The sequence below is a fragment of the Microbacterium sp. SORGH_AS_0454 genome (assembly GCF_031453395.1).
Taxonomy (GTDB): Bacteria; Actinomycetota; Actinomycetes; order Actinomycetales; family Microbacteriaceae; genus Microbacterium.
Map to the genome: position 1 here is coordinate 114,681 of NZ_JAVIYS010000001.1, position 57,671 is coordinate 172,351.

The following is a 57,671-nucleotide window of genomic DNA, read 5'->3' on the forward strand; positions in this document are numbered from 1 at the left end:
GTCATCGACGTCGTCGATCGCGCGCCGCAGCACCGCGGAGGGCATCGCGAACGTGCGGCCGGAGAGAAGAGGGACGTCGACCGTTTCGGGCAGTCCCGTCAGGTCGTCGCCCGGCAGACCGGACAACAGGGCGTACGGTCTCTGACCGCCGACGTCGGCAGCCCCCACCGCGTCGATCGTGCCGTCGGCCGCACGATGGGCCGCGCAGACGGCCGCTCCCGCGGACGCCTGCGTGATCAGAGCATCGAGCTGCGAGTCGGCGAACTCCGCGCGGGGATCGAGGACGACAACGGTGGATGCCGACAGGTTCTGAACCGCGGCCGCGACAACCGACCGCCAACTCGTTCCCCGACGATGACCGCTCACGCGAACCCCCGGCACGAGATCCGCGAGGAGAGCCGTCGACACCCACTGACTGGCATCCACATCGATCAGGGGAAGGAGGACATCGCACTCGTCGACGCGGCGCGCAACCTGGACGAGCTTGCGCACGTAGCGTCGATCGTGCGCCTGGACGATGCGAACAAGAGCGATGTCGCGGGGCGGGGCCGTCTGGTGTGTCCGTGTCCCTCGACGCCACTGGTGCGCGGCCGCGATGGCGCGGCGACGGATCTCGGCGACGGTCAGGGTCCACTCGTGACCGGCCGCACCGAGCTGCAACTGCTCGTCACGCCGCGCCCACGCCGTCTCGAGTCCCGGCCCGCCGTGCTCGGCCCCGTAGGCCACGGCATCCCACCAGGGGTGGATCGAGATGGTCTCGCGCTCGTTCACGAGATACGCATACAGCGCGGGAACGCGCGTGACCTCGGGCAGCTCCCACCCGGCGACGACGTCGTCGAACAGCGGGTTCAGACTCATGCCCCGGCGGAACCCCCGTGAGACGTAGTGGGCGATGGCGAGGGATGCCGGCACCCGCCTCAACCCGAGCTGCGCGGCGTAATACTCGGTGTCGACCAGCGACGAGGCCGAGATCACGCGGAACCACCACACGCGGTCGATGGCGCGCACGAGTGCACCGGTCCCGCGGGCTTCGCGTAGGCGCCGGATCAGACCTCGAAGGCGCGAACGCTGCATGGATCCATAGTAGAAGCCGCCGTCGGCCTCACAGCTCCGCGTGCAGCGCCCACACCCGCTCGGCCGACGCTCTCCACGCGAAGCCCTTGGCGCGGTCGCCGGCCAGGACCCGCAGTCGCTCGGCGTCCTCGCCCAGGGCACGCTCGAGGGCGGCACCGAGCTGGTCGGAGGTCGCGAACGCGGCGGCATCGGCGAGCACTTCGTGCAGCACCGGGGTGTCGACGGCGGCGATGGGGACACCCACCGCGAGGGCGTCGACCGCCCGCCACGGCCAGTCGACCCGGGGGCTCGCGGCGACGAAGGCCGCGGCGTGCGAGAGGACCGCCGCGCGATCCCAGCGGTCGAGGGAGCCGCGGGCGTGGACGCGCGCCTCGGCGAGGCCGGCGGCGGCGGCGAGGCCGGCGACGGCCGGCTCCTCCCCCTCGGGGACGTCGAGGACGACGACGTCGCCCTCCCAGCCGGACGCGACCACGGCCGCGAAAGCCGCGCCGAGGGCGTCGGAGGCCGCGCTCCCTCCGGCGGCGGCGACGAAGGTCTGAGGCAGATCGAGGGCGCGGAGCCGCCCCACCGCATCCGACGGCACGCGCAGCCCCGCTGCCGGGGCCCCGTTGATCACACGGACTTTCTTCACCAGCTTGGCCTTCGCGACCTCTGCGAGGCGCTCGGCCATGGCGTGCGTGGGGACGATCACCGCGTCGGCGTGCTTTCCCACGCGCGACAGCAACGCTCGAGCGGCGAGGACCTCGGCCCTTGGGCAGCTCCTCGGGGGTCTCCCATGCCCGCAGGTCCCACACCGTCACGACGATCTGGTGCGTCTCGTTGACGCGGTCGTGACGCACGAGCGGCGCCAGCGGGGTCGGCGAGTGGATGAGTCCCTTGCCGATGCCGGGAGCCACCCCCAGCTGCCAGGATGCCGCGAGCTCGCGCCGACGCATCGACAGACGCGTCTCGGAACTGAGACCGGCGATGGCCTCGTCGTCGGGGATGCCCGGCGACGGGACGATGGCCCCGACATCGCAGCCGCGCGGGGCGGTGGCGATGAGGGCCTCGGTCAGTGAGGCCGAGGCTTCTGCGAGGTCGCGGGAGGTCGGGGCGACGAGCTGATCCAGCACGACGCGCAGGGTCACGGTCACGAGGAGGGCGCCTCCGTCTCAGTCGGCGGGTGCAGCTTGTCGTGCACCATCTGCTGCACCTGGGCGTAGTCGGGGTCGAACTCGTCGACGCCGCCCGCCGGGGTGAGCTCGAGGGTGCCGACCGGCTGGTCTTTGGCCTTGAGCGCCAGGTTCACCAGGGTCGGGGCGATGAGCCCCTGCGGCAGGTCGGTCTCGACGATGTTGGTGCCCGCGGTGGCGACGTCTTGGAAGTGCGTGAGCACGTTCTGCGGCGTGGTCTGCGCGAGGATCGCCTCCTGCAGCTCACGCTGACGACGCATGCGGTCGAAGTCGCTCGTCGTGTAGCGCGAGCGGGCGTACCACTGCGCGGTGTCGCCGTCCATGTGCTGCTGGCCGGGTTCGACCCAGCCGAACGCCCAGTCGTCGACGGGCTGACCGTCGTAGGCGGGACCGCCCTTGGGCAGGCGCTCCTTGACGTCGATGTCGACGCCGCCGAGCGCGTCGACCAGGTTGGCGAAGCCCTTCATGTCGATGAGCACGTAGTACGGGATCTGGATGCCCATGATCCCCTCGGCGGCATCCTTCGTCGCTTCGATGCCGGGCTCGGACCCCTGAGAAACGGCGTTCGGGTAGAGCGTGTTGCCGTCCTGGCACACCTCGACCTCGGTGCGGAGCTGGTTGATGCCGCTCCCCCAGCCGCAGGTCGCGTTGGCGTAGCCGGTGTGGCCGTTCGGGTACTTGTCCTGCATGGGTCCCGGCGCGAAGGGGAAGTGCGGCATGTCGCGCGGGATGCCGGTGATGGTGGTCGCTCCGGTGTCGGCGTTGATCGAGACGACCGAGATGCTGTCGAAGCGCATCGAGTCCCGCCCCTCACCGGAGTCGGCGCCGAGAAGGAGGATGTTGTAGTACCCGTCCGATGGCGGCACGACGGGGGCGGACTGCGCGAACAACTCCGAGAAGGTGTCTCGGGTCGTGCCCGCGGTCTGCGCGGCCCACGCCGCGCCCGAGCCCGAGAGCACGAGGAGCGCGACGGAGACGAACGCCACGCCCACGCGCGAGAACGCGCGCAGACGGACCAGTCGGACCAGTCGGAGGGTGTCGATCGTGAGCACGACCCACAGCACGATGTAGGCGACGAGGACGATCTGCACGAGTGTCAGCGGGAGGGGGCGGAACCACGACAGGAAGTCGGGGATGAACGATCCGGTCGCCAGGGCGAACAGTCCGCTGGGCATGAGCAGCGCACCGAGTCCCGCGAGCACAAGGATGGTCCACATCAGCAGGGTCGCTGCGAGGCCGAACCGCCCCAGCCGCCTGTTGCCGGCGAGCACCTGGGCGGAGCCCGGGAGCAGGAAGTTCAACGCGACGAGCCACCAGCCGCGGCGCGTCATGACGGCCGTCGAGGTGGCGTCCGGGTTGCGCAGGGGACGCTGCTCGATGACGTGCGCCTGGGATCGTGGACGAGCGGCCGCGAGCGTCATAGGGAGTCCTTCAGACGTCGGTTCTTCTCTTCGACCTGCGCTTCGAGTTCGCGCGCGTAGGCCTCGACGCGCTCGGCGAGGGCGGTGTCGGCACTGCCGAGGATCCGCGCGGCCAGGAGGCCGGCGTTCTTCGCCCCGTTGATCGAGACGGTCGCGACGGGGATGCCCGCGGGCATCTGGACGATCGAGAGCAGCGAGTCGAGGCCGTCGAGCGTCGCCAGCTGCACGGGGACGCCGATGACGGGGAGGGCGGTGACGGATGCCAGCATGCCCGGCAGGTGCGCGGCTCCCCCGGCCCCCGCGATGATGGCGCGCAGCCCGCGTTCACGCGCGTCACGCCCGTAACGGACGAGCTTGTCGGGGGTGCGGTGGGCCGAGACCACCTCGACCTCGTGCGGGATGCCGAACTCGGTCAGCACTTCGCTGGCGGCGTTCATCACGCGCCAGTCGGAGTCGGAGCCCATGACGACGCCGACCACGGGCGTCTCGGAAGAATGCAGCGGCCGGGTCACCGGTCCAGGGTAGGTGGACTCGCTGGAAGATCTCGGAACGGCGCGCTCAGTCGAAGAACGCGGCGGCCGCGCGACCCTCATAGACGACGTCGTCGAGGTCCTCGCCGATGACGTTGACGTGACCGACCTTGCGGCCCGGACGCGGGGCCTTGCCGTAGGTGTGGATCTTCGCGGCGGGGTGCGCGGCCATGGCAGCGGCGAACCGCTCGTCGAGGGTGCCTTCGGCAGGCCCACCCAGGACGTTGATCATCACCGACCAGGGTGCCACGGCATCCGTCGATCCGAGGGGGAGGTCAAGGACCGCGCGCAGGTGCTGCTCGAACTGGCTCGTGACCGCTCCGTCCTGCGTCCAGTGGCCGCTGTTGTGGGGGCGCATGGCGAGTTCGTTGATGAGGATGCGTTCGTCGCTCGTCTCGAAGAGCTCGACGGCGAGCATGCCCGTGACACCGAGCCCCTCGGCGACGGCGACGCCGATCTCGGCGGCCACGCGCTGCACGCGGGCGTCGGCGCGAGGAGCCGGGGCGACGACCTCGGCGCACACGCCGTCGCGCTGCACGGTCTCGACCACGGGGTAGGCGCGCACCTCCCCCGAGGGACGACGTGCCACCTGCTGGGCGAGTTCGCGCGTGAAATCGACGAGCTCCTCGACCAGGAGCGAGCCGCCGTTGCCGTCCTCGGCGAGGGCGGCGAACCAGTCGTCGGCTTCGGTCGCGGCCGACACGACGCGCACGCCCTTTCCGTCGTATCCGCCCCGCGGCGTCTTCACGACGGCGCGGCCGCCGTGGGCGTCGAGGAAGTCCTGCAGCTCGGATGCCGCGGACACCGCCGCCCAGTCGGGCTGCGGGAGCCCCAGCTCGGCCATCTTGGCGCGCATGACCAGCTTGTCCTGCGCGACCCCGAGGGGTGCCGGCCCCGGGTGGACGCTGACACCGGCGTCGATGAGGGCGGCGAGTACATCTTGCGGCACGTGCTCGTGGTCGAAGGTGATCACGTCGACGTCGCGGGCGAAAGCCAGCACGGTGTCGGCGTCGCGGTAGTCGCCGACCGCTGTCGCGGCGAGCGCGGCCGACATGCCCTCGCTCTCAGCGAGGACGCGGATCTCGACCCCGAGCTCCACGGCGGGCGCGATCATCATCCGCGCCAGCTGTCCGCCACCGACCACTCCGACTCGCAGCGCCATGCCGCTCCTTCCGTCGGCATCCATTCTGTCTGGCCGCCCGCGGGGACGCGAGCCGGACGGATGCCGACACGGCTCCCGCGACGAAACTGCCTGCCGGCGACGGTTTGGGCTCTGAGGGGCGAGGATCGGCTCAGACGCCGCCGACGGCCCCCGAGCCGAAGGTCTGCGCGTCACGGTGCGCGAGGATCTGGTTGACCTCGACCTGGTCGACCAGCGTCTCGTGCACCAGAGCCGCGTGCGGGATGTTCTTCAGCCGCAGCACCGGCTCGACGCCGTTCGAGAGCGAGAGGGTCCCGGCTCCCCACATCCGCTGCAGGATGCCGCGGCGCATCTGGATCGCGTATCCGCGTACGTGCGAGATCTCGCGACGGTTCGCTCCGAACGGGCCCGAGCGCTCGATCACGCGGCGCGTCGTGATGGTCCACGTGTGCGACAGCCACACGAGGTACGGAATCACGGTGAGCAGCAGCACGAGCAGGCCCGCCGCCGTCAGCAGCATCCAGTTCTCGTAGGGCGCGGGGAGGTTGTCGTAGAAGTAGGCCGTGGCCCCGGCGACCCCGATCAGCACGAGGGCCGACCAGAACAGCCGCCGCGCGTGCGAGCGCAGGCGCGCGATGCGCAACTCGGGCGCAGCCGTGCCCGGCGCCGGCGTGCGCGGGCGCCCGATCGAGTTCGACGGCTGGGTCACGGTCTCATTCTGCGAGACGGAGGCGCCCGCGTGCCGCCGCCACGCGGAGCGCCGCGCCGTCAGCGCACGTGGACGACGTCGCCGGCCGAGACGACGGTCTCGATGGTGCCGGCTTCGACGACGAGGCGACCGTCGCGGTCGAGACGCGCCGCGGTGCCCTGGAGCGTCGACCCGTCGGGCAGGGCGACGGTGACCTCTCGGCCGACGGTGGCGCAGAGCTTCTCGATCTCGTGGTGGACGCGCTCGACGTCGTCGTGCACGAGACGGGCCAGGGTCTTGCCGAGATCCTCGAGGTAGTCGGCGAGCAGTCGGTCGTCGTCGCACTCCGCACCGATCGCGGCGAACGAGGTCGCGGTCGTCACCGGAAGATCGGTCCGGCCCATCCGGGTGTTGACGCCCGCCCCCACTACGACGGTGTCGGGTGCCCCGGGGACGACCTCGGCCAGGATGCCGCAGATCTTGCCCCCGTCGACGAGCACGTCGTTGGGCCACTTCAACTCGGCCGTCCCCCCGTGGCCGGTGAGCTGGGCGCGAACGGCGCGGGTCATGGCCGCACCGGCCGCGAGCGGGATCCACCCGCGCTGCTCCGCCGGGATCATCGTCGCATCGACGACGACCGAGACGGCGAGGGCGGTTCCGGCCGGGGCCGTCCAGGTACGGTCGAGGCGCCCGCGCCCGGCGCGCTGGTCGTCGGTGACGAGGAGCGACAGGTGCGGCCAGCCGCCGGGGTCGGCCGCGACCGCGGCGATCACGTCGGCGTTCGTGGAGTCGGTCGTCTCGACGACCTGCACGCGAGGGCTGTGGGCGGCGGCTTGCGGGTATCCAGCGGCGGGGATCGGCATGAGCACACCCTAGGGAACGGCCGGGTTCCCGGCATCCGCTTGCGTTCTCCTCCGCGGCGCGACAGGGCGGGGCATAGGCGGATGCCACAGCGCCCCGCGCATTCGCTTGTGCGCACCCTCCAACGCGGGCGGCGATGCGGTCGCTAGGGTGGAAAGCGTGACCGACCAGCCCGATCTCTTCACCACCGCCGGCAAGATCGCGGACCTCCGCAGCAGGTTCCAGGAGGCGGTCGTCGATGCCGAAGCCGCCGCCCGAGACAAGCAGCACGCGAAGGGCAAGCTCACCGCCCGCGAGCGCCTCGAGATGCTGGTCGACCCCGGCTCCTTCGTCGAGCTCGACGAGTACGTGCGCCACCGCACCACCGCTTTCGGCATGGACAAGTCCCGCCCCTACGGCGACTCCGTCGTCACCGGCACGGGCACGATCCACGGTCGGACGGTCGCGGTGTACGCGCAGGACTTCTCCACCTTCGGCGGCTCTCTCGGCGAGGTCGCCGGCGACAAGATCATCAAGGTGATGGAGCTGGCCCTGCGAAGCGGCATCCCCATCATCGGCATCCTGGACTCGGGCGGCGCCCGCATCCAAGAGGGCGTCGTGGCGCTCGGCAAGTACGGCGAGATCTTCCGACTGAACACCGCGGCCTCCGGCGTCATCCCGCAGATCTCGATCATCATGGGCCCCGCCGCCGGCGGCGCGGTCTACTCCCCCGCCCTCACCGACTTCGTCATCATGGTCGACAAGACCAGCCAGATGTTCGTCACCGGCCCCGACGTGATCAAGACCGTCACCGGCGAAGACGTCGGTATGGAAGAACTCGGCGGAGCCCACACCCACAACACCCGCTCGGGCGTCGCGCACTACCTCGCCGACGACGAGGACGACGCGATCGACTACGCGCGCGGCCTCATCAGCTACCTCCCCGACAACAACCTTGCCGAGATCCCCGTCTACGACACCCCCTTCGAGTTCGAGACGACGGATGCCGACCGCTCGCTCAACACGGTCATCCCCGACTCCCCGAACCAGCCGTACGACATCCACACCGTCATCGACGGGATCGTGGATGCGGCAGAGTTCCTCGAGGTGCAGCCGCTGTTCGCGCCGAACATCGTGATCGGCTTCGGCCGCATCGAGGGGCGCACGGTCGGCATCATCGCCAACCAGCCCTCGCAGATGGCCGGCACATTGAACATCGACGCGGGCGAGAAGGCCAGCCGCTTCGTGCGTTTCTGCGACGCGTTCTCGGTGCCCATCGTGACCCTCGTCGACGTGCCCGGCTATCTCCCGGGCACGGATCAGGAGTGGACCGGCGTCATCCGCCGCGGCGCCAAGCTGCTGTACGCCTACGCCGAGGCCACCGTGCCCCTGGTCACCGTGATCCTGCGCAAGGCCTACGGCGGCGCGTACATCGTCATGGGCTCGAAGCAGCTCGGTGCCGACATCAACCTCGCGTGGCCCACCGCCGAGATCGCCGTCATGGGCGGCCAGGGCGCGGTGAACATCCTCTACCGCGGCGAGATCAAGCGCGCAGAGGAGGCCGGCGAAGACGTCGCCGCCGTGCGCACGCGCCTCGCGAACGAGTACACCTACAACGTGGCATCCCCGTTCCTGGCTGCCGAGCGCGGCGAGCTCGACGGGATCATCGAGCCGGCGCAGACGCGCGTGTCGATCGCCAAGGCGCTTCGGGCCCTGCGCAACAAGCGCGCGAGCCTGCCCGCGAAGAAGCACGGGAACATCCCGCTGTGAGCGACGCCCCCCGCACCGACGACCCCCGCCCGTTCGTGGCGGAGGTCGTGCGCGGCACGCCCACCGAGGAGGAGCTGGCCGCGGCGATCGTCGTGGTCAGCGACGCGTACGTCCGCGAGGTGGCCGACGCCACCGTCCCCGACGACACTCCGCGCTCGCGCTGGGAGCTGTCGGCGCGGGGTCTGCGCGCCCCGCTGAACCGCACCGCGGGATGGCACGGCTTCACCGGCTGACGCGTATTCGAAATGTCCCCCGAAATACCTACAGACGGGCGGGAGACACTGCCGAATACTGGAGGAGCTGGAACGCATCACGCGTTCGGTCGGACCGCTCACTCGAGCCGGATTCGGCCGTGCGGACGGTTTTCGGGTAACCGTTCGCCCGGGTGAGGGGCTGGCGCATTCGCCGCCCCTCACCCTCATCCTCTTCCCCCGCGGAGGGCATGGCGGCGCCGACGGACCCCCCTCACGTCGCCGCCGCCGGCCGCGCGTGGTGCGAGATCGACGTGTGCGGCGCGGGGTCGCCCCGGATCAGCGAACAGGTGCCCTCGGGGCGCCGTCAGCGCGGGCGACGGATCTCTCGCCAGAGGTCGACCTGATCGTCGTCTCCCCCGGCGCTGTCGCCGGCGGAGCGCCCCACGATCGTCACGGCGATCTCGTGATGCGGCGACGTGCGGATGATCACCCGCTCCGACGACGCCTCGCGGAGGATCTCGGCCAGCTCGGCACGGATGCCGTTCAGGGCGCCGATGCCGAGCCCCTCCAGACCCCCCTCGTCGAAGAGGCTGACCGCGGAGCCGCGGCGCCTCGCGGCGTCGATCTCGGCGCGGACGCCGTCGTCGAGGAGCCGGTTTCCGCGCAGTTCATCGCGCAGGCTCGCCTCGGCGTGCCGGGCCGCCTGTTTGTCCGCGGCACGCAGATTGCCGCCGTTCTCGATGGTGCGGGCGAGGATCGGACCCGCCGCCTGCAGGGCCCGCTGCACGTGCAGCCGACGCTCGCGCTGACGACCGCTCTGCGAAGCCTGCCAGGCGGATGCCGCCTGCTGGAGCTCCGCGAGACGCTCGGCGTCGCGGGCCGCGCGATCGAGGGCGATGGTAACGAGCTGCGCCGCCGTGACCCAGACGATCGAGCCCACGAGGCCCAGACTGAGCGCCTGGAGCGGCCCGAGCCAGAAGGACGTCGAGACGGTCAGGATCAGCGTGCCGACCCAGGCGACGATCGGACGGCGCCGCACCATGACGATGGTCATGAGCGCACCGACGCCGCCGATCACCCAGGTGACGAACGGCTGCGTGCGACCGGCCTCGGTGACGGCGAGGAACGGCGCGTTCGAGACGACCACCGCGACGAAGAGGGCGAGGGTGACGCCCCACGCGGGGAGCCGCGCCCGCGTCGCCGACGACGATTGTCCCCGCCTGTCGCGGGCACCGATCGCGAAGATCCACAACCACGTCACGGGGAGGTAGATCACCAGCGCCGCGACGATCAGCCATCCGCGCACGACGGTCTCGGGCGAGGTCCAGATGAGGCCGCGCGCGGCGAGATAGGCGGTGAAGGCCAGGCCGATGACCGAGAGGATGGAGCGGACGGTCACCAGCGGTCACCGCTCTCCCACTCGAGGGTCACGGTCGTTCCGCCTGCGTGGGAGTCGATCTCGCTGCGACCGCCGACGGCGGCGAGACGCGCGTCGATCGAGCCGCGGATGCCGAGCCGATCGGCCGGGATCGAAGCGATGTCGAAACCGGGTCCGGTATCGCGCACCCGCACCGAGACGCTCCCCGGCGAGGCATAGCCGGTCAATTGCACGGTGAGGCCCTGCGCGTCGGCGTGCTGCACCGCGTTCGCGACCGCCTGCATCGCCGCGAGGACGAGCGCGCGCGCGATGCGGCCCGGCACGTGCGGCGTGCCCTCGTCGACATGACGGACCACGGTCAGATCGACCCCGAGGTCCCGAGCGGATGCCTCGATGTCCTCGGCCAGACGCAGGGCGGAGACGGGCTCGTCGCTGCCCTCCAGAGAGTCCTTCTCGGCATTGGCCAGTCGCGTCAGCGCCTCGCGGGCCATGCTGACCGCCAGCGTGCGCTCACGGGGGGTGGTCGCGCGGTCGGCCGCCAGCAGGGCCCCCAGCACGCTGTCGTGCATGAGGGCGGCCACGGCGACGCGCTCGTGCTCCGTCGCGGCCGTGGCGGCCGCTGCGGCGTAGCTGGTCACCGCCGAGGCGCGAGCCTGATCCACGTTTGCGGCGATGGAGCGGTACATCCAGCCGAGCGTCACCAGGACGCTGCCCAGGATGAGCGCGAACGAGACGTCCAGGGCGATCGGGACGAAGAACTCGCTGCGTCCGCCGGCCTGCAGCAGGCGGACCACGCCGAACAGAAGCGGCGCCGCGACCGTCCATACGACCTGCAACGACAGGGGGAAAGCGACCACGGTCGCGACGGTGGCGACGTTGACCAGGTAGAAGATCCACGGGTTCTCGGTGGGGACGGGCGTGGGTCCCCCGGCCGTGGCAACCGGCCAGAGCGTCAGCGCGAGCATGAAGACGACCGCGAACACGCCCGAGAACACCCGCGCGAAGCGCCCCACGGTGCACGCGGCGATCATGGCCACCAGCGGGACGAAGACCGAGAGCACGAGCGGGATGTGCCATCCGGCGGCCTCGTCTCCGGGCCCGAACGCCGCGACGAAGGCCTGGAGCCCCAGCACGAGCGAGCCCGGCCCCACGATGAGGGTGATGACGCGCTCGATGCGCGTCTGCGTGAACGCCCCCTGCTCCGCCTGCCCCTCGCGCGTGTGCGGGATGCGTCCCCACGCCTCGTCGAGCACGGACCGATGGTTCTCAGCCATGGAGTGGAGCGTCATCGGGTGCGTCCTGCAGGATGCCGTCTTCCATGGCCCGTCGCAGCAGATCGACCTTGGTCGGTGCCGGACGCCCCACCTCGACGTACTTCACGCGGACGCGGGTGATGTTCTCCTTGGCGGTGGAGTACGCAACGCCCAGTCGATCGGCGACCGCCTTCAGCGGCAGACCGGCGGCGTACAGACGCAGGACCTCTCGCTCGCGGGTCGAGAGCTGCGCGTCGGCGAACTCGCGATCGCCCTCGACGGCGCTGGCCCACTCGACGTTGTCGAGCACCTCTCCGCGGGCCACGGTGCTGATGGCGCCGAGCACCTCGTGCGTCGGCGACGACTTGCTGACGATCCCCGCGGCTCCGGCGGCGAGCGCCTCGCGCACCGCCGCGGCGCGGTCGGCGACGCTGTGGATGATGACGCTCGAGCCGTCGCGGACGACACGGTCGACGTTCTCCGAGACGGTCGTGCCGTCTCCGAGCGTCAGATCGAGCACGACGACGTCGGCGGGGGTGGCCGCGGCGGCCTGCCTCCACGAGAGGTACGAGGCGACGTTCGCGCCCGAGAAGACGACCTCGGTGGCTTCGGTGCGCGCGAGAGCGGCCTCCAGCCCGAGTCGGACCGATTCGTGGTCATCGATCAAGGCGACGCGCGTCATCCCCACATCGTATCGGCGCGGGGGCAGGCGGGGCGGGAGCGTTCTCGCGGTCCGGCGCGTCAGCGGCGCAGGACCGTGACAGCTTCGACGTGATGCGAGTTCGGGAACAGGTCCACACCCCGGATGCCACGCTCCGCCCGATAACCGAGCTCCGCGAACAGCGCCAGATCACGGGCGAGGGCGACGGGATCGCACGCGACGTAGACGACCGCCGAGGGAGAGAGCGCGGCGATGCCCTCCACCGCCGCGCGGCCGGCACCCGCACGCGGCGGATCCAGCAGCACGACGCCGCGCTCCAGGCGCGCGCGCTCGCGCTCCGACGCACCGGCGGCGAGGGTCTTCACGTAGCGGTCGACCCGCGCGGTCTCGGCGCGCGCGCCGACCCACTCGGCGAGGTTCTCTCCCGCGTGCTCCGTCGCACGGGGGTCGGACTCCACGCTGACCACGCGCGTGGACGCCCCGCCCAGCTCGGCGAGGGATGCGGCGAAGAGCCCGACCCCGCCGTAGAGGTCGAGGTGCATCGCCTCGGGGTCGAGCTCGCCCACCGAGGCGCGCAGTTCCGTCTTCACGAGAGAGGTCAGAGTGTGCGCGGCGAGGCGGTGCACCTGCCAGAAACCCCCGGCATCGACCCGGAAGACGCGCTCGCCCACGATCTCTTCGACGACCTCGGGTGCGGCGCTCGAGCGCTCGCCGTCGGGACGGGGAAGCACGCGGACGCGTCCGTCGGTCGGCTGGACGAGGTCGATGCGCCCGGGCCGTGCTCCCGCGCGGACCTCGGCGGCCGCGCGGGCGATCGCCTCGGTCGCGAGGGGGAGGTCGGGGGTCTCGACGACGTGGTGCGAGCGTGCGGCGTACGCGCCGACGCGACCTTCGTCGTCGACGTGGAGGCTCACGCGCGTGCGCCATCCGGTTCCATCGGTGGTCTCGGGGCGATCCGCATCTCCGGCGGGACGCAGATCGATCGGCAGCTCGAGGCGGCCGACGCGCTCCATCGCCTCGCGCACGACGCGCTCCTTCAGCACGCGCTGATGCGACAGGTCGATGTGGCCGAACTCGGCACCGCCCACGCGCTCCGCGGGATCGACGTCGATGCCGGCCGAACGCCACACGTGCGGACGACGCTCGGCAGCGGCATCCACGACTTCGACGGCCTCGGCGCGCCAGAACGCCTTCTTGCGCGTGTCGGTGAGCCGCGCGCGGACGCGCTCGCCCGGCAGCGTGTCGGATACGAAGACGACGCGCCCCTCGTGCCGCCCGACGAACACACCGCCGTGGGCGATACCGGTGATGTCGAGTTCGATGAGGTCGCCGTCGTGCATGCTCCGAGCCTGTCACATGCGGCCGGGAGAGCACCCGGCGGTCGGGCGAGACAGCGCGCCGAGGCCGCCGAAAAGGGCTCGGGCCCGCGTCGACGGGGTCGCGAGCCGGCGCGAACCGCCGACACCGAGCGCGCTCGTGGGTAGCGTTGTCGTATGCGCGTGTGCCTGGCATCCACCTCCCCCGCCCGCCTGATGCTGCTGCGGCAGGCGGGGATCGAGCCCGAAGCGCGCGCACCGCAGGTCGACGAGGAGGCCGTGGTCGCCGAGGTCGAGGCCGCCGAGGGGCGACGTCTGCCCGCGACGGAGCACGTCCTGCTGCTCGCGCGCCGCAAGGCCGAGGACGTCGCCCGGCGACTGCACGCCGAAGAGCCCGACTTCGACGGGTTCGTCATCGGCGGCGACTCCATGTTCGCGCTCGGCGACGAGATCCTCGGCAAGCCCTACACACCCGAGGCGGCGACCGCACGCTGGCTCGACATGCGCGGGCGCACCGGCGTGCTGCACTCCGGCCACAGCGTGTTCCGCCTCTCCCCCGGCAGCGAGCCGCGTGAGGCACACGCCGTGGCGGAGGCGTCGGTGACCTTCGCCGACGACGTGGATGAGGACGAGATCGCCGCCTACGTCGCCAGCGGCGAGCCCCTGCTCGTGGCGGGGGCCTTCACGGTCGACAGCCTCGGCGGCGCCTTCATCGAGCGCGTCGAGGGCGACCCCTCCACGGTGGTCGGGATGTCGCTGTCGACCATTCGTCGTCTCGTGCGGGAACTCGGCGGTTCGTGGACCGCACTGTGGAACCGTTCGTAGACTCCCCCACACGTTTTTCGGCGTTTCTTGTCGAGGAGGGTCAAAAGGCAGGGGTGCCCCCTCGCTAGGCTGGGAGGATGCCGAAGATCGCCAAGGTCCTTGTCGCCAACCGCGGCGAGATCGCCGTCCGAGTCATCCGCGCCGCCCGTGATTCGGGGAAGGCCTCCGTCGCCGTCTACGCCGATCAGGACCGTGACGCTCTGCACACCCGCCTCGCCGACGAGGCGTACGCCCTGGACGGGGCGACGAGTGCCGACACCTACCTGTCGATCGAGAAGATCCTCTCGGTCGCCCGCCGCTCCGGCGCCGACGCCGTCCACCCCGGCTACGGCTTCCTCGCCGAGAACGCCGACTTCGCCCGCGCCGTGATCGGCGCCGGCCTCGTGTGGATCGGCCCCTCCCCCGATGCCATCGAGGCCCTCGGCGACAAGGTCACGGCGCGTCACGTCGCCGAGAAGGTCGGCGCACCGCTGGCCCCCGGAACCCCCGGCCCCGTCTCGAGTGCCGACGAGGTCATCGCCTTCGCCGAGCAGGTGGGCCTGCCCATCGCCATCAAGGCCGCATACGGTGGCGGCGGCCGCGGGCTCAAGGTCGCCCGCGAGCTCGACGAGGTCGCCGAGATGTTCGAGTCGGCCACGCGCGAGGCGGTCGCCGCCTTCGGTCGCGGCGAATGCTTCGTCGAGAAGTACCTCGACAAGCCGCGGCACGTCGAGACCCAGTGCCTCGCGGATGCCGCCGGCAACGTCGTCGTCGTCTCGACCCGCGACTGCTCGCTGCAGCGCCGTCACCAGAAACTGGTGGAGGAGGCCCCGGCCCCCTTCCTCACCGACGAGCAGAACGCGGTGCTGTACTCGGCATCCAAGGCCATCCTGAAAGAGGTCGGCTACGTCGGCGCGGGCACCTGCGAGTTCCTCATCGGCGCGGACGGCACCATCTCCTTCCTCGAGGTCAACACGCGCCTGCAGGTCGAGCACCCCGTGTCCGAGGAGGTCACCGGGATCGATCTGGTGCGCGAGCAGTTCCGCATCGCCGAGGGCGAGGAGCTCGGCTACGACGACCCCGCGCCGACCGGCCACTCGATCGAGTTCCGCATCAACGGCGAGGACCCGGGCCGCGGCTTCCTGCCTCAGCCCGGCCCCATTCACGTCTTCAAGACGTTCGGCGGTCCCGGCATCCGTCTCGACTCCGGCGTGACCGCCGGCGACAGCGTCTCGGGCGCCTTCGACTCGCTGCTGGCGAAGATCATCGTCACCGGTCGCGACCGCGCCGAGGCACTCGAGCGCGCCCGCCGCGCGCTCGACGAGTTCGAGGTCGCCGGTATGCCGACCGTGATCCCCTTCCACCGCAAGGTCGTTCGCGACCCCGCCTTCACCGCTGAGAACGGCGAGTTCGGCGTCTTCACGCGCTGGATCGAGACCGAGTTCGTCAACGACATCCCCGCGTGGGACGGCGAGCTCGAAGCTCCCGCCGCCGCACCCGGCCGCCACACCGTGGTCGTCGAGGTCGGTGGCAAGCGCCTCGAGGTGAGCCTGCCCGACCGCATCACCGCTGCCGCCCCCCAGGTGGGCCGCCCGGCCGTCGCTCCCCCCACGCGCCGCTCTCACGGGGCGTCGCCCACCGCCGGAGCCACCGGAGACGCGGTCAAGTCGCCGATGCAGGCCACGATCGTCAAGGTCGCCGTCGAGGAGGGCCAGCAGGTCGTCAAGGGCGACCTGGTCGTCGTGCTCGAGGCGATGAAGATGGAGCAGCCGATCCAGGCCCACAAGGACGGCACGGTCGCGGGCATCGACGCCGCCCCCGGCACCACCGTCTCGGCCGGTCACCAGTTGCTGCTGATCAGCTGACGTCGCGCTCCGATCGACCGGCGCCGCGCCCCCTCGGGGGTGCGGCGCCGTCGTTCGTCTCCGGCGTCCCTCCCCGCCGCCCCACCTCACGCATAAACGCTCTCCGCGCGCAGAAACACGAGCACAACGCGTTTCCGCGGGCAGGAAGCGTTTATGCGTCGCCCAGAACCCGCAGGACGACCACCCGGCGACGGATGCCGCAAGCCCACGGCATCCGCGCTCAGTCGTCGGCGGGGCCTCTCCCCCGCGCAGAAACACGACCCCCGCACAGAAACACGAGCACAACGCGTTTCCGCGCGCAGGAAGCGTTTATGCGTCACCCAAACCCAGCGGGACGACCACCCCGCGACGGATACCGTAAGCCCACGGCATCCGCGCTCGGTCGTCGCCGGGTCCTCTCCCCACGCGGAAACGCGATCCCCGCACAGAAACACGAGCACAACGCGTTTCCATGCGCAGGAAGCGTTTATGCGTCAGCCAGACCCCGCGGGACGACCACCCGACGACGGATGCCGCTAGCCCACAGCATCTGCACGCTCAGTCCCCGACGGGGCCTCTCCCCCACGCAGAAACGCAATCCGCGCACAGAAACACGAGCACAACGCGTTTCCACGCGCAGGAAGCGTTTATGGGTCAGCCAGACCCCGCAGGACGGCCACCGGACGACGGATGCCGCTAGCCCACGGCATCCGCACGCTCAGTCCTCGGTGGGGCCTCTCCCCCGCGCAGAAACGCGATCCCCACGCAGAAACACGAGCACAACGCGTTTCCCCGCACAGAAAGCGTTTATGCGTCAGCCAGACCCCGCGGGACGGCCACCCGGCGACGGATGCCGCGAGCCCACGGCATCCGTAACGCTCAGTCCTCGCCGGGGTCGTCGCGGTCGACGATGTGCATGGCGCGGGCGGCGTCGGTGATGCTCGACGTGAGCGAGGGGTACACGGCGAACACGCGCGCGACCTGGTCCACGGTCAGGCGACGCTCGACGGCGATCGCGATCGGGTAGATGAGCTCCGACGCCTTGGGGCCGACGATCACGCCGCCCATGACGGTGCCGCTGCCCTCGCGGGCGATGAGCTTGACGAAGCCGTCGGTGATGCCCTGCATCTTGGCGCGGGGGTTCGCCGAGAGCGGGAGCTTGCGCACCTTGCCGGCGATGCGCCCTTCGATGACGTCCTGCTCGCTGAAGCCGACCGTGGCGATCTCGGGCGCGGTGAAGATGTTCGCGGTGATGCGGCGGGTCTCGAGCGGGATGACGACATCGCCCAGCGCGTGGAAGATGGCCTGACGGCCCTGCATCGAGGCGACGGATGCCAGGGGGTAGAAGTTCGTGCAGTCGCCGGCGGCGTAGATGTTGGGCACCGAGGTGCGGGCGACGCGGTTGACGCGGATGTGCCCCGACGGGGTCATCTGCACACCCGCCTGCTCGAGACCGAGGCCGGCGGTGTTGGGGATCGAGCCGACCGCCATGAGACAGTGGCTGCCCTCGATCGTGCGTCCGTCGGCGAGGGTGACGACCACCCCGTCGCCGGTGTTCACGACCGAATCGGCCCGCGCCTTCGACAGCAGCGTCATGCCGCCGCGCTGGAAGACGCGTTCGAGGACGGCCGCTGCATCCTGATCCTCACCGGGGAGCACCTGGTCGCGGCTCGAGACGAGCGTGACCTTCGCGCCGAGGTTCATGTAGGCCGAGGCGAACTCCGCACCCGTCACGCCCGAGCCGACGACGATCAGGTGAGAGGGCACCGACTTCATGTTGTACAGCTGCGTCCACGTGAGGATGCGCTCGCCGTCGGGCTGGGCCGAGGGGAGCTCCCGGGGCGAGGCGCCGACCGAGACGACGAGGGTCTCGGCCTCGATGCGATCGAAGTCCGTGCCGCCGGCCTCGGTCGAGACGACCACGGCGCCGTTGCCGTCGAGCCGGCCGTGGCCGGAGATGATGCGCACGCCCGCCTCGAGGAGCGAGGAGCGCATGTCGTCGGACTGCTGACGGGCGAGGGACAGCAGACGCTGATTGACGGCGGCGAGGTTGATCGCGACCTCGGGGGTCAGGGGCTTGCCCCGGTCGTCCTTGGCGAACAGCTGCACGCCGAGGCTGCTGGCGTTGCGGATGGCGACGGCCGCATCGGCGGTGGCGATGAGGGTCTTGGAGGGCACGACGTCGGTGATGACGGCCGAGCCGCCCACGCCGGCGCGCTCGACGAGGGTGACGTCGGCACCGAGCTGGGCCGCCGACAGAGCGGCCTCGTACCCGCCGGGGCCGCCGCCCACGATCGCGACGGACTGCTTGCGCTCGAAGCTCTGCACCATGGCATCCATTCTGTCAGCGCCGGGTGGGTGCCGATGCGCCACCCGGCCCGCCCGCCCGCCCGCCCGGCCACCCGGCCCGCCCGACACGGCCGTGTGCCGTCTGGCCCGCGGGCCCCGCAGTTTCTAGAGTGGGGGAATGTCCTACAGCACTTCTCACCCGCTCGACGACCCGGCGGTCGACCCGTTCGAGGTCGCCACGGCCGCAGCGGCCGACATCGCCCGTCTCTCGGGCGTCGAGCACCACGACATCGCCGTGACCCTCGGGTCGGGCTGGGGCCGCGCCGCCGAACTCATCGGCGAAGAGACGGCGTCGTTCCCGGCCACCGAGGTCACCGGCTTCAGCAAGCCCGCTCTCGAGGGGCACGTCGGCACGCTCCGCAGCGTCCGCACCCCGGGCGGTAAGAACGTCCTCGTCATCGGCGCGCGCACGCACTACTACGAGGGCCACGGCGTCCGACGGGTCGTGCACAGCGTGCGCACGGCCGCGGCGACGGGCGCGACCACGATGATCCTCACCAACGGGGCCGGCGGCATCCGCGAGACGTGGAAGCCCGGTCAACCCGTGCTCATCAGCGACCACATCAACCTCACCGCCGACTCGCCGCTCGAGGGCGCGACCTTCGTCGACCTCACCGACCTGTACTCCAAGCGCCTGCGCGCGATCGCGCGCGAGATCGACCCCACGCTCGACGAGGGCGTCTACACGCAGTTCCGAGGGCCTCACTACGAGACCCCCGCCGAGGTGCAGATGGCCAAGGCCATCGGCGGCCACATCGTCGGGATGTCCACGGCCCTCGAGGCCATCGCCGCACGCCAGGCGGGCATGGAGATCCTCGGCTTCTCGCTCATCACGAACCTGGCCGCCGGCATCCAGCAGACCCCGCTCAGCCACGCCGAGGTGCTCGAAGCCGGCCGCGAGGCCGAGCCGGTGATCTCGGCACTGCTGGCCCGCGTGATCGGCTCGCTGTGAGCGAGTATCTGTCCGCCGCCCGCGCCTGGCTCGCGCAGGACCCGGATGCCGTGACCCGTGACGAGCTGACTCAGCTCATCGCACGCGTCGAGGGCGGGGATGCCGAGGCGACCGCCGACCTCGAGGACCGCTTCGCGACCCGCCTGGCCTTCGGCACCGCCGGGCTGCGCGGCACTCTCGGCGCGGGATCGAACCGCATGAATCGCGTGCTCGTGGCCCAGGCCGCCGCGGGCTTCGCGGCGTACCTGAACGAGCGCTCCTCCGGCGAGGCGCCGACCGTCGTGGTCGGCTACGACGGTCGGCGCAACTCCGATGTGTTCGCGCGCGACTCGGTCGAGATCTTCGCCGGGGCGGGCCTGAATGCGATCCTGCTGCCCCGGCGGCTGCCCACTCCCGTGCTCGCCTTCGCGGTGCGGCACCTGGGCGCCGACGCCGGCGTGATGGTCACCGCCAGCCATAACCCGCCGGACGACAACGGGTACAAGGTATACCTCGGCGGCGACGACCAGGGCGCCCAGATCGTGTCGCCGGCCGACGCCGAGATCGCCGCCCACATCCAGCGCATCGCCGACGCCGGTGACGTCACGGTGCTGCCGCGCTCGGTCGGGTACGCCAACGCCCCCGAGTCCGTCGTCGAGGCGTACATCGCGTCCACCGCCGAGGTGGCCCCGGCGCCCGCGGGAGCCTCGGGACTGCGCTGGGTGTACACCGCGATGCACGGCGTGGGATGGGAGACGTTCTCGCGCGTGCTGACGCAGGCCGGATACCCCGCGCCGGTGCTCGTCGAGGCGCAGATCCACCCCGACGGACGCTTCCCGACGGTGGCCTTCCCCAATCCCGAGGAACCCGGCGCGATGGACCTCGCGTTCGAGACGGCGCGGGTGTCCGACGCCGAGCTGGTCATCGCGAACGATCCGGATGCCGACCGCCTCGCCGTGGCGATCCCGGATGCCGAGACCGAGGGCGGATGGCGCCGGTTGAGCGGCAACGAGATCGGTCTGCTGTTGGGCTGGCGTGCGGCGCGCGCCGCGGCCTCGGCCGGAACGGGCGGCACTCTGGCCTGCTCCCTCGTCTCGTCGCCCGGTCTGCAGGCGGTGGCCGAGCACTACGGTCTCGACTTCCGCGCGACACTCACCGGGTTCAAGTGGATCTCGCGTGCACCGGGGATCGTCTTCGGCTTCGAGGAGGCGCTGGGCTACCTCGTGAACCCCGACGTCGTCCGCGACAAGGACGGGATCTCCGCCGCGATCGCACTGCTGGGCATGGCCGCCGACGCCCGAGCCCAGGGCCGGACCGTCGCGGACCTGCTCCGCGAGTTCCGGGAGACGTTCGAGGCCTTTGCGAGCGACCAGATCTCGATCCGGGTCACCGATGTGAGCGAGATCGCCGGGATCATGGCATCCCTGCGTGCTCATCCGCCCGTCGCGGTCGGCGAGGTCGGCGTGAGCCGCATCGACGATCTGCTCCTCGGGGTGGACGGGCTGCCGCCCGGCGACGTGCTGCGCCTGTGGCTCGAGGACGGCTCGCGCCTGATCGTTCGCCCCAGCGGCACCGAGCCGAAGCTCAAGCTGTATCTCGATGTGCACGCGGGTTCGGCCAAGAAGGCCAATCGTCGTCTGACGGCGCTGCGCGCCGGCGCCGAGGAGTTGCTCGTCGCCGCACGAAGCTGACGAGCGTCGTCCCGCGTCCGGATCACGGACGCGGGACGACGACGAGGGTCGGCGTGCGCCCCGTAGGCGCCGTCGACTCAGCGGCTGCCGGCCGCCAGTGACGCGGGCACGGACGAGAACCTCTCGTAACGCCCCATCCCCAGTCGTGTTCGCGCGTGGTGCAGGTGGGACTCGACGGTTCGGACCGACAGACTCAGGCGAGCGGCGATCTCGGCGTTCGAGAACCCCGACGCGGCGAACTGGACGACCTCCCTCTCGCGCGCGGTCAACACTTCCAAGCGCGCCACGTCGCGTCCGGTCATCGTTCGCAACTCGTCCACGAAGGCGTGCAACGAGGCGATGTCGAGCTGCTGGGTGAGGAGCTCGGCACGCTCGAGAACCTCCTCGGCCGGGACTCCGCTCTGCAACTGGAAGCGCAGAAGCACGGGCACGAGGATGGGCATCGTCCGCTGGGCTTGTTCGAGCACCCGTTCCGCTCGCGCAGCGGCCGCGAGCGGCCGACGACTCGCGGCGTCGAACAGCGCGCACACGGTGTCGCGGACGGCACCGAACCCCCCACGACCCCAGTCCTCGGAGACGGCGTCGATACGCTCGATGGCGGCGGCGGCGTGCACGAGATCGCCGTTGACGACGAGCGCCGCCGCGCGGACGACCTCGCACCAGATGCGTACCGGCTCCGTGGGGCTCCCGTCGATGAGTCCCAGGCTCAGCAGGGCGTCCGCAGGTCGACCCCGGATGACCTGGATCGACGCGTCCGTGAGAGCGAGCAGCGCCACATCGTCTTGCCGATCCTCCCACCGTGCGACCAGCAGGCGACGCCGCGTGGCCCTCTGGACCAGGTCCAGATCCTCTCCGAGCATCATCAGGGCGAAGGCGTGCAGCCGGAAGACCGTGAAGTTCGACTCCACGTCCATCCCGTGCGTCTGATGCCGTCGGTGCAGGAGCTCGTGCACTCTCGCGCTGTCGCCGCGCGAGGCCTCGAAGGCCGCCTGACACGCCTCGGTCAGACTGACCGTCTCCTCGTCCGCGTGCGGGTCCAGCATGGTCAGGTCGTCCGGAAGATCGGGGGCCGACCCGCTGGACAACGACAGGGCGTTGACCGAGCACTCCAGCCGAAGCCGCCACGCCTCGTCGTCAGGGGCCCAGTCGGCCAAGGTCCGCAGCCGTTCCAGGGCCGCGTCGATCCCCGTGCAGGTGGCGAACAGGACGTTCACGTGCACGTGGAGAGCCCCCTCGCGCTCCTCCTTCGTCGTGGGAACGGGGTAGTGATCCAGCAGACGTTCGGCCTCGGAGTACTCCCCGAGAGCGACGCGGGCGAGGATGAGCGCGGAGAACGCGGTCGCATCGGGCTTCGCCTCGAGCACTCTTTCCGCGACGGGTAGGGCCTCACAGGGCGAACTCGACCGCGCGAGCGCGAGCGCTGCCCGCGGAAGGATCCGGGCGAGGGCCTTCTCGAGCGACGCGTCGCCCGCCGCGTCGGCCCACCGCGCGCAGAACTTCTCCTCCCCCGACGTCAGACGCGACGACTGCCGGGAGAGAAGGAGCAGTTCTCGCGCCAGAGCTCGCCGCTCGTCGTCGAAATCGCCGAGATCGCTCGAATCGGTCACCATCCGCGCGATCACACCGCTCACGGCGGAGGTACTGGGATCCGCCCCCGCCGACAGCAGGCCGCCGTCGTGCAGCCGCGCAAGGACGTCGGAGGCGACGATCGACCCGAGATGCCCGTGGGGCACGGGCCCGAGCTCGGCCAGGGCCGCGAGGATCCGTCGCTCACGAGCGTCCAGGGGAGCGAGCATCTTCATCGCGGATGCCACGACCGCACCCGGGAGAGCGTCACTCTGGGGGTCGATCGGGAGAAGCGCATGAAGACGCCCGCGGGCCGCCGCCGCTTCGACGATCTCACGCACGAGGGCCGGGCTCCCCCCGCTGAGGTGGTGCAGCGCCATGTGCCACGCGTCGTCCGCGCGATCGGCCCCGTAGCGGGCCGTGCGCAGGGCATCGCCGAGATCCGCCGTCTCGCGCAGAGACAGCGGCGGCAAGGGGATGGCGAGCGCCTCGGACTGATCGAACATCGGGCGCAGCGTCTCCCATCGCTCCGCACTCGCCGACGCCACGACATGACGAGGCGACATCGCGGCCAGGAAGACGGTCGGCGTCGTGCGGAAGGCGTCGATGAGCGGGGCCAGCACCGGGTACGGGAGCAGGTCCAGGTCATCGACGACGAGAGGGATGTCGTGGGCGAGCGCGTCGATCAGGGCGGCGACATCGTCCTCCCCCGTCACCGGATGCCGGTCCGTCGTGCGGGGACCGCACCGTGTCACGCCGTTCGGACGACGTTCAAGGAAGACCGTGGGCCGGGCCAGATCCCTCACGACCGACGTCAGGAGCGTTGAGCGCCCGCTCCGGCTGGGACCTGTCACGAACACGCTCCGTTTCCGGCTGAAGGCGGCTACCGCCAGGGCTCGTTCCACTGAACGCCCTACGAATGTTCGAGCACCACTCATTGTTTGCAACCCCCTTGTACTGGGGGCACGCGAGGCGGCACCCCCCTCCGTTCCTACACCGAATTACGCGCCTCTCCCTCGTCACTGAGAGGCATCAGTGTTTGCGCAGCCATACCGAGCACCACGCTGAGAGCCCCCTCCGGAACGTTACGTGTGCCACACCGATGTGCCGATCTCTGCGGGCCCCTAGCGTCACCACGACCCGCATGACCCGACCCGATCGCGGGCTCCACGGCGCGCGGATTGACCAGGAAGAAGAAACCATGACCACCGGATCATCAACGTCCTACGGCCGGGTGCGGCGCACGACGCGGACCGCAGGTGCGGTCGCCGTCGCCGCCGCTCTGCTCATCCCGGCGACCAGCGCCCAGGCTGCAGCCGTCGTCTCACAGGGCACCGGGCGGCTCGTCGAGACGTCCCTGCTCGGGACGAATGTGCTCGACAACGCCCTCGCCCTGCGGGGAGCGCAGGCGGTCAACCCCGATGCCAGCGGCGACGTCACCACCGACCAGCCGCTCGACGCCTCGGCGATCGCGGGCCTCGTCGGCCTGTCGGCGGGATCGACGAACCTCTTCGGCGACAACGGGATCATCCAGCTCGGCGCTGTCGGCCAGTACGCCCAGGCGCGCGACGACGGCAGTTCTTCCGCGTTCTCCGGTGCCGTCTCGGCTGCCCCCAGCCTCATCGGCGCGGGCACGGTCACGCCCTCGAACGTCGGCTCGCCGTCCGCGAACCAGTCGGCGACCTTCCGGCTGGGATCGTCGTCGGCGCCCGTCGGGCTGAAAGTCGATCTGGGTGTGCTGGCCGCCTCCGCCCAGCAAGCCGCCGACGGCACGCAGACCGGTCAGTACGTCCTCTCCGACGCCGGTTTCGAGGTCGACGGCACGATCGTCTCCGGTGTGCTCGGCATCATCAACCCGGCGCTGAACACGCTGATCGCGCTCGCGAACACCAGCGGTGCGGGATTGACGAATCCGTTCTCGTCGGGCACGGTCCAGCTGACGCTCGACGATCTGACCTCGGCCGCCGGTGTCTCCAGCGTCAACGCTCTGCCGCCGGGCACCGACCTGCTCTCGTACGTCCCGCAGGCCGTTGCGAACAAGATCGTCAGCCAGGTCGACGGTGTGCTGAACGCGGCGAGCGCCCTCGCCGCGAACCTGCGGTCGAACATCTTCACCGCGGCTGCGGGCATCGCGCTGCAAGCGGCCGTCGACACCGCGAAGGCGACGATCGTGCCCGCGCTGAACGGGATCAGCAGCACCGTCGTCACCCCGCTCAGCGATGCGCTGACGCAACTGGCACAGATGCAGGTCAACGTGCAGTCGACCGGTTCGGACGGTTCGTTCACGCAGACCGCGCTGCGTCTGGGCCTCGGCCCCTCCGGGTCGGTGGCCAGCGTGAACCTCGCGAACGCGACGGTCGGTCCCAACGCCGGACAGCTCGCCGTTCCGGTCGCCGGGCCCGAGTCCTCAGCCCTGGCCGGCGGGTTCATCGGCGTCGGTGCGATCGTTCTGGCCGTGATCGCGTTGCGTCGTCGTGCCCGCGCGGCATCCATCCGGGGCTGACGCGATGTACCGCAACGGCGCGATGGGCGGAGGGGCCGCGATCCTTGCGGTCACCGGCTCGACGGCCCCGACGGCGACGCTCGTCGTCGTCGGGGCCGGCGCGGCCCTGCTCGGCGCACTCCTGGCGTGGCGCTCGGCGTGGCTGCGCGGTCACGGCGACGAGGCGACGGCATCCGGAGAGGCCCGACGAAACTCGTGAACCCTCTCGACATCCTCTTCTCGCTCTCGTTCGTGTTCCTGGTGATGTTCCTGACCTACACGACGCTCATCGTCGTCCCGTTCGCTCGTCGGAGGCGCGCTCGCGGCGGCGACTATCGGGAGTTCGAGTGGCACGCCTTCATCCCCTGCCGGGATGAGGCGACCGTGATCGCGGAGACGCTGACGAGGATGCGGGAGCGGTTCCCCGACGTGCATGTGTGGATCATCGATGACGCGAGCACGGACGGCACCGGGGACATCGTCTCGACCGTCGCCGCCGGCGACTGCTTCGTGCACGCGGTGATCCGCCGCCTCCCCGACGCTCGCACCGGCAAAGGGGCGGCCCTCAACGCCGCCTACGCGGCGCTGATGCACTGGCGGGCGTCCCGGGGCGAGGGCGGCGTCGAAGACGATCGCACCATCGTGATCGTCCTCGACGCCGATGGATCCCTCGCCCCGAACGCCCTCCGTCAGGCGTCGGGCCCCACCGCCTTCGGCTCAGCCGACGTCGGTGCCGTACAGGTCGCGGTGCGGATGAGCAACAGAGACGACCCCGCACCCCTGGGGGGACGAGGTCGTCTCGCTCAGGCGTGGGCTCGCTACCTCGTGAGGATGCAGGACATCGAGTTCCGCACCACGATCGCGGCGATGCAGGTCCTGCGTATGCGCACGGTCTCGGTCGGTCTCGGTGGAAACGGGCAGTTCACCCGTCTGAGTGCCCTCCGTGCCGCCTCGTCGGCGAAGGGGGAACCGTGGGGCGATGCGCTGCTCGAGGACTACGAGGTGGGGCTGCGGATCATGCTCGCCGGATATCGGACGGTGTACGTCCACGACACGTGGGTCTCACAGGAAGCACTCCCCTCGGCGCGTCGACTGCTCACGCAGCGCACGCGATGGTGCCAGGGCGGACTGCAGTGCGCACGGTACCTCCCGCGCATCTTCTCGTCACGTCATTTCACCAATGCCGGCGCCCTCGAGGCGGCGTACTTCCTCGCGATCCCCTACATCCAGCTCGCCGGATCGGTGCTGTGGCCCAGCGTGGCCGTGGCGATGCTCGTTTCGGGGGCCCTCGCGCCCGGTGGCATCCTCAGCTGGGTCTCGTCGTCCACGTGGATCCTGCCGCTCTGGGTGCTCACCGGCATCCTGCCGTTCTCGCTCTGGCCGCTCGTGTACGTGCTGCGCGAGGAGCGACACCCGCTCTGGCGTGCGGCGGTGTGGGGGCTGGGCTACTGGCTGTACATGTACCAGAGCTACGTCTGCGTGATCCGCGCGTTCGGCCGCATGCTGGCGGGGCGGCGCGGGTGGACGAAGACGCGCCGCAACGCCGAGGCCGGACGCCTTCTGCTGGCGGTCGAGTCGTGAGCGTCGCCGCGGCCGTCTCCCTCCCCCGCGCCGGTCGAGCTCATCGCACGCTGCTGATGGCGCTTCTGCTCGCGATCGCGGCGCTGTTGGTCATCGCGGAAGCCGACACGCGTCGGGCCGAGGCCCAGCTCGCGCGCGCCCGTCGTCGCCGCGCTCACCCCCGGTCGCGCGGTCGCGTCGGGCTCGATCGTGTACTTCGGCATCGGCACCCCCGAGGTCGCAGGGCTCTCGATCACGGCTCTGTGCTCGACGACCGTCCTCGTCGTCCCGCTGGTGCTCCTGGCCGCCGCCGTGCTGGGGGTGACGCGCGCACGTTCCGCGCGGGTCGTTCTGGGTCTGGCCGTCGGCGTGGCCGTCGCCGTGGCCAGCAACATGATCCGTTTCGGCTCCGCCGCGTGGGCGTACAGCGCATACGGACGCGAAGGCTTCGACCTCGTGCATCGCTACCTCGGCTCGCTCTTCGTCATCGCCGGCTTCATCGCCGCGATCCTTCTCGTATTGCGCATCGCCCTGCGCGAGTCCCCGCGGCGAGGGGTCGCGGATCCCGACGTCGGACGACGAGGTCGCGCACGCGCCGGAGGTGCCTCGCACCCCGTCCGACGAGACGGCTCCACGACCACGTCGACGGCCAGAAGTGCCACGCCCCCCGCCGATCACCCCGATGTTGCGGCACCCCTTCGCCGCGACCGACGCCGCACCGGTACCCGACCGGGCAGAAAGGACCGCCGATGAGTCGTCCCTGGATCGATGTCGTGTACGGCACCCGCCCGGAGGCGGTGAAGTGCGCGCCGCTGGTCGCGGAACTCCGGCGACGCAGTTCCGCGCGCACGACCGTGACCGTCACCGGTCAGCACCGGCAGATGGCCGACGAGGTCAACGCGTCGTTCGGTATCGCGCCCGACGTCGACCTCGATGTCTTTCGGAGCGGGGCATCGCTCGCCGAGACATCGTCCGCGATCTTCGCCGCCCTCGCGCACCGCTGGGCGGAGGCGGCCCCGGATGCCGTCGTCGTGCAGGGAGACACCGCCAGTGCCGCGCTGGCCGCCGTCGCGGCGTACTACGCGGGGTCGCGCGTGATCCACCTGGAGGCCGGGCTGCGATCGGGCGATCTGCGCTCGCCCTTCCCCGAGGAAGGCAACCGCCGGCTGATCGCGCCACTGGCCTCGCTTCATCTGGCACCGACCGACAGCGCGGCCGCCAACCTCCGCGCCGAGGGGATCGCCCCCGACGACATCGTGGTCACGGGCAACACCGGTATCGATGCCCTCCGCTGGCAGAGGACGCATCCGCAGCGTTTCGACGATCCCGCGATGGAGGAGATCGCGAACGGGTGGGAAAGGATCGTGCTCGTCACGGTCCACCGGCGCGAGTCGTGGGACGGCCCGCTCGCGCGCGTCGTGGCCGCGGTGGCCGAGACGGTCACCACCCGCTCCGGCGTCGTGGCCATCCTGCCGATGCACCCGAACCCGCGCGTACGTCGCGAGGTCCTCTCGGCTGTGGGCGACACCGATCGCGTGATCCTGTGCGAACCTCTGCCCTACGCCCAGTTCGGCCGCCTGCTCGCCCGCGCTCATTGCGTGGTCACGGACTCGGGCGGGGTGCAGGAGGAGGCTCCCGCGCTCGGCGTGCCCGCCCTGGTCGTGCGGGACACCACCGAGCGCGGAGAGGGGGTCGAGGCCGGAGCCGCGCGGCTCATCGGCACACGCCGGGAGGTGGTCGCCGCCGAACTTGCCACCCTGCTCGACGACCCCGCCGCACACGCCCGCATGTCTCGCGCCCGGGAGCTCTACGGCGATGGCCGGGCAGCCCCGCGCGCGGCCGACGCGATCGAGCGCCTGCTCGGTGTCGCACGCTCCGATGCCCTGGCGGGCTGACGCTCGCGGGAGCGCCCCGCAATCGCGGACGAGCTCTCCCTCCCGCAAGCGCAACGCGTCCGCCGACCTGCGGAGTCCGAGCCCCGGCCGGCCGCGCGCGGTCAGCCGTCGATCACGGCGACCAGTTCGTCCAGGAAAGCTGCGAAGTCCGTGCCGCGGCGAACGATGCGCTGCACGCTGTCGCGCTCGCTGAAGACCTCGACGAACTGCTCGAACACCGTCTGGAACGCCTCGCGGTCGGTCTCGCTGAAAGCCACGAGCGCCACCACCTGCACGCGGCCCTCGCCCCAGGCGATCGAGGGGTCGGCGATGCCGATCGCGATGCGGGTCTGGGTCGCGGTCATGCCCATCGCGTGCGGAACGGCGAGAGCGTCGGTGAACGCCGTGGACGAGATCGCCTCGCGCTCCACCGCCCGGGCCACGTACGCGTCGTCGATCACGTTCTGCTCGACCAGCATGCCGCCGAGACGCCGGATGACGCCCGCCTCGCCCTCGGCGGCATCCACCCCCCGCACGAAAGCCTCGGGCGCGAAGTACCGTTCGAGCTCGGCCCGGAGACGGGCGAGGCGGCGACCGCGGCGGATACGCCCGGCCGCGGCCTGCACCCGCTCGACGTCGGCGTCGGTGAGGAACGGCTGGATACGTACGAACCGGTCCCCCGGCCGTGGCGGATCGATGGTCGTGAGCACGAGGTCGGTCTCGATCGAGTCCCAGGCCGGGTCGATGCGGGTCTCGACGCCGACGACCTCGATGGCCTGACCGAGCGAGCGGTCGACACTCGAACGCAGCAGCTCGTGCAGTTCGTAGTACCCCGGGCACACGATCGTCGCCGTCAGCAGCTGATCGGCCCGACGACTGCGCTCCAGTCGCCCGCCGACGTGCATCGCGATGTAGGCGATCTCGTCGTCGAGGATCGGGATGCCGAGACCGTCCTGCAGCCCCTTCGCGATGTACACCGCGACCTCGAAGATCATCGGGTACGTCGACTTCAGCGAGCGCGTCAGCGGGTTGCGCGACCACGCCTGCTCACGCGATCGGTGCAGCAGGTTCTGCACGTGCAGCGCCAGGCGCAGGATGAAGTCGTCGTGCGCGATGTCGACGAGGAACTCGGATGCCGCATTCTCGACGACCCGCCGCACGGCCGTCTCCACCGAGGGATCCAGACGAGCACGCACGCCGTCACCGCCCGAGGATCCCGGGGCGACGATGCGCGTCAGCACCAGGGTCGCGAGATGCCGCAGATCGCCCGAGCCGAGCTGGACGCCGATGTGCTTCAGGGTGAGCCGGTCGAGCACGTCGACCACGGCGGCCGCCGCGTCCGAGGAGTCGCCGCCCGGCGAGCCGAGGGCGCGGTCGCGAGTGGTGCGGTCGGCGGCGATCGCGATATGCATCACGACGTCGCCGATGCCGATCTCGTTGACGTAGTAGCCCAGCGCCCCGAGTTCCGCGACGAGCTCGGCTTTGAACGGCCCGAAGGCGCGCGCCCCGACCGACTGCTCGCCGAGCGTGCGGCGCAGGGCGTCGAGGTCGAAGAGTCCGGCGTCCATCTCGTCGTGGGCGAGCTTCGACAACAGGCGGCGCTGGGCGACCTCGGTTCCGCGCAGGCGAGCGGTGGATGCCGAGCGCTCGAGGGTGAGCTCGGTTCCGCCGAGCAGTCCCCGGACCCGGGACAGGTCGGCCTCGAGGGTCGCCGCGCTGACGTGCAGGGCGTCCGCCGTGTCGTAGACGTCGATCCCCTCGGCGGAATCCAGCAATCGGCGCACGAGGGTGTGGAGGCGGTCGCGGGGGGTGCCGGCATCCGTTCCGGTGAGGGCACGAAGGGCCGCGGCCGCCGCCGTCCCCGCGCGATAGCCCAGCGGACCGGACTCGATCGCCGCGCCGCCCGGGACGCGCGCGTTGATCGCCGTGACGTAGGAACGGATGCTGCGCGGGGTCACCCCGAGGGCGTCGGCGAGCGATGCCGCGGTCGACCATTCCCCGTCCCGCAGCAACAGGGCCAGCAGGCGGTCTTGGCGAGCTTTCGTCGTCACGATCCGTCCTCCGCGCCGCACCGGTGAGCGGCGATTCGTCCATCCTTTCACGCCCTCCCGCACCGGGCGCAGGAGCGTGCACGCTCGCGGCGGAAAGGTCACGGCATCCGCGTTCCGGGGGGTGGGAAACGAACCTGGTTGTCCGCTGTGAGCGGGGTGCGGACAATCGAGAGGAAGAAAGGCCGGTCGATGAAGATCCTCGTGGTGTGTGGAGCGGGTGCGTCGAGCACGTTCGTCGCGCAACGCGTCCGTCGCGCTGCCCACGAGAAGGGCCTGGACTACTCCGCGTCGGCGGGGACCTCGCAGTCGCTCCCGATCGACCTGGACGCGGCCGACATCGTGCTGGTGGGTCCGCACCTGGCCCTCGAGTTCGAGGACATCCGCCTCCAGGCCGCGCCCCGCGGCGTGAGCGTGGTGCTGCTTCCCGACGATGTCTTCACCGACCACAGCGGCACCCGAACCCTCGCCCTGGTCGAGGACGCCCTGCGATCCCGCCAGCCCGCGGACACGATCTGAAAAACGACGGAGAGGACACCATGCCCCACTTGACCCGCACCGTCCGCATCGGATCGTCGCACGGCCTGCACGCGCGCCCCGCGAAGCTCTTCGCCCAGGCGGCGAAGGACTCCGGTATCCCCGTGACCCTCGCCAAAGACGCCGGCAAGCCCATCAACGCCGCGAGCATCCTCGGGATCATCGCCCTCGGGCTCGAGCAGGGCGACTACGTGACCCTCACCGCCGACGGCGACACCGCCGAAGCGACGTTGGAGCGCCTCGCGGAGCTTCTGACCACCGACCACGACGCCGAGTAAAGGAAACACAGCACCATGACGGAACTCCGTGGAGTCGGAATCGGACTGGGCGTCGCCCAGGGACCCATCGCGCGCATGGCAGAGCCCCTGCCCGCCCCGAAGGACGCGAAGAGCGAGCTCTCGGTCGAAGACGAGACCGCGCGCGTGCGCGAGGCCATCGGCGCCGTCGCGCGTGAGCTCGAAGCCCGCGGCGCCCAGGCCGGGGGAGCTGCGCGCGACGTGCTCGAGGCGCAGGCGATGATCGCCGAGGACCCCACGCTCGAGGCCGAGGTCGACAGCCGTCTGGCGGCCGGGAAGACCGGCGAGTTCGCCGTGCACGATGCCTTCGCCTCCTTCCGCGAGCAGCTCGTGGCCCTCGGCGGCTATCTGGGTGAGCGCGCCGCCGACCTCGACGACGTCGCCCAGCGGGTCATCGCGCGTCTGCGCGGGGTCGCAGCTCCCGGCATCCCGGATCCGGGCCACCCCTTCGTGCTGGTCGCCAAGGATCTGGCGCCCGCCGACACCGCCCTGCTCGACCTCGAGAAGGTGCTCGCCCTGATCACGACCGAGGGCGGTCCCACCTCGCACACGGCGATCCTGGCCCGAGAGAAGTCGATCGTCGCCGTCGTCGGCGCGGCCGGCGCGAAAGACCTCGTCGACGGGCAGTCCGTCATCGTGGACGCCGCCGCAGGCGTCGTCACCGTCGATCCCACCGACGACGACCTCGCTCGCGCGCAGAACCGCGCCGACGCCCGCAGGACCGCGGCATCCGCCCCCATCACCGACGGGGCGCTCTCCGACGGCACGAAGGTCCCCCTGCTCGCGAACCTCGGCAAGCCCGGCGGCGCGGCCGAGGCCGTCGAGCTCGGCGCCGAGGGCGTGGGTCTGTTCCGCACCGAGTTCCTCTTCCTCAGCTCGAGCTCCGCGCCCACCGTCGAGGAGCAGCGCGCCGCCTACATCGAACTGCTCAGCGCTTTCCCCGGCAAGAAGGTCGTCGTGCGTGTGCTCGACGCCGGCGCCGACAAGCCGCTGCCTTTCCTCAACGATGCGCACGAAGAGAACCCGGCGCTGGGCCTGCGGGGCCTGCGCGCCCTCCGCGCGAGCGAGGACATCCTGCGCGAGCAGCTCACCGCCCTGGCGGAAGCGGATGCCGCGACCCGGGCTTCCGAGGCGGGCCCGGCCGACCTCTGGGTCATGGCGCCGATGGTCTCGACCGTCGAGGAGACCCGTTACTTCACCGCACTGGCGAAGGACTACGGCCTGAAGACCACCGGTGTGATGGTCGAGGTGCCCTCGTCGGCGCTGCTGGCCGACCGGATCCTGCAGATCGCGGATTTCGCCTCGATCGGCACCAACGACCTGACGCAGTACACGCTCGCCGCGGACCGCCTGCTCGGCTCCGTCGCGTCGTTCCAGGACCCGTGGCACCCGGCCGTGCTGCGCCTCATCCGCGAGGTCGGAGCCGCCGGTCGCGCTCACGACAAGCCCGTCGGCATCTGCGGCGAGGCGGCGGCCGACCCGCTGCTCGCCGTCGTTTTGGTCGGTCTCGGCGCCACCACGCTGTCGATGGCTCCCACGGCCCTCGCCGACGTGCGCGCCACCTTGCTCACCCACTCTCTCGACGATGCCCGTCGCATCGCCGAGGCCGCCCTGGCCGCGGATGACGCGGCCTCTGCCCGAGAGGCCGCCCAGGCAGCCTCCGCCCACTCGGCGGCGTAAGCCGCCCCCCACCGCGGCTCCGGCCGTGCAGCCAGTCAAGGAGACACAGCAATGACGACGACGTCACCCACCAAGAAGCCGGGAGGGGCTCGGATCGCGGTTCAGCGATTCGGCACGTTCCTCTCCGGCATGATCATGCCGAACATCGCGGCATTCATCGCATGGGGTTTCATCACCATGCTCTTCATCCCCGCCGGCTTCTTCGGTGCCAACAGCCCCTTCGGCTGGCACTGGGCTCCGGTCGCCGAGATCCTCGGCGGCGGCGGCGACGCCGCGACCATCAACTGGCCGGGCGCCATGACCGCGCTGACCGCGAACGCGGACGGCGGCACCTACCAGGGCTACGTCGGCCTGGTCAGCGTCATGATCACGTACCTGCTGCCGCTGCTCATCGCCAACACCGGTGGGCGCATCGTCTACGGCGCGCGCGGTGGCGTGGTCGCCACGATCGCGGTGATGGGCGTCATCGTCGGCACCAACATCCCGATGTTCCTCGGCGCGATGATCATGGGCCCGCTCGCGGCCTGGGTCACCAAGCAGATGGACAAGCTGTGGGACGGCAAGATCCGCCCCGGCTTCGAGATGCTCGTGAACAACTTCTCCGCCGGCATCCTCGGCATGGTCCTCGCGATCGTCGGCTTCTTCGCCTTCGGCCCGGTCTTCCTCGGCATCAGCGCGGTCCTCGGCAGCATCGTCGCGTTCCTCGTGCAGTTCAACCTGCTCCCGGTGCTGTCGATCATCGTCGAGCCGGCCAAGGTGCTGTTCCTCAACAACGCGATCAACCACGGCGTCTTCACCCCGCTCGGCATCGAGCAGGCGGCGGAGTCGGGCAAGTCGATCCTGTTCCTCATCGAGGCGAACCCCGGCCCCGGCCTGGGTCTGCTGCTCGCCTTCACCTTCTTCGGTGTCGGCGCGGCGAAGGCGTCGGCCCCCGGCGCGATCATCATCCAGTTCCTCGGTGGCATCCACGAGATCTACTTCCCGTACGCCCTCGCGAAGCCCATGACGATCCTCGCGCTGATCGCCGGTGGCGCCTCGGGTGTCGCGACGAACATGATCTTCCAGGGCGGCCTGGCCTTCCCTGCCGCGCCCGGCAGCATCATCGCCGTCACCGTCGCCGCCATCGGCGCCGGTCCCGCCAACCTCCTCGTGGTCTACCTGTCGGTCGTCGTGGCCGCCGCGGTGACCTTCCTGGTGGCCGGCGTCATCCTCCGCGCCTCGCGCAAGCGCGACCAGGAGGCCGAGGGCGACAGCTTCGCCGCCGCGATCGACCAGACCGCGGCCAACAAGGGCAAGGAGTCCTCGGCCCTCGGCGCCCTCCGCACCCGCGCCGCCGGCACGACCGGCTCGGGCACGACCGAGGCGGCCGACCGCGATGTCGACGCCGCCCTCGGCGGCGCCGCGGGGACTGTGGCGACCAAGCAGCTGAACAACATCGTGTTCGCCTGCGACGCCGGCATGGGCTCCTCGGCCATGGGCGCCAGCGTCCTGCGCAACAAGATCAAGAAGGCCGGCATCGACGGCGTCACGGTCACCAACCAGGCGATCGCGAACCTCGACGGCTCCGCCGACCTGGTCATCACCCAGAACCAGCTCACCGACCGCGCCAAGGCGCAGTCGCCCGACTCGCTCCACGTGTCGGTCGACAACTTCATGAACTCGCCGAAGTACGACGAGGTCGTGGAGATGGTGCGCGCTCAGCACGAGGCCAAGTAATCCCCTAGCACGCCAGGGGTCGGTGCGTCAGCCCGACCCCTGGCGTCTTCCCGTCCGGCCCGCGTTTTGCGAGGCTGGACAGCACGACGAGAAAGGCGAGAACCATGTCAGACGTCCTCCGCAGTGAATCCGTCCGCATCCACCCCGGCAGCGCCACCCGCGAGGAGGCGATGAAGGAAGCCGCCGACCTGCTCCAGGCCACCGGTGCCGTCACCGCCGAGTACTTCGACGCCATGCAGCAGCGCGAAGAGACCGTGTCGACGTACATGGGCAACGAGCTCGCCATCCCCCACGGCACCAACGAGACCAAGCAGGCCATCCTCACCTCGGGCCTGTCGGTCGTCCGCTACGACGGCGGCGTGGACTGGGGCGGAGAGCCCGTCACGTTCGTGATCGGCATCGCCGGCAAGGGCGACGAGCACCTCGAGATCCTGTCGCAGATCGCCATCCTCTTCTCCGAGGAGGACGACGTCGCGCGCCTGAAGGCCGCCTCCTCCCCCGAGGAGCTCTTCGAGGCCCTCTCCGGATCCGTCAACGCATGAAGGCCGTCCACTTCGGCGCCGGCAACATCGGCCGCGGCTTCGTCGGTCTGCTCCTGCACGAGGGCGGCTACGAGCTGGTCTTCTCGGATGTCTCGGCCGCTCTGGTCGAGGCCATCAACTCGGCGTCGTCGTACACCGTCCACGAGGTGGGCGAGGGCGGCGTCGACAAAGAGGTGACCGGCTTCCGCGCGATCGACAGTTCCGTGGACGCCGAGGCGCTCGTCGACGAGATCGCGACCGCCGACGTGGTGACCACCGCCGTCGGTCCCACCATCTTGAAGTTCGTGGCCCCGCACATCGTGGCGGGTCTCGCCCTGCGCGACCCCTCGCTCCCCCCGCTGCAGATCATGGCGTGCGAGAACGCGATCGGCGCCACCGATCAGCTGCGCGAGCACGTGATCGAGCTCTCGGGCGAGTCGTGGGATGCCTTGGCATCCCGTGCCGTCTTCGCCAACACCGCGGTCGACCGGATCGTCCCGGCGCAGTCCGGTGGCGGTGTCGATGTCACCGTCGAGCCGTTCTACGAGTGGGCGATCGAGCGTCTGCCGTTCGGCGACACCCCGCCGAGCATCCCCGGCGCGCACTTCGTCGACGACCTCGAGCCCTACATCGAGCGCAAGCTCTTCACGGTCAACACCGGGCACGCCACCACGGCGTACTTCGGCGCGCAGGCCGGGATCGACCGCATCTCGGACGCTCTGTCGAACCCCGAGATCGCGGCCAAGGTCGAGGCGGCCCTCGAGGAGACCAGCGCTCTGCTCGTCGAGAAGCACGAGCTCGACGCCGACGTGCAGGGTGAGTACCGCGCGACCATCCTGCGCCGGTTCCGCAACGCCGCCCTCCCCGACACCGTGTGGCGGGTGGGCCGCCAGCCCCTGCGCAAACTCTCGCGACACGAGCGCTTCGTGGGCCCGGCGGCCGAAGCCGTCGACCGGGGCCTTCCCGTCGACGCGCTGGTGGCCGCGATGGCCGCGGCTCTGGAGTTCTCGGATGCCGAGGACGCCCAGGCCGTCGACCTGCAGCGGATGCTGCGCGAGCTCGACGCCGAGGCGTTCACCGCCGAGGTCACCGGCCTCGACGTCGAGCACCCGTTGTACGCGCGCATCGTCGAGATCGTGTCGGCCCGCAAGGCGGCCCTTCCCGCCTGACACCCGCTGCGCTTCGAACCTCCGCCGATGTGCCGCCCCGCGCGCCACATCCGCGGAGGCGTTTCGGCGGCGGGTACCGCGCCCTCGACGCCGACCGGCGAGGATACGCTCGAGAGGTGACCCCCAGCGAGACCCCCGCCGATCCCCCTCCCGCGCGCGCTCCTCGCCGTCGCCGGCGATGGCTGCGGTGGACTCTCGGCGGGTTGGGCGCTCTCGTCGTGCTGCTTGTCGTCGGCATCCTGGTCTACACCCAGGTGGGAGTGATGGGCGCCGAACCCGGCCCGCTCGCCGAGGCCCGGGCGAACCCGGCTCTGACGATCACCGATGACGGTGCGGGCATCGTCCTCTCCCCCGCGACGGGGGCGACCGGGCAGGGGCTGGTCTTCATCCCGGGCGCGAAGGTCGAGGCGGAGGGGTACATCGCCACCTTCGCGGACACGGTCGTCGACGACGGTGTGACCGTGGTGATCACGCGCCCCTGGCTCAACCTGGCCTTCTTCGATCCCCGTCCCCTGTCGACGTTCACCGACCTCGCGCCGGACGTGTCGACCTGGGCTGTCGGCGGTCATTCCCTCGGCGGCGTCCGCGCCTGCCAACTCGCCGGCGACGCCGACGCCCTTGTGCTCTTCGCCTCGTACTGCGCGAACGACCTCTCGGCATCCGGTCTTCCCGTCCTCAGCCTCGCGGGATCCGAAGACGGCCTGTCCACCCCGCAGAAGATCGCGGATGCCAAGGGCGAGCTGCCCGCGACCGCGACCTTCGTCGAGATCCCCGGCGCCTCGCACGCCTCGTTCGGCTCCTACGGTCCGCAACCCGGCGATGGCACCCCCACGGCCGACCCCGCCGAGGTCGACCGGGTGATCGCCGAGCAGCTCGCGGGCTTCCTGCCGCGGCCCTGACTCCGCCCGCCGTCGCGCGGACGGCAATGTGAGCGAAACTTCTGAGAACCTCGCCGCTCAGGCACCATCGCCGGCGGCCATGCGGGCGAAACTCCTGAGAACCTCGCGGCTCAGGCACCATCGCCGCTGCCGCACGGCGCGTGCAGCGCGGAGAGTCAGGAGTTCGGCACGGGCGAGCTCGGTGCCGCCCGTTCCTCCCCAGCACCCGTCATCCACAGCTCGGGCGCTCGCCAAACGAAGACGGCGATCAGATCGGCCAGGGTGGGCGGGTGACGTCCCTCGTTCCCCTGTCCGAAGAGAACCAGGAGACGGTGTGGACGACGCGCGAACTCCTGGCCGCCGGATGGTCGCGGCGCGCTCTCGCTCGCGCTGTCGCAGACGGCAGCCTCGCGCGTGTGCGGCAGGGGCGGTTCGTCGCGGCCGGAACGCACGGCGACATCGTCGCGGCGGCGCGTCTGGGCGGGCGGCTGGACTGCATCAGCCTGTTGGCCATGCGCGGGGTCTTCGTCCATCATCATCCGCACCGCCACGTGCAGCAGGACCCGTTCGCGAGCCGTCGACCTCCGGCACCCCGTGACGTCGTCTACCACTGGCGTCCATCGTCGGCCCCACGCGATCGTGCCGCAGTCGATGTCGTCGAGGCGCTCGCCCAGGCGATCCGATGCCAACCGCCGCGGTCCGCTGTCGCCACTGTCGACAACGCCTGGCACCTCGGACTTGTCGACGAAGCGGACATCGCCGAAGTCTTCGCGCGCATCCCTCATCGCTTCCGAGCCCTTCGTCCACTGCTGGATTCGCGTGCGGAAGCGGGGACCGAGTCGCTGGTTCGTCTGCTTCTGCGTCAGCTGGGCTGCCGTGTCGAGCTGCAGGTCCGTATCGACGGTGTGGGGCGTGTCGACCTGCTCGTCGACGGATGGCTCATCGTCGAGTGCGACAGCGAGCAGTTCCACGGCTCTTGGCCGGTCCATAAGAAGGACCGGCGCCGCGACATGGCCGCTCTGGAACGCGGCTACGCCACGCTGCGACTGCTAGCCGAAGACATCCTGTATCACCCGGACCGTGTCCGCGCCGCTCTCGAGCGCATCTTGGCGCACGGCGCCCCGGGCCGCACTCCTGAGTCTTCGACCCCACGGCACCGCGACCGGCCCACGTGACGGCGTGCGGGCGCACATCTCAGGAGATTCGCACGCCACACGCCCGGGCACGCCGTCCCCCCGTCTCGCGCTCGGCTCCCCCACCCGCAGCGCCGACGGCGACCCCGGCCGAACCGAACTCCTGAGAAACGGTGCGATCGCGCCTGGGCAGGGCACCGCGCCGCCGCGTCAGGCACACATCTCAGGATGTTTCGCACGCCACGCGACCCTCCCCGCCGCTCCCGGAAACGACGACGGCGCCCACCGAAACCGGTGAGCGCCGCCCGCACCGCGTCAGCGGTGGAACCCTTCCGAGATGATCTCGATGAGCTCCTCGCGCTCCTCGACCGGCAGGAAGGCCCCCGCCGCCGCGTTCAGCTGGAACGCCTCGAGATCGTCGAGGTCGTACTCGAACGCCTGCGCGAGCAGACCCAGCTCGCGCGTGAGCGTGGTGGCGCTCATGAGGCGGTTGTCGACGTTCACGGTCACCGAGAAATCGAGCTGGTACAGCAGGTCGAACGGGTGGGCATCCATCGTGTCGCCCCAGGCCGTGACGGCCCCGCTCTGCAGGTTCGACGTGGGCGACAGCTCGAGCGTGATCTCGCGATCGCGCACCCAACGGGCGAGGTCGCCGAAAGTGACCTGCACCTCCTCGCCCTCGCGCGAGACGACGTCGAGGTCGTTGGCGATGCGCACGCCGTGGCCGAGGCGGAGGGCCCGGCCGTCGAGGAGGGCGGAGCGAATGGAAGCCAATCCCGCCCCCTCCCCCGCGTGCACGGTCGTGGGGGAAAAACTGCTCGGCCAGGTAGTCGAACGCCTCGCGATGCCGCTGCGGCAGGAACCCGTCCTCCGGTCCGGCGAGGTCGAAGCCGACCACACCGCGCCCGCGCCACGAGACCGCGAGCTCGGCGATGTCGCGCGCGTTGTCGTTGTGGCGGAGGGCCGTCAACAGCTGGCCGACACGGATGTCCCGCCCGCGTGCGTCGGCGGCATCTTCTCCCTGCTCGATACCTTCCTGCACGGCGTCCACGACGTCGTCGAGGCTGAGACCGCGGGTGAGGTGCTGCTCGGGGGCCCACCGCACCTCGCCGTAGACGACGCCGTCGGCCGCGAGGTCTTCGACGAACTCCCTGGCCGTGCGTACGAGGCCCTCACGGGTCTGCATGACGCCGACGGTCACCGAGAACTTCTCGAGGTAATCCTCCAGCGAGCCTCCGTCGAGGTGGTCCGAGAACCACGCTTCGAGGCCCTTCGCGTCGTCGGCGGGCAGGTCGAGCCCGATCTCGTCGGCCAGCTCGAGCACCGTCTGCGGGCGCAGCCCGCCGTCGAGGTGGTCGTGCAGCGAGACCTTCGGCAGATCGGCGATCTTCGTCCGGCCGATGCGGAATTCTTCGGATGCCACGGTGTCCCTCTTTCCGGATGCCATCACGCGGTGATGCGCTCGCGCACGATGGGCGATGCCGCGGGGGCGGTGTCGCCGATCTCGAGGGCGCCCTCGACGGCGCCGAGCGCACGCTCGAAGCGCGACTCGTCGTCCGCGGACAGGGTGAACAGCGGCTGACCGGCGGTCACGGACTGCCCGACGGTGACGTGCAGGTCGATTCCCGCGGCGTGCACGACGGCGTCCTCGGCCCGTGCGCGACCCGCGCCCAGTCGCCAGGCGCCGATGCCGAACGGCAGGGCCTCGACGCGCGTGACGACGCCCGCACGCTCGGCCACGACCGTGTGCGTCTCACGCGGCTCGGGGAGAGCGGCATCCGGATCTCCGTCCTGCGCGCGGATCATGCGGTTCCAGACGTCCATCGCACGGCCGTCCTTCAGCGCTTCCTCGACGTCGGCGTCGGGCCGGCCCGCCAGCGTGAGCATCTCACGGGCCAGTGCCACCGTCAGCTCGACGACGTCGGCGGGGCCTCCGCCGGCGAGCACCTCCACCGACTCGCGCACCTCGTTGGCGTTGCCGATGGCCAGGCCCAGCGGGGTGTTCATGTCGGTCAGCAGGGCGGTGGTGTTCACTCCCGAGTCGGTGCCGAGGGCGACCATCGTCTCGGCGAGCTCGCGCGCGCGGTCGATGTCCTGCATGAAGGCGCCGGAGCCGAACTTCACGTCGAGCACGAGCGAGTCGGTGCCCTCGGCAATCTTCTTCGACATGATGCTCGAGGCGATCAGCGGGATCGCCTCGACGGTGCCGGTGACGTCGCGGAGCGCGTAGAGCTTCTTGTCGGCGGGGGCCAGGCCCGTGCCGGCGGCGCAGATGACCGCACCCACGTCGCGCAGCTGCGCCATGATCTCGTCGTTCGACAGCGCCGCACGCCAGCCCGGGATGGACTCGAGCTTGTCGAGCGTCCCGCCGGTGTGGCCGAGTCCACGGCCCGAGAGCTGCGGTACCGCGACTCCGAAGGCGGCGACCAGCGGGGCGAGCGGAAGGGTGATCTTGTCGCCCACGCCGCCGGTCGAGTGCTTGTCGACGGTGACCTTGCCGAGCGAGCCGAAGTCCATGCGCTCACCCGAGGCGATCATCGCGTCGGTGAGCACGCGGATCTGGTCGCGACCGAGGCCGTTCAACAGCACCGCCATGGTGAACGCCGACATCTGCGCGTCCATGACGTAGCCGCGCGTGTACGCGTCGACCAGCCAGCGGATCTCGCCCTCGGTGATGGCGCGTCCGTCGCGCTGCGCACGGATGATGTCGACGGCGTCGTACTGCTCGGCGCTCATCGTGCCGCCTCCTCGAGGTCGCGGGGGCCGAAGGCGTCCGGAAGCACCTCATCGATGGTCCGGATGCCGCTGACGGTCTCGAGCAGCATGCCCGGGATCGCGTGCTCGAACAGCAGCTGACGGCAGCGGCCGCACGGCATGAGGGTGCGTCCCTCACCGTCGACGCAGACGAAGGCCACGAGCTGGCCGCCCCCGCTCATGTGCAGGTCGGATACGAGTCCGCACTCGGCGCACAACGTCACGCCGTACGAGGCGTTCTCGACGTTGCACCCCGAGACGATGCGCCCGTCGGCGACGAGCGCAGCGGCGCCCACCTTGAAGCGCGAGTAGGGCGCGTAGGCGCGGTGCATGGCATCCGTGGCGGCCGAACGAAGTTCGTCCCAGTCGATGTCGGTCATCGTGGAGTGGTGGATCCTCTCGTGAAGGGAAGGGGGTCAGCCCTTGATGTAGGGCTTTCCGGCGGCCGCGGGCCCCCGGATCTGGCCGGCGAAACCCGCCACCGCGATGATCGTCACGATGTAGGGCAGCATGAGCATGAACTCGCTGGGGATGGGCGTGCGCAGCACCGTGAGCAGGTTCTGCAGGTTCGTCGCGAAGCCGAACAGCAGTGCCGCGAGCGTCGCGCGGATCGGGTCCCAGCGACCGAAGATGACGGCGGCGAGGGCGATGAAGCCCAGGCCCGCGGTCATCTCCTTGGTGAACTGCCCCACCGACACGAGGGTGAAGTACGCGCCGCCGATACCGGCGATCGCACCGGCGAGCGAGACGTTCCAGAAGCGGCTCGAGTTGACCTTGATTCCGACGGTGTCGGCGGCCTGGGGGTGCTCGCCCACGGCACGCAGGCGAAGACCCCAGCGGGTGCGGTACAGGCCCCACGCGACCACGGCGACGACGGCGTACATCAGGTAGACGATGAAGGTCTGGTTGAACAGCACCGGTCCGATGATCGGGATGTCGCCCAGCAGGGGGATCTCGATGCGGGGGAAGCGCTCCGGGCGGTTCAGCACGTCCTCGTTCGGCACAAGCAGCGCGCCGTAGAGGAAGCCCGTGAGACCGGTGACGAGCACGTTGAGCACGACACCGACGATCACCTGGTCGACGAGGTACTTGATCGAGAAGGCCGCGAGCACGAAGGCCACGAGGACGCCGCCGATCATGGCCGCGACGAGCCCCAGGAAGGGGTTGCGGGTGAGGGATGCCACCAGAGCCGCGCTGAACGCGCCGAAGAGGAACTGTCCCTCGATGGCGACGTTCACGACGCCGACCCGCTCGCCGATCACGCCGCCCAGCGCGCCGAAGATCAGCGGGACGGAGAGCGAGAGCGCTCCGAACAGCAGGCCGGTGACCGGCACGAGGCCGTCGGCCGCGGCCCACACGAGGAAGGCGAAGACGGCCAGGGCGCCGAAGGCGATCGGAAGCCACAGCGGGGTGCGGCGGTAGCTCACGGCATCCCAGACCGACCAGGCGGTCAGGAGCACGAGCAGCACGAGCACGCCCCAGCTCGTGGCCGCGGTGGGCACCGCGACGCTGCCGAGGTCGATGTCGGAGGCCGGGTCGCCCAGGCGGAAGGTGCTCTGCCCGTCGCGAGGGACAAGGGCGAACAGCAGCGCGAGCAGCACCGTCACGACCGTCAGGCTCACCGCCAGCTTGATGTGGCGCACGCGCACCGTGGTCAGCTGGATCGCGTCATCCGCGAGATGCGTCGCGGTCATGCCGCCACCGCCTTCTTGGCCGCCTTGGCCCGGTCTTTGGCCGCGCGCTCGGCCTCGCTCTTGGGGAGGAAGAAGATCGTGCGCACCAGCGGCGGGGCCGCGATGAACAGCACGATGAGGGCCTGCACGACCAGCACGATGTCGACGGGGATGCCCTGCGACGCCTGCATCGTGAACGAGCCCGACTTGAGGGCGCCGAACAGGATGCCGGCCGCGAACACGCCCCACGGGCGGCTGCGGCCGAGGAGGGCCACGGTGATGGCGTCGAAACCGATGCCGGAGTCGATGAGACCGTCGAAGCCCGTGGTCACCGCCCCCTGGATCTGGTTCATACCCGCGAGACCCGCCAGGCCTCCGGCGAACAGCATCGCGTAGACGTACATGCGGGGCACCGAGATTCCGGCCGCGCGGGCCGCGTGCGGGTTCTCGCCCACGGCGCGCAGGCGGAAGCCGAGGCTCGAGCGCTCCATGAGCCACCAGACGAAGACCGTCGCCGCGATCACGAAGACGAAGCCGAGGTCGAGCAGCGGGAACTGCGGACCGAACAGTTCGGGGAACTGGGCGTTCGCGGGAGTCGCCGACGAGATCGGCTGGTCGCCCGCGGGGCGCTGCAGCAGACCGGGGGTGCGCACCATCCACGTCACCAGGTAGTAGGCGACGTAGTTGAGCATGATCGTGAGGATCACCTCGTGCGCACCGGTGCGCGCCTTGAGCAGACCGACGATGCCGCCCCAGAGCGCTCCGCCCGCGATGCCCACGATGAGCGTCAGCGGCAGCTGGATGATCATGGGCAGATCGAGGTTGAAGGTGACGAGACCGGCGAAGGCGCAGGCGATGAGGATCTGGCCGCGTCCGCCGATGTTGAACAGACCCACGCGGAAGGCGAGAGCGACGCCCAGACCGGCCGCGATCAGCGGAGCCGCGAACCCGAGGGTGTTCGTGAGCGGACGGATCTGCGCACCGAAGTCGGAGACGCGGGAGTTGAACACCGCGCCGCGGAACAGCGCCTCGTAGCCGCCGTAGACGGAGTTCCAGATCGCGCCCAGCATGTCGCCGGGACGCGCGAAGAAGTAGCCCGAGGTCTCGCGCACCTGGTCGTTGGTAGCCGCCATCAGGATGCCGCCGACGATCATCGCCGCGACGACGGCGAGGAGCGTGGTGATCCACGACGAGCGCAGCAACTCGGTGAGGAACTGGTTCGTGCGCGGCGGCGCGGGCGTCTCGGCGGGTGTGTGGCCGGTCAGCGGCCCCGATGCGGTCGGCAGCTGCTCGGGCGGCAGACCTGCGTCTCCGGTCGGGCCCGTGCTCGGGATGTGGCCGCTCACGCTGTCTCCTCCGCGGGCTGCTCGCCCGCCATCATGAGCCCGAGGATCTCGCGCGGGGTGTTCCCCGGCACGATGCCCACGATGCCGCCGCGGTACATCACCGCGATACGGTCGCCGAGGGCGGCGATCTCGTCGAGCTCCGTCGACACGACGATCACGGGCACGCCCGCATCGCGCGCGGCGACGATCTGTTTGTGGATGAATTCGATCGAGCCGACGTCGACGCCGCGGGTGGGCTGGGCGGCGACGAACAGCTTCAGCGGGCGGCTCATCTCGCGGGCGATGACCACCTTCTGCTGGTTGCCGCCCGACAGCGTGCCGACCGGGGTGGATGCCGACTGGGTGCGGATGTCGTACTCGGCGATGCGCTCGCGGGCGAAAGCGGTGAGCGCGGCGCGCTTGATCGTGCCGCCGGAGACGAAGGTGGAGTCGGATGAACGGTCGAGGATGAGGTTCTCGGCGACGGAGAAGCCTCCGACCAGGCCGTCCTCTTTTCGGTCCTCGGGGACGAAGCCGACGCCCGCGTCGAGGATGGCGCGCACGCTCTTTCCGACCAGTTCGGTGCCGTCGAGGTCGACGGTGCCGGTCACCCCCTCGGCGAGCCCCACGATGGCCTCGACGAGCTCCGTCTGACCGTTGCCCTGCACACCCGCGATCGCGACGATCTCGCCGGGACGCACGTCGAGATCGACGTCGTCGACGACCACGGCTCCCTCGGGCGTGACCACGCGCAGGTTGCGGATGGACAGGCCCCCGGATGCCGCGGCCTTCGGGGCGTCCTTGACCACGGTGAGCTCGACCGCGCGGCCGACCATGAGCGAGGCGAGCTCGCCGTTGCTGGCAGTGGGTTCGGCTTCGCCGACGATCTTGCCCAGGCGAACGACGGTGATGCGGTCGGCGACCTCGCGCACCTCGCGGAGCTTGTGGGTGATGAAGACGATCGAGGTGCCCTCGTCGCGCAGCTGCCGCATGATGCCCATGAGCTCATCGGTCTCCTGCGGGGTGAGCACGGCCGTGGGCTCGTCGAACACGAGCACCTTGGCATCCCGAGACAGAGCCTTGATGATCTCCACGCGCTGCTGCACGCCGACGGGCAGGTCGCCGACCAGAGCGTCGGGGTCGACCTCGAAGCCGAAGCGCTGCGCGACGTCGCGCACGTGCTTGCGGGCGGCGTTCAGATCGAGCGCGCCCAAGGCCTTGGTGCTCTCGTGGCCGAGCATGACGTTCTCGGCGACGGTGAAGACGGGGATGAGCATGAAGTGCTGGTGCACCATGCCGATTCCCGCGGCCATGGCATCGCCGGGGCCGCGGAAGCGCTGGACGACGTCGTCCAGCAGGATCTCGCCCTCGTCGGCCTGATACAGGCCGTAGAGGACGTTCATGAGTGTGGATTTACCGGCACCGTTCTCTCCGAGGAGAGCGTGGATCTCGCCAGGCTGGACGACCAGATCGATGTGGTCGTTCGCAACCAGGGACCCGAACCGCTTGGTGATGCCGCGGAGCTCGAGCTTCATGCTGTGCACCCTATTCGAAGACGTTAAGAAGACGGAAAGAAACCGCGGTCGCTCGGACTCCTGGTCCGAGTGACCGCGGTTGGTTCTCTGGGGCTCACGGCCGCGGCCGCTCGAACTCCTGGTCCGAGCGACCGCGGCGCGAGAGGTGGTGCTTACGGGGAGCTGGGCGAGGTGACCTTCAGCGAGCCGGAGACGATCTGCTCGCGCAGAGCGGACAGCTCGTCGGCCAGACCGGCCGGCAGGGTGAACTTCGAGTTGAAGTCCGCCAGGCCGACGCCGTCGTTCTCGAGCGTGCCGACGTAGGGGGTCGCGTCGAAGTCGCCCTTGGCAGCCTGCGTCACCGAGTCGTAGACGGCGGTGTCGATGCGCTTGAGGATCGAGGTCAGCACCAGGTCCGACACGTTCGGGTCGGCCTTGGCGAGGTCGGAGTCGACGCCGAGCATGACGCTCTTCGAGCCGCTGTCGCGGATCGCGTCGGCCGCGCTGCTGTAGATCGGGCCACCCACGGGCAGGAGCACGTCGACGCCCTGGTCGAGCAGACCCTGCGCGGCCTGCTTGGCTGCGTCGTTGGCCGCGAAGCCGCCGGTGAACGAGCCGTTCTGCGCGGCGACGTCCCACCCGAAGGTCTGGACGCTGGCGCCCTTGTCCTCGTCGTACTTCTTCACGCCGTCGACGAAGCCGTCCATGAAGATGGTGACGGGCGGGATCGGGATGCCACCGACGGTGCCGACCTTGTTGACGCCGTTCTCCGCGGAGTACGCGGCGGCGGCGTATCCACCGAGGTAGGCGGCCTGGACGGTGTCGAACAGCAGCGGCTTGATGTTCGGGGCGTCGGTCTTGCCGTCGTTGTCGGTGTCGGCGCGGTCGTCGATGATCGCGTACTGGAGGTTGGGGTTCGCCTTGGCCGAGGCCACGGTGTCGGCGCTGAGCTTGAAGCCCACCGCGACGATGAACGTGCAGCCCTCGGCCACGAGGTTCTCGAGGTTCGGGGCGTAGTCGTTCGCCGAGCTGGACTCGACCTCGATGGCCTTGACGCCGAGCTCGCTCGCGGCCTTGTCGATGCCTTCCTTGGCCGACTGGTTGAACGAACGGTCGTTCCAGCCGCCGTCATCCGAGATGATGCAGGGGGTGAAGCCCTCGACGAGGTCTCCCCCGGCGGCAGCGGTCGAGCCGTTGCTCTCGGGCGCGGCGCCGCAACCGGCGAGCAGCACGGCGGCGCCGATCATGGCGAGGCCGCTGACGACGGCCTTCTTCGTGGTCTTCACGAATGGTCCTCCAAGACGGATGCCCCCAACGGGTTTGAGGGACGATCCCGTCACGTTACCCACTGTGTCGCCGCGCTTGCGCACCGGGAGCCCCCGCGCGCGGCAATGGTTACAAAGACGCAATCTCGCGTCATCCCCCCGCCACACGCCCCGCGAAAAAGAGAGACCGGATACCACGAGGCGTGGCATCCGGTCTCAGAATGTTGCGGGTACGCGGTGCTAGAGGACGTCGCCCCGGCCCGTCAGCTTCAGCGCGTCGACGACGCCCTTCACGCGCTGGGCGTTCTCGCTGGTGGTCACGAGCAGGGCGTCGGGGGTGTCGACCACGACGATGTCGCGCACGCCGATGAGGCTGATCACGCGCTTCGTCTGCGAGACGACGATGCCACTGGAGGCATCGGAGAGGACGCGCGCGTCTTCGCCGAGGATGGCGAGTTCGTTCCGACCGCCCGACGAGTTGAGCTTGGACAGGCTCGCGAAATCGCCCACGTCGTCCCAGTCGAAGTGCCCGGGGATGACCGCGAGGCGGCCCTTCTCCGCGGCGGGCTCGGCGACGGAATAGTCGATGGCGATCTTCTTCAGCCCCGGCCAGATGCGGTCGACGGCGGGGCCGCGACGATCGCGGTCGTCCCACGCCTCGGCGAGCTCGAGCAGACCCGCGTGGAGTTCGGGCTCGTTGACGGCGAGCTCGGCGAGCAGGACGTCGGCGCGGGTGATGAACATGCCCGCGTTCCAGAGGTAGGCCCGGTCGGCGAAGTACTCCTTCGCCGTGTCGAGGTCGGGCTTCTCGACGAAGCGCTCGACCAGGTAGGCCTCGGGGGCGCCGTCGACGATGAGCTCGCCGGCCTGCTTGATGTAGCCGAATCCGACGGACGGCTCGGCGGGCTGGATGCCGATCGTGCAGATGTATCCCTCGCGCGCGACCGCGACGGCCTGGCGCACGGCGAACTCGAACTGGCGGGTCTGCCGGATGACGTGATCGGCCGCGAACGAGCCGATGATGACGTCGGGCTCACGACGGACGAGGATGGCCGCGGCGAGGCCGATCGCGGCCGAGGAGTCGCGCGGCTCGGACTCGAGGAAGACGTTGTGGTCGGGCACACCCGGAAGCTCGCGCTCGACGGCGGCACGGTGGGCACGGCCGGTGACGACAGCGATGCGACCCTCGCCCGAGAGCGGGGCGAGCCGGTCCCAGGTGTCGCGCAGCAGGGTCTGCCCCGACCCGGTCAGGTCGTGCAGGAACTTGGGCGCGTCGGCGCGCGAGAGGGGCCAGAGGCGGCTGCCGATCCCTCCGGCGGGGATCACGGCGTAGAAGTCGTCGATAGCGGGGTCTGCCATGGCTCCGACCCTAGCGGTCGCACCTGCGAGCACACGGAGGCTCCGCACGGGCCGGCGCCGACGCGAGCGGCATCCGCAGATATCTCGATATCGAGAGAGTCTTAGGCGGCCCTAATCCCCGCCGTTCATAGGCCGGACGTAGTATTCAGTGGCGCCCGTGTGACGCTGGGAGCCCGTGCGGGCCCCACACCGTGTTCGATCAGGGAGGACGACCGTGTCAGCACCAGCACGTGCCACGCCGTCGGTGAAAGAGACCACCTCGAAGAGGCCCCGCGGCACTCTCTACCGGGGCCGCGAAGGCATGTGGTCGTGGGTTCTGCACCGCATCACCGGTGTCGCCATCTTCTTCTTCCTCCTGGTGCACATCCTCGACACGGCGCTCATCCGCGTCTCACCCGAGGCCTACGACGCCGTCATCGGCACCTACAAGAACCCGATCATGGGTCTCGGCGAGGTAGCCCTGGTCGGCGCGATCGCCTACCACGCGTTCAACGGCCTGCGCATCATCCTCGTCGACTTCTGGCCCTGGGCAACGCGCCACCAGCGCCAGCTGTGGTGGGGCGTGCTCGGCCTCTGGGTCGTCACCATGCTCGGTTTCACGCCGCGCCACCTCATCAACGTCTTCAGCGCCGTCACCGGGAGCCACTGATGTCCGTCGCCCAAGAAGCCGCCACGATCCCCGCACCCCGCACGCCCAGCGTGCGAAAGAAGGGCTCCAACCTCGAGAAGTGGGGCTGGATCTACATGCGCGCCTCCGGCGTGCTGCTGATCGTCCTGATCTTCGGCCACCTCTTCGTCAACCTCATGACGGGCGAGGGCATCCACCAGATCGACTTCGCCTTCGTCGCGGGCAAGCTCGCTTCGCCGTTCTGGCAGTGGTGGGACGTCCTCATGCTGTGGCTGGCTCTCATCCACGGCGCCAACGGCATGCGCACGATCGTCAACGACTACGTCGGCAACGCCACCGTCCGCAAGATCCTCATCGGTTCGCTGTGGACGTCGGCCGGGTTCCTCATCCTGCTCGGCACGCTCGTCGTCTTCACCTTCGACCCCTGCCTCGGTGTGACCGAGAGCAGCTCCCTGTGGGACGTGTGCCAGTCGGCCTGAGCCGGCGGCATCCCTTCTTCCCCTGACAGCAGAGGTATTGCACACGTGAGCACTCAGACCGCTTCGGACTCGATCGTCAAGGACGGCGTCCACTACCACCAGTTCGACGTCGTGATCGTCGGCGCCGGCGGCGCCGGCATGCGCGCGGCCATCGAGGCCGGCCCGGGGGCGAAGACAGCCGTCATCTCGAAGCTGTACCCCACCCGCTCGCACACCGGCGCGGCGCAGGGCGGCATGGCCGCGGCGCTCGCCAACGTCGAAGAGGACTCGTGGGAGTGGCACACCTTCGACACCATCAAGGGCGGCGACTACCCTCGTCGACCAAGACGCCGCGGAGATCCTCGCCAAAGAGGCCATCGACGCCGTCATCGACCTCGAGAACATGGGCCTGCCCTTCAACCGCACCCCCGAGGGCAAGATCGACCAGCGTCGCTTCGGCGGTCACACGGCCGACCACGGCAAGACCCCCGTGCGCCGCGCGTGCTACGCCGCCGACCGCACGGGCCACATGATCCTGCAGACGCTGTTCCAGAACTGCGTCAAGCTCGGCATCAACTTCTTCAACGAGTTCTATGTGCTCGACCTCGTCACGGTGAAAGATGCCGCGGGAAAGACGCAGGTCGCCGGCGTCGTGGCCTACGACCTGGCCACCGGTGAGCTGCACGTCTTCCAGTCCAAGGCCGTGATCTTCGCGACCGGCGGCTTCGGAAAGATCTTCAAGACCACCTCCAACGCCCACACCCTCACCGGTGACGGCGTGGGCATCGTGTGGCGCAAGGGCCTGCCGCTCGAGGACATGGAGTTCTTCCAGTTCCACCCGACCGGCCTCGCCGGTCTCGGCATCCTGCTGACCGAAGGTGCCCGCGGCGAAGGCGCGATCCTGCGCAACGCGAGCGGTGAGCGCTTCATGGAGCGCTACGCCCCGACCATCAAGGACCTCGCGCCGCGTGACATCGTCGCTCGCTGCATGGTGCAGGAAGTGGCCGAGGGCCGCGGCGCCGGCCCCCACCGCGACTACGTGCTGCTGGACTGCACGCACCTGGGTGCCGAGGTCCTCGAGACCAAGCTCCCCGACATCACCGAGTTCGCCCGCACCTACCTGGGTGTCGACCCGGTCGTCGAGCCGGTCCCGGTCATGCCGACCGCGCACTACGCGATGGGCGGCATCCCCACCAACATCAAGGCAGAGGTGCTGGCCGACAACGACACCGTCGTCCCCGGCCTCTACGCCGCCGGCGAGTGCGCGTGCGTCTCGGTGCACGGCTCGAACCGTCTCGGCACCAACTCGCTGCTCGACATCAACGTCTTCGGCAAGCGCGCCGGCCGCAACGCGGTCGAGTACGTCAAGACCGCCGATTTCGTGCCGCTCCCCGAAGACCCGGCCGCCGAGGTGCGCGGCCTCATCGAGGGCCTGCGAAGCAACTCGGGCACCGAGCGCATCGCGGTGCTCCGCAAGACGCTGCAGGACGAGATGGACAAGGGTGCGCAGGTCTTCCGCACGCACGAGTCCCTCGCGCACGTGATGGACGTCATCGCCGACCTGCGCGAGCGCTACAAGAACATCCACGTCGACGACAAGGGCAAGCGCTTCAACACCGACCTGCTCGAGGCCGTCGAGCTCGGCTTCCTGCTCGACCTCGCCGAGGTCGTCGTGTACTCGGCGCAGAACCGCGAAGAGAGCCGCGGCGGTCACATGCGCGACGACTTCCCCACGCGCGACGACGAGAACTACATGCAGCACACCATGGCGTACCTGTCGGGCGACCCCCACTCGTCGCACCCGGCCGATCACATCGAACTCGGTTGGAAGCCCGTGGTGTTCACCAAGAACGAGGCCGGGGAGCTGCGCTACCCGCCCCTGGAGAGGAAGTACTGAGATGGCATCCACCGTCATCGAGCAGGTCGACACCTCGGACGAGGTCGCCGAGACCCCCGAAGACACGGGGATCCAGTCGTTCCTCGTCACCTTCAACATCCGCCGCTTCGACCCCGAGGTCGACGACGAGCCGCGCTGGGTCGACTACGACGTGGAGCTGTACTCCACCGACCGCGTGCTCGACGCGCTGCACAAGATCAAGTGGGAGGTCGATGGCTCGCTGTCGTTCCGCCGCTCGTGCGCGCACGGCATCTGCGGCTCCGACGCGATGCGCATCAACGGTCGCAACCGCCTCGCCTGCAAGACGCTGATCAAGGATCTCGACATCTCGCAGCCGATCTACGTCGAGGCGATCAAGGGCCTGCCCCTCGAGAAGGACCTCATCGTCGACATGGAGCCGTTCTTCGCCTCCTACCGCGAGGTGCAGCCCTTCCTCATCTCGAACTCGAAGCCCGAGCCGGGCAAGGAGCGCATCCAGTCGATCGTCGACCGCGAGGTCTTCGACGACACCACCAAGTGCATCCTGTGCGCCGCGTGCACCTCGTCGTGCCCCGTGTTCTGGACGGACGGCCAGTACTTCGGCCCCGCCGCGATCGTCAACGCGCACCGCTTCATCTTCGACTCGCGCGACGACGCCGGAGATGTGCGCCTCGACATCCTCAACGACAAAGAGGGCGTGTGGCGCTGCCGCACCACCTTCAACTGCACCGAGGCGTGCCCCCGCGGCATCGAGGTCACCAAGGCCATCGCCGAGGTCAAGCAGGCCGTCCTCCGCGGCGGTCGCTGACTCTCACTCCCTCGAACGGCGGGTGCGCTCCGGCGCCCCGCCGTTCGCCGTTCCCGGGGGGGCGCATACGGATCGCAGATGCCGTGGCCTGTCCGCGGAGCGGGAGTCGCGGCATCCATTCATTAGGCTTTCACAGTGACCGAGAACCGCCACGACCCGCGGCCGCTGCCCGCGGTGCGCGACGACGACGCGTCGCTGCGCGACCGGCTCGAGGCGGCGCAGACCGCCGTGCGCGAGCGCCTCGATCAGCCCATCGCCCGTGCGGCGAAGATCGCGCGGTGGTTCCCGATCCGGGTGTGGCGGCACTTCTTGCAGCACAACGGGTTCTTGCTCGCGGCGGGCATGAGCTACCAGGGGCTGTTCGCCGTGTTCTCGGCCCTGTACCTGGCGTTCGCGGGTGTCGGGATCTGGCTGGGCGGCAGCAAGACCGCGATCGACGGCCTCATCCACATCGTCAACAGCTACATCCCCGGCATCATCAGCGAGAACGGCCTCGTCGATCGCGAGCAGGTGGAGGCCGTCGCGCAGGAGAGCGGGCGGCTCCTCACGATCACGGGCATCGTGGCCGTCGTCGTGGTCGTGTGGACGGCGATCGGGTTCGTCACCTTCACCCGCCGGGCCGTGCGTGACACGTTCGGCCTGCCCTTCGACCTGCGCAACTACGTGCTGCTGAAGGCCCGCGACCTCGTCGCCTCGCTCCTCTTCGGCATCGCCCTCCTCGTGGGCGCGCTGCTCGGTTCGATCACCACCGGTGCCGTCGACCTGGTGTTCGGTTTCATCGGGTGGGATCGCGAGACCCTCGGCTGGTCGGTCGGCGCGCGGGTCGTATCGCTCGTCGTGGCCTTCGGCGTGAACACCGTGGCGCTCGCCTCGCTGTTCCGTTTCCTCACCGGCACGACCCTGACCTGGCGACGCACGTGGCCGGGCGCGATCGTCGGCGCCACGGGCATGGTCGTGCTGCAGGTCGCGGCCGGCTTCCTCTTCGTCTACACGCCGTCGAATCCCCTGCTGGCCACCTTCGCCGTGCTCATCGGGTTCCTCCTGTGGTTCCGCTTCATCGGAATCGTGATCCTCGTCTCCGCGGCGTGGATCGCCGTGGCCGCGAGCGACCGCGACGTTCCGCTCCGCTCCCCCGAGGACCGACTCGCGATGGAGCAGGCGGCCCTCGTCATCGCCGCTCAGGTCGGGGTGCGCGAGGCCGAGAAGGACCTCGCGCTGTCGCGCTGGCCGTGGCGCTGGAGCGCGAGGCGAAAGCTCGACGCGGCAGAGAAGCAACTGGCACGCGCACGGGCCGACGTCCCCGCGCCGCGCCGCGTGTCGCTCATCCCCGACTGAGCGGGGCTCGCGTCCTCCCCCGCGCGATCTCGATGTCGGAGGCCTTCGTTAGGCTCGGAGGGTGGCCCGTTCCGTACGTATCGTCTCCGTCAACGTCAATGGCATCCGTGCCGCCGTCCGCAAGGGCATGACCGAGTGGCTCGACGCCTCGGGCGCCGACATCGTGGCCCTGCAAGAGGTGCGCGCGACCGCCGATCAGCTGGCCGAGGCCCTGCCCGGGTGGGAGATCGTCAACGACGAGGCCCTGCAGAAGGGCCGCGCGGGCGTCGCCATCATCAGCCGCCTGCCCGGCGTCGAGACCCGAACGCACCTCGGTCCCGAGCCGCTCGACGCCTCCGGCCGGTGGATCGAGACCGACTTCGACATCGACGGCGAGACCGTCACGATCGTCAGCGCCTACGTGCACAGCGGCGAGGTCGACACCCCCAAGCAGGACGCCAAGTGGTTGTTCCTCGACGCGATGGAGCGCCGCCTCCCCGAGCTCAAGGCCGAGCGAGAGCTGGCCCTGGTGGTGGGCGACCTCAACGTCGGTCACCGCGAGCTCGACATCAAGAACTGGCGGGGCAACCGCAAGAACGCCGGCTTCCTCCCCCGCGAGCGCGCGTACCTCGACCGCTTCTTCGGGCCGGAGGGTGAGACGGTCGAGGGCGTCGACGGCTCGACCGGCACGGGCCTGGGCTGGATCGATGTGGGCCGCCGCGCGGTCGGCGAAGTAGACGGGCCCTACACGTTCTGGTCGATGCGCGGCAAAGCATTCGACACCGACAGCGGCTGGCGCATCGACTACCACGTCGCCACGCCATCCCTCGCCGAGCGGGTGACGTCGTACACGGTCGAGCGTGCCCCCTCGTACGACACCCGGTGGAGCGACCACGCACCGGTGATCGTGGACTACACGCTCGGGGGCTGACGGCAGCTCGCGGACGCCGGGGGGCCGGCATCCGCTCGCCTGCCCGTCCTCTTGCCGTCGGCCCACCGGGGCGGATCGACCGGGGGCGGAGGGGCTGCCCCCTCGGCACCTAGGATCGAGTGGTGACCCAGCAGCGCCTCTACTCCGGAATGCAGCCCTCCGCCGACAGCCTCCAGATCGGCAACTACATCGGGGCACTGCTGCAGTGGCGCGACCTCCAAGACGAGTACGACGCCTTCTTCTCGGTCGTCGACCTGCACGCCCTGACGCAGCCCGGCGATCCCGCCGAGCGTCGCGAGAAGACCCGTCGCACCGCCGCCCAGTACATCGCCGCCGGTATCGAGCCCTCTCGCTCGACCCTGTACGTGCAGTCGCACGTGCCGGCGCACGCCGAACTGCAGTGGGTGCTGTCGACCCTCACCGGTTTCGGCGAGGCCGGGCGCATGACGCAGTTCAAGGACAAGTCGGCGCGCTACGGCACGGATGCCACCAACGTCGGCCTCTTCACCTATCCGGTGCTGATGGCCGCCGACATCCTGCTGTACCAGACCGACGTCGTGCCCGTCGGCGACGACCAGAAGCAGCACATCGAGCTCACGCGCGACCTCGCCGAGCGTTTCAACCAGCGCTTCGGCGAGACCTTCACGGTGCCCAAGCCCGTCATCCAGCGCGAGACCGCCCGCATCTACGACCTGCAGAACCCGACGTCGAAGATGTCGAAATCGGCCGAGTCCGACGCGGGCGTGCTGTGGCTGCTCGACGACCCCAAGGTCAGCGCGAAGAAGATCATGCGCGCGGTCACCGACTCCGAGGGCGCGGTGCGCTTCGACCGCGACGAGAAGCCGGGCGTCTCGAACCTGCTGGTGATCTACTCGGCCCTGACGGGTCGAGACATCACCTCGATCGAGGACGAGTACGCCGGGCGCGGGTACGGCGACTTCAAGAAGGGCCTGGCCGAGGTCGTCGTGAACGAGTTCGAGCCCGTGCGCACCCGAGCCCTCGAGCTCCTCGACGACCCCGCCGAGCTCGACCGCGTGCTGGCCGTGAACGCCGGCAAGGCCGCCTCGGTCGCCGAGAAGACCCTCACCGAGGTGTACGACCGCATCGGCCTGCTCCGTCGCGGCTGACCGATCCCGTCCGACGCCCGCACGCCCTCCCGGGTCGTGCGGGCGTCGTCGTTCCCGTATCCGGGTCCCTTGGCGTGTGGCAGGGGAATCGGATCGGCGCACCAGAATCGGACCCCGGGCTCGTCGACATCCGGTTCTGGCGCGCCGATCCGATCCTGCGAGGCGCAGGCTCCACGCCCGCCGGTAGCGTGGCCGAATGGAACCGGAGACCCTGCGCACGTCCCGCCTCGAGCTGTCCACGCCCCGCGCCGGCGATGTCGCCGCCATCCACGAAGAGTGCCAGGATGCCGCGATCCAGCGGTTCACGACGGTGCCGTCACCGTATCTGCTCGCCGATGCGGAAGCATTCGTCGAGCTCGCGCACGGCTGGTGGGCCGAGGGGTCGGAGGCGACGTGGGCGATCCGGCTCGAGCAACGCCTCGTCGGGATGGTGGGCCTGACCAAGCTGCCGAGCGGCGCCCCGGAGATCGGGTACTGGGTGTCGTCGAGCGTGCGCGGGCGCGGCGTCGCGAGAGAGGCGGCACGAGCGGTGATCGATTGGGCCTTCTCCCCCGCGCATCCGGAACTGGCGCGCATCGAGTGGCGCGCGGTCGTCGGCAACGTCGGGTCGGCGCGCGTCGCGCGGTCCCTCGGCTTCCGCTACGAGGGGCTGCTGCGCCAGGCGCACGTGAATTCGCTCGGTCGCTCGGACCTGTGGGTGGCCGGCCTGCTGCGCGGCGACGACCGCCGACCCGTGAGCTGGCCGGTGGGCTGAGCCCCTTCCGGGGCACCGCCGCAAGGCCCGCCCCGATCTCGGGGGTCGGTGGCACCATGGACCCATGCCGGAGATGCCAGAGGTCGAAGGGCTCGTCGAGTTCCTGCGGGGGCGACTCGCGGGGCTCCGTTTCGAGAGATCGACCGTGTCGGCCATCAACGCCCTCAAGACGTACGACCCGCCCCTGACCGATCTGGTCGGCGCCCAGGTGACGGCCGTCGAGCGGCACGGCAAGTTCGTCGACGTGGCGACCGACGGTGGCATCCACCTCGTCTTCCATCTCGCCAAGGCGGGCTGGCTGCGGTGGTACGACGCACTGCCGACGACCCTCATCAAACCCGGCAAGACTCCGATCGCGCTGCGCGTCGGCTTCGACGACGGATCGGGCTTCGACCTCACCGAGGCAGGAACGAAGAAGTCGCTGGCCGTCTACGCCGTGACCGATCCGGCTGAGGTACCGGGCATCGCCCGTCTCGGCCCCGACCCGCTCGACGACGATTTCGGTCGAGCCGAGTTCGGCGCGCTGCTCACGGGGCGCCGCACGCAGATCAAGGGAGTGCTGCGCGACCAGTCGATCATCGCGGGGGTCGGAAACGCCTACTCCGACGAGATCTTGCACGCGGCCAAGATGTCGCCGTACGCCCTGGCGGCCAACCTCTCCGACGAAGAGGTGGATCACCTCTTCGCAGCCATGACCACGACTCTCGCCGAAGCGATCACCGTCGCCCGGGGGAAGCCGCCTGCGGAACTCAAAGACGCGAAGCGCCGCGGCATGCGCGTGCACGGCCGCCGAGGTGAGGCGTGCCCGGTGTGCGGCGACGAGGTGCGCAGCGTGTTCTTCGCCGACAACTCCCTCGAGTACTGCCCCACGTGTCAGACCGGCGGCAAGCTCCTGGCCGACCGGCGCTTGTCGCGGTTGCTCAAGTAGCTAGGGGCATCGACCGTCGACTGCTCGAAACGTCGCCGTATGACCGGGAATGAAACCGCGGAGGGCACGTTGAGTAGGATCAGAAGTGCAAAAACGTGCTCCGGGGTCGGTGAGAATCCGAACCGGCGGTGACAGTCCGCGAACCCTGCCGCTCACGCGGGAGGGCCGATCCGGTGGAATTCCGGGACCGACGGTGATGCGAGGGTCAGCTCTCGCTAGTCCGGATAGGAGGCAGCACGGATGGCGCGACGCGCCTTCCCGCTGGCCCTGCCCCGATTCCGCGGGAAGGACAAGGAAATGGCATCCGCCGTCGAGATCGACGCCATGCGGCGAGCGCTGCAGCTCGCCCGGCGCGGGCCGCGCGGGCTGAATCCCCAGGTGGGTGCCGTGATCCTCTCCCCCGCCGGAGAGATCCTCGCCGAGGGCTACCACCGCGGCGC

At 70.2% G+C, this 57,671-nt stretch carries 48 protein-coding genes and 3 pseudogenes (2 of these 51 cut by a window edge); 29 read left to right on the plus strand and 22 right to left on the minus strand.

All coding sequences use genetic code 11. The annotated features are described in order from the left end of the window. The 7 genes from QE454_RS00485 to QE454_RS00515 form a co-directional block, all read right to left on the minus strand. A protein-coding gene (locus QE454_RS00485) for a glycosyltransferase (protein ID WP_309668462.1) crosses the window boundary here: on the minus strand, window positions 1–1,074 show its 5' portion. 2,163 nt of this gene lie to the left of the window's left edge; the window shows 1,074 of its 3,237 coding nt (coding positions 1–1,074); the start codon lies at window positions 1,072–1,074; its stop codon lies beyond the left edge, outside the window. Window positions 1,075–1,102: 28 nt separating this feature from the next. Further along, a complete protein-coding gene (locus QE454_RS00490) occupies window positions 1,103–1,786 on the minus strand; it encodes a hypothetical protein (protein WP_309668464.1) in 684 nt (227 codons plus the stop codon). Between the two features lie 417 nt (window positions 1,787–2,203). Continuing rightward, window positions 2,204–3,667, minus strand: a complete 1,464-nt coding sequence (locus QE454_RS00495) for an LCP family protein (RefSeq protein ID WP_307459125.1) — start codon at window positions 3,665–3,667, stop codon at window positions 2,204–2,206. After that, window positions 3,664–4,131, minus strand: a complete 468-nt coding sequence (purE, locus tag QE454_RS00500) for a 5-(carboxyamino)imidazole ribonucleotide mutase (protein ID WP_307461208.1) — start codon at window positions 4,129–4,131, stop codon at window positions 3,664–3,666. The genes QE454_RS00495 and purE overlap by 4 nt, the downstream gene beginning before the upstream one ends. Before the next feature lie 94 nt (window positions 4,132–4,225). Further along, window positions 4,226–5,359 carry a 5-(carboxyamino)imidazole ribonucleotide synthase gene (locus QE454_RS00505; protein ID WP_307459120.1) on the minus strand — a complete coding sequence of 378 codons (1,134 nt, stop codon included), beginning with the start codon at window positions 5,357–5,359 and terminating at the stop codon, window positions 4,226–4,228. Between the two features lie 130 nt (window positions 5,360–5,489). After that, complete coding sequence (locus QE454_RS00510; protein WP_210072126.1) at window positions 5,490–6,047, minus strand: PH domain-containing protein; 558 nt, start codon at window positions 6,045–6,047, stop codon at window positions 5,490–5,492. Window positions 6,048–6,106: 59 nt separating this feature from the next. Beyond that, complete coding sequence (locus QE454_RS00515) at window positions 6,107–6,889, minus strand: biotin--[acetyl-CoA-carboxylase] ligase (protein WP_307315493.1); 783 nt, start codon at window positions 6,887–6,889, stop codon at window positions 6,107–6,109. A gap of 157 nt (window positions 6,890–7,046) precedes the next feature. Between QE454_RS00515 and QE454_RS00520 the strand changes: the two genes are divergently transcribed. Together QE454_RS00520 and QE454_RS00525 are read left to right on the plus strand one after the other, a co-directional pair. After that, window positions 7,047–8,636 carry an acyl-CoA carboxylase subunit beta gene (locus QE454_RS00520; protein WP_373458845.1) on the plus strand — a complete coding sequence of 530 codons (1,590 nt, stop codon included), beginning with the start codon at window positions 7,047–7,049 and terminating at the stop codon, window positions 8,634–8,636. Then, window positions 8,633–8,869: an acyl-CoA carboxylase subunit epsilon gene (locus QE454_RS00525; protein WP_210072129.1), complete on the plus strand. Its 237-nt coding sequence runs from the start codon at window positions 8,633–8,635 to the stop codon at window positions 8,867–8,869. The genes QE454_RS00520 and QE454_RS00525 overlap by 4 nt, the downstream gene beginning before the upstream one ends. A gap of 325 nt (window positions 8,870–9,194) precedes the next feature. Here QE454_RS00525 and QE454_RS00530 read toward each other — a convergent pair whose 3' ends face one another. Genes QE454_RS00530 through QE454_RS00545 form a run of 4 tightly spaced genes read right to left on the minus strand, consistent with a single transcriptional unit; the run spans window position 9,195 to window position 13,462 of the window. Next, window positions 9,195–10,229, minus strand: coding sequence for a hypothetical protein (locus tag QE454_RS00530; protein ID WP_307459112.1), 1,035 nt, complete (start codon window positions 10,227–10,229; stop codon window positions 9,195–9,197). Beyond that, window positions 10,226–11,482 (minus strand): sensor histidine kinase, encoded by a 1,257-nt coding sequence (locus tag QE454_RS00535; protein ID WP_210072131.1) that lies wholly within the window; start codon window positions 11,480–11,482, stop codon window positions 10,226–10,228. Before QE454_RS00535 ends, QE454_RS00530 begins: the two co-directional genes overlap by 4 nt. Beyond that, on the minus strand, window positions 11,475–12,143 hold the full coding sequence (locus QE454_RS00540; RefSeq protein WP_210072132.1) for a response regulator transcription factor: 669 nt from the start codon (window positions 12,141–12,143) through the stop codon (window positions 11,475–11,477). The genes QE454_RS00535 and QE454_RS00540 overlap by 8 nt, the downstream gene beginning before the upstream one ends. A gap of 59 nt (window positions 12,144–12,202) precedes the next feature. Next, window positions 12,203–13,462 carry a class I SAM-dependent RNA methyltransferase gene (locus QE454_RS00545; RefSeq protein WP_307459108.1) on the minus strand — a complete coding sequence of 420 codons (1,260 nt, stop codon included), beginning with the start codon at window positions 13,460–13,462 and terminating at the stop codon, window positions 12,203–12,205. A gap of 153 nt (window positions 13,463–13,615) precedes the next feature. Between QE454_RS00545 and QE454_RS00550 the strand changes: the two genes are divergently transcribed. Together QE454_RS00550 and QE454_RS00555 are read left to right on the plus strand one after the other, a co-directional pair. After that, entirely contained in the window at window positions 13,616–14,263 is a 648-nt protein-coding gene (locus QE454_RS00550) for a nucleoside triphosphate pyrophosphatase (protein WP_210072134.1), read from the plus strand. A gap of 77 nt (window positions 14,264–14,340) precedes the next feature. Then, window positions 14,341–16,107: a biotin carboxylase N-terminal domain-containing protein gene (locus QE454_RS00555; RefSeq protein WP_309668474.1), complete on the plus strand. Its 1,767-nt coding sequence runs from the start codon at window positions 14,341–14,343 to the stop codon at window positions 16,105–16,107. An 858-nt stretch (window positions 16,108–16,965) separates the two neighbouring features. On the opposite strand, the gene QE454_RS00560 is transcribed toward QE454_RS00555, so the two are convergent. Then, the gene (locus QE454_RS00560; RefSeq protein ID WP_307315478.1) at window positions 16,966–18,426 is read right to left on the minus strand and encodes an NAD(P)H-quinone dehydrogenase; all 1,461 of its coding nucleotides are present in this window, start codon (window positions 18,424–18,426) and stop codon (window positions 16,966–16,968) included. Window positions 18,427–18,553: 127 nt separating this feature from the next. On the opposite strand from QE454_RS00560, the gene QE454_RS00565 reads away from it, so the two are divergent. Next, entirely contained in the window at window positions 18,554–19,387 is an 834-nt protein-coding gene (locus QE454_RS00565; protein ID WP_307459106.1) for a purine-nucleoside phosphorylase, read from the plus strand. Then, window positions 19,384–21,057 carry a phospho-sugar mutase gene (locus QE454_RS00570; RefSeq protein WP_309668477.1) on the plus strand — a complete coding sequence of 558 codons (1,674 nt, stop codon included), beginning with the start codon at window positions 19,384–19,386 and terminating at the stop codon, window positions 21,055–21,057. Before QE454_RS00565 ends, QE454_RS00570 begins: the two co-directional genes overlap by 4 nt. A 77-nt stretch (window positions 21,058–21,134) precedes the next feature. Here QE454_RS00570 and QE454_RS00575 read toward each other — a convergent pair whose 3' ends face one another. After that, window positions 21,135–23,339, minus strand: coding sequence for a LuxR C-terminal-related transcriptional regulator (locus QE454_RS00575; protein ID WP_309668479.1), 2,205 nt, complete (start codon window positions 23,337–23,339; stop codon window positions 21,135–21,137). Window positions 23,340–23,824: 485 nt separating this feature from the next. Between QE454_RS00575 and QE454_RS00580 the strand changes: the two genes are divergently transcribed. From QE454_RS00580 to wecB, 5 genes and pseudogenes are all read left to right on the plus strand, one after another. Continuing rightward, entirely contained in the window at window positions 23,825–25,126 is a 1,302-nt protein-coding gene (locus tag QE454_RS00580; RefSeq protein WP_307459099.1) for a choice-of-anchor G family protein, read from the plus strand. 4 nt (window positions 25,127–25,130) lie between these two features. Beyond that, the gene (locus QE454_RS00585; RefSeq protein ID WP_307459096.1) at window positions 25,131–25,325 is read left to right on the plus strand and encodes a hypothetical protein; all 195 of its coding nucleotides are present in this window, start codon (window positions 25,131–25,133) and stop codon (window positions 25,323–25,325) included. Then, window positions 25,322–26,686, plus strand: coding sequence for a glycosyltransferase family 2 protein (locus tag QE454_RS00590; RefSeq protein ID WP_307459094.1), 1,365 nt, complete (start codon window positions 25,322–25,324; stop codon window positions 26,684–26,686). Before QE454_RS00585 ends, QE454_RS00590 begins: the two co-directional genes overlap by 4 nt. Window positions 26,687–26,833: 147 nt before the next feature. Next, window positions 26,834–27,418, plus strand: a pseudogene (gene xrtS / locus QE454_RS00595) (exosortase S); the annotation flags it as partial. After that, complete coding sequence (wecB, locus tag QE454_RS00600; protein ID WP_210072143.1) at window positions 27,415–28,560, plus strand: non-hydrolyzing UDP-N-acetylglucosamine 2-epimerase; 1,146 nt, start codon at window positions 27,415–27,417, stop codon at window positions 28,558–28,560. The pseudogene xrtS and the gene wecB, both read left to right, overlap by 4 nt. 101 nt (window positions 28,561–28,661) lie before the next feature. Here wecB and QE454_RS00605 read toward each other — a convergent pair whose 3' ends face one another. After that, window positions 28,662–30,590: a transcription antiterminator gene (locus QE454_RS00605; protein ID WP_307459090.1), complete on the minus strand. Its 1,929-nt coding sequence runs from the start codon at window positions 30,588–30,590 to the stop codon at window positions 28,662–28,664. 189 nt (window positions 30,591–30,779) lie between these two features. Here QE454_RS00605 and QE454_RS00610 point away from each other — a divergent pair, with 189 nt between their 5' ends. The 8 genes from QE454_RS00610 (at window position 30,780) to QE454_RS00645 (ending at window position 38,559) form a co-directional block, all read left to right on the plus strand. Further along, on the plus strand, window positions 30,780–31,106 hold the full coding sequence (locus QE454_RS00610) for a PTS sugar transporter subunit IIB (protein ID WP_307459087.1): 327 nt from the start codon (window positions 30,780–30,782) through the stop codon (window positions 31,104–31,106). Between the two features lie 20 nt (window positions 31,107–31,126). Continuing rightward, window positions 31,127–31,402, plus strand: coding sequence for an HPr family phosphocarrier protein (locus QE454_RS00615; protein WP_210072145.1), 276 nt, complete (start codon window positions 31,127–31,129; stop codon window positions 31,400–31,402). Between the two features lie 15 nt (window positions 31,403–31,417). Then, window positions 31,418–33,100, plus strand: a complete 1,683-nt coding sequence (ptsP, locus tag QE454_RS00620; RefSeq protein WP_210072146.1) for a phosphoenolpyruvate--protein phosphotransferase — start codon at window positions 31,418–31,420, stop codon at window positions 33,098–33,100. Window positions 33,101–33,151: 51 nt separating this feature from the next. After that, entirely contained in the window at window positions 33,152–34,816 is a 1,665-nt protein-coding gene (locus tag QE454_RS00625) for a PTS mannitol transporter subunit IICB (protein ID WP_307459082.1), read from the plus strand. 104 nt (window positions 34,817–34,920) lie between these two features. Next, window positions 34,921–35,358 (plus strand): PTS sugar transporter subunit IIA, encoded by a 438-nt coding sequence (locus QE454_RS00630; protein WP_210072148.1) that lies wholly within the window; start codon window positions 34,921–34,923, stop codon window positions 35,356–35,358. Then, the gene (locus QE454_RS00635) at window positions 35,355–36,506 is read left to right on the plus strand and encodes a mannitol-1-phosphate 5-dehydrogenase (RefSeq protein WP_307459077.1); all 1,152 of its coding nucleotides are present in this window, start codon (window positions 35,355–35,357) and stop codon (window positions 36,504–36,506) included. Before QE454_RS00630 ends, QE454_RS00635 begins: the two co-directional genes overlap by 4 nt. Before the next feature lie 116 nt (window positions 36,507–36,622). Continuing rightward, the gene (locus tag QE454_RS00640) at window positions 36,623–37,405 is read left to right on the plus strand and encodes an alpha/beta hydrolase (RefSeq protein WP_307459073.1); all 783 of its coding nucleotides are present in this window, start codon (window positions 36,623–36,625) and stop codon (window positions 37,403–37,405) included. A 269-nt stretch (window positions 37,406–37,674) separates the two neighbouring features. Next, window positions 37,675–38,559 (plus strand): type IV toxin-antitoxin system AbiEi family antitoxin domain-containing protein, encoded by an 885-nt coding sequence (locus QE454_RS00645; protein WP_307459070.1) that lies wholly within the window; start codon window positions 37,675–37,677, stop codon window positions 38,557–38,559. Between the two features lie 273 nt (window positions 38,560–38,832). On the opposite strand, the pseudogene QE454_RS00650 reads toward QE454_RS00645, so the two are convergent. The 8 genes and pseudogenes from QE454_RS00650 to QE454_RS00685 all read right to left on the minus strand — a co-directional run bounded on the left by QE454_RS00650 (window position 38,833) and on the right by QE454_RS00685 (window position 48,407). Then, window positions 38,833–39,964: pseudogene (locus QE454_RS00650) on the minus strand (adenosine deaminase). Then, window positions 39,964–41,253, minus strand: coding sequence for a thymidine phosphorylase (locus QE454_RS00655; protein WP_210072152.1), 1,290 nt, complete (start codon window positions 41,251–41,253; stop codon window positions 39,964–39,966). The pseudogene QE454_RS00650 and the gene QE454_RS00655 overlap by 1 nt, the downstream one beginning before the upstream one ends. Next, window positions 41,250–41,651: a cytidine deaminase gene (locus QE454_RS00660; RefSeq protein ID WP_013583709.1), complete on the minus strand. Its 402-nt coding sequence runs from the start codon at window positions 41,649–41,651 to the stop codon at window positions 41,250–41,252. The genes QE454_RS00655 and QE454_RS00660 overlap by 4 nt, the downstream gene beginning before the upstream one ends. Before the next feature lie 36 nt (window positions 41,652–41,687). Beyond that, a complete protein-coding gene (locus tag QE454_RS00665; protein ID WP_210072153.1) occupies window positions 41,688–42,965 on the minus strand; it encodes an ABC transporter permease in 1,278 nt (425 codons plus the stop codon). After that, window positions 42,962–44,290, minus strand: coding sequence for an ABC transporter permease (locus QE454_RS00670; RefSeq protein ID WP_307315438.1), 1,329 nt, complete (start codon window positions 44,288–44,290; stop codon window positions 42,962–42,964). Before QE454_RS00670 ends, QE454_RS00665 begins: the two co-directional genes overlap by 4 nt. Then, entirely contained in the window at window positions 44,287–45,804 is a 1,518-nt protein-coding gene (locus QE454_RS00675) for an ABC transporter ATP-binding protein (protein ID WP_307459064.1), read from the minus strand. The genes QE454_RS00670 and QE454_RS00675 overlap by 4 nt, the downstream gene beginning before the upstream one ends. A gap of 152 nt (window positions 45,805–45,956) precedes the next feature. Continuing rightward, window positions 45,957–47,030, minus strand: a complete 1,074-nt coding sequence (locus tag QE454_RS00680; protein ID WP_210072686.1) for a BMP family protein — start codon at window positions 47,028–47,030, stop codon at window positions 45,957–45,959. Window positions 47,031–47,288: 258 nt separating this feature from the next. After that, entirely contained in the window at window positions 47,289–48,407 is a 1,119-nt protein-coding gene (locus QE454_RS00685) for a mannose-1-phosphate guanylyltransferase (RefSeq protein WP_103206556.1), read from the minus strand. Between the two features lie 214 nt (window positions 48,408–48,621). On the opposite strand from QE454_RS00685, the gene sdhC reads away from it, so the two are divergent. From sdhC to ribD, 10 genes and pseudogenes are all read left to right on the plus strand, one after another. Then, window positions 48,622–49,056, plus strand: a complete 435-nt coding sequence (gene sdhC / locus QE454_RS00690) for a succinate dehydrogenase, cytochrome b556 subunit (RefSeq protein ID WP_013583715.1) — start codon at window positions 48,622–48,624, stop codon at window positions 49,054–49,056. Beyond that, window positions 49,056–49,514 carry a succinate dehydrogenase hydrophobic membrane anchor subunit gene (locus QE454_RS00695; RefSeq protein ID WP_210072155.1) on the plus strand — a complete coding sequence of 153 codons (459 nt, stop codon included), beginning with the start codon at window positions 49,056–49,058 and terminating at the stop codon, window positions 49,512–49,514. The genes sdhC and QE454_RS00695 overlap by 1 nt, the downstream gene beginning before the upstream one ends. 45 nt (window positions 49,515–49,559) lie before the next feature. After that, a pseudogene (sdhA, locus tag QE454_RS00700) lies at window positions 49,560–51,390 on the plus strand (succinate dehydrogenase flavoprotein subunit). Between the two features lies 1 nt (window position 51,391). Next, window positions 51,392–52,177, plus strand: a complete 786-nt coding sequence (locus QE454_RS00705) for a succinate dehydrogenase iron-sulfur subunit (protein WP_210072157.1) — start codon at window positions 51,392–51,394, stop codon at window positions 52,175–52,177. Window positions 52,178–52,312: 135 nt separating this feature from the next. Next, a complete protein-coding gene (locus tag QE454_RS00710) occupies window positions 52,313–53,512 on the plus strand; it encodes a YihY/virulence factor BrkB family protein (protein WP_210072158.1) in 1,200 nt (399 codons plus the stop codon). A 61-nt stretch (window positions 53,513–53,573) separates the two neighbouring features. Continuing rightward, the gene (locus QE454_RS00715; RefSeq protein ID WP_210072159.1) at window positions 53,574–54,422 is read left to right on the plus strand and encodes an exodeoxyribonuclease III; all 849 of its coding nucleotides are present in this window, start codon (window positions 53,574–53,576) and stop codon (window positions 54,420–54,422) included. A 122-nt stretch (window positions 54,423–54,544) separates the two neighbouring features. Beyond that, complete coding sequence (gene trpS, locus QE454_RS00720; RefSeq protein WP_210072160.1) at window positions 54,545–55,549, plus strand: tryptophan--tRNA ligase; 1,005 nt, start codon at window positions 54,545–54,547, stop codon at window positions 55,547–55,549. Window positions 55,550–55,745: 196 nt separating this feature from the next. Beyond that, window positions 55,746–56,303: a GNAT family N-acetyltransferase gene (locus tag QE454_RS00725; protein WP_307459050.1), complete on the plus strand. Its 558-nt coding sequence runs from the start codon at window positions 55,746–55,748 to the stop codon at window positions 56,301–56,303. Window positions 56,304–56,367: 64 nt separating this feature from the next. After that, window positions 56,368–57,231, plus strand: a complete 864-nt coding sequence (locus QE454_RS00730) for an Fpg/Nei family DNA glycosylase (RefSeq protein WP_307459047.1) — start codon at window positions 56,368–56,370, stop codon at window positions 57,229–57,231. A gap of 297 nt (window positions 57,232–57,528) precedes the next feature. Beyond that, window positions 57,529–57,671: the start of a bifunctional diaminohydroxyphosphoribosylaminopyrimidine deaminase/5-amino-6-(5-phosphoribosylamino)uracil reductase RibD gene (ribD, locus tag QE454_RS00735; RefSeq protein ID WP_210072163.1), read on the plus strand. Its footprint extends 889 nt past the window's final position; the window shows 143 of its 1,032 coding nt (coding positions 1–143); the start codon lies at window positions 57,529–57,531; its stop codon lies beyond the right edge, outside the window.

What these genes read in the sequence shown, in the direction of transcription:
- QE454_RS00495 (WP_307459125.1), bottom strand. Translation starts at nt 3,667, where the DNA reads ATGACGCTCGCGGCCGCTCGTCCACGATCCCAGGCGCACGTCATCGAG.
- purE (WP_307461208.1), bottom strand. Translation starts at nt 4,131, where the DNA reads ATGGGCTCCGACTCCGACTGGCGCGTGATGAACGCCGCCAGCGAAGTG.
- QE454_RS00505 (WP_307459120.1), bottom strand. Translation starts at nt 5,359, where the DNA reads ATGGCGCTGCGAGTCGGAGTGGTCGGTGGCGGACAGCTGGCGCGGATG.
- QE454_RS00515 (WP_307315493.1), bottom strand. Translation starts at nt 6,889, where the DNA reads ATGCCGATCCCCGCCGCTGGATACCCGCAAGCCGCCGCCCACAGCCCT.
- QE454_RS00535 (WP_210072131.1), bottom strand. Translation starts at nt 11,482, where the DNA reads ATGGCTGAGAACCATCGGTCCGTGCTCGACGAGGCGTGGGGACGCATC.
- QE454_RS00540 (WP_210072132.1), bottom strand. Translation starts at nt 12,143, where the DNA reads ATGACGCGCGTCGCCTTGATCGATGACCACGAATCGGTCCGACTCGGG.
- QE454_RS00545 (WP_307459108.1), bottom strand. Translation starts at nt 13,462, where the DNA reads ATGCACGACGGCGACCTCATCGAACTCGACATCACCGGTATCGCCCAC.
- QE454_RS00550 (WP_210072134.1), top strand. Translation starts at nt 13,616, where the DNA reads ATGCGCGTGTGCCTGGCATCCACCTCCCCCGCCCGCCTGATGCTGCTG.
- QE454_RS00555 (WP_309668474.1), top strand. Translation starts at nt 14,341, where the DNA reads ATGCCGAAGATCGCCAAGGTCCTTGTCGCCAACCGCGGCGAGATCGCC.
- QE454_RS00560 (WP_307315478.1), bottom strand. Translation starts at nt 18,426, where the DNA reads ATGGATGCCATGGTGCAGAGCTTCGAGCGCAAGCAGTCCGTCGCGATC.
- QE454_RS00565 (WP_307459106.1), top strand. Translation starts at nt 18,554, where the DNA reads ATGTCCTACAGCACTTCTCACCCGCTCGACGACCCGGCGGTCGACCCG.
- QE454_RS00580 (WP_307459099.1), top strand. Translation starts at nt 23,825, where the DNA reads ATGACCACCGGATCATCAACGTCCTACGGCCGGGTGCGGCGCACGACG.
- QE454_RS00585 (WP_307459096.1), top strand. Translation starts at nt 25,131, where the DNA reads ATGTACCGCAACGGCGCGATGGGCGGAGGGGCCGCGATCCTTGCGGTC.
- wecB (WP_210072143.1), top strand. Translation starts at nt 27,415, where the DNA reads ATGAGTCGTCCCTGGATCGATGTCGTGTACGGCACCCGCCCGGAGGCG.
- QE454_RS00610 (WP_307459087.1), top strand. Translation starts at nt 30,780, where the DNA reads ATGAAGATCCTCGTGGTGTGTGGAGCGGGTGCGTCGAGCACGTTCGTC.
- QE454_RS00615 (WP_210072145.1), top strand. Translation starts at nt 31,127, where the DNA reads ATGCCCCACTTGACCCGCACCGTCCGCATCGGATCGTCGCACGGCCTG.
- ptsP (WP_210072146.1), top strand. Translation starts at nt 31,418, where the DNA reads ATGACGGAACTCCGTGGAGTCGGAATCGGACTGGGCGTCGCCCAGGGA.
- QE454_RS00625 (WP_307459082.1), top strand. Translation starts at nt 33,152, where the DNA reads ATGACGACGACGTCACCCACCAAGAAGCCGGGAGGGGCTCGGATCGCG.
- QE454_RS00630 (WP_210072148.1), top strand. Translation starts at nt 34,921, where the DNA reads ATGTCAGACGTCCTCCGCAGTGAATCCGTCCGCATCCACCCCGGCAGC.
- QE454_RS00635 (WP_307459077.1), top strand. Translation starts at nt 35,355, where the DNA reads ATGAAGGCCGTCCACTTCGGCGCCGGCAACATCGGCCGCGGCTTCGTC.
- QE454_RS00655 (WP_210072152.1), bottom strand. Translation starts at nt 41,253, where the DNA reads ATGAGCGCCGAGCAGTACGACGCCGTCGACATCATCCGTGCGCAGCGC.
- QE454_RS00660 (WP_013583709.1), bottom strand. Translation starts at nt 41,651, where the DNA reads ATGACCGACATCGACTGGGACGAACTTCGTTCGGCCGCCACGGATGCC.
- QE454_RS00665 (WP_210072153.1), bottom strand. Translation starts at nt 42,965, where the DNA reads ATGACCGCGACGCATCTCGCGGATGACGCGATCCAGCTGACCACGGTG.
- QE454_RS00675 (WP_307459064.1), bottom strand. Translation starts at nt 45,804, where the DNA reads ATGAAGCTCGAGCTCCGCGGCATCACCAAGCGGTTCGGGTCCCTGGTT.
- QE454_RS00680 (WP_210072686.1), bottom strand. Translation starts at nt 47,030, where the DNA reads ATGATCGGCGCCGCCGTGCTGCTCGCCGGTTGCGGCGCCGCGCCCGAG.
- QE454_RS00685 (WP_103206556.1), bottom strand. Translation starts at nt 48,407, where the DNA reads ATGGCAGACCCCGCTATCGACGACTTCTACGCCGTGATCCCCGCCGGA.
- QE454_RS00695 (WP_210072155.1), top strand. Translation starts at nt 49,056, where the DNA reads ATGTCCGTCGCCCAAGAAGCCGCCACGATCCCCGCACCCCGCACGCCC.
- QE454_RS00705 (WP_210072157.1), top strand. Translation starts at nt 51,392, where the DNA reads ATGGCATCCACCGTCATCGAGCAGGTCGACACCTCGGACGAGGTCGCC.
- QE454_RS00725 (WP_307459050.1), top strand. Translation starts at nt 55,746, where the DNA reads ATGGAACCGGAGACCCTGCGCACGTCCCGCCTCGAGCTGTCCACGCCC.
- QE454_RS00730 (WP_307459047.1), top strand. Translation starts at nt 56,368, where the DNA reads ATGCCGGAGATGCCAGAGGTCGAAGGGCTCGTCGAGTTCCTGCGGGGG.